The organism is Caproiciproducens galactitolivorans (genome assembly GCF_029266045.1).
GTDB lineage: Bacteria > Bacillota > Clostridia > Oscillospirales > Acutalibacteraceae > Caproiciproducens > Caproiciproducens galactitolivorans.
Genome location: NZ_JAJUFJ010000011.1, coordinates 57,118 through 100,927 on the forward strand (window position 1 = coordinate 57,118; position 43,810 = coordinate 100,927).

Consider the following 43,810-nt stretch of genomic DNA (forward strand, 5'->3'; position numbering starts at 1 on the left):
ACATAGCGGAACGGCTGGAATACCTGCGTTCGCTGGAAAAGCGGAGGGAGGAAGTAACCGGGCTGATTACCGCCGCCGACTGCATGACGGACGAAATCGCCGCCGCCCTTGCCGCCGCGGAAACGCTTTCGGAAATTGACGATATTTACCGCCCGTTCCGCCCGAAGCGGAAAACCCGCGCGTCCGTTGCGAAGGCGAAGGGGCTGGAACCCCTTGCAGACGCGATTTTCGAGCAGAAACCGGATTCGCCCTACCCGATCGATCTGGCGGAAGGCTATGTGAACGCCGAGCTTGGCGTAGAAACCCCGGAGGACGCGCTTGCGGGCGCGCTCGATATTATTGCGGAGCGCATTTCCGACGACGCGGGCGTGCGCAAGCGCCTGCGCGTGGTCGCCATGGCGCAGGGGGATGTGGTTTCCAAGGCCGCGAACCCGGACGAGGATTCTGTTTACGCCCAGTACTATGATTTCCGCGAGCCATGCAGAAAAATTGCCGGCCACCGCGTGCTTGCCATTGACCGCGGCGAGCGCGAGGGCTTTTTGAAAGTGACGATCGATCTGGACCGCACGCGCGGGCTTCATATTGTGGAATCCACCTTCGTAAAAGAAAACAGCCCCTGCTCCGAAGCCGTCGAGCAGGCGGGGGAAGACGCTTACGACCGGCTGATTTTCCCGTCCATCGAGCGGGAAATCCGCAATTCGCTGACCGAAGCTGCGGACGAAGCGGCAATCAAAGTTTTCTCCGTAAACCTGCGCCAGCTTTTAATGCAGCCGCCGGTGAAGAACCGCGTCGTGATGGGGCTTGATCCTGGCTACCGGACGGGTTGCAAGGTGGCGGTGGTTGACCCGACGGGCCGGGTGCTGGATACGGGCGTGATTTATCCGACCCATTCCGAGAAAAAAGTGCAGGAAGCAAAGCAGATCATCTCCGATATGATTAAAAAGCATAAGGTGGAGGTGATCGCCATCGGCAACGGAACGGCTTCCCGGGAAACCGAACTGTTTACCGCCGACCTGATAAAGGAACTGCATGGCGGCGTTGCCTACATGGTCGTCAGCGAAGCGGGCGCCTCCGTTTACTCCGCGAGCAAGCTTGCGGCGCAGGAGTTCCCGGAATACGACGTCACCCTGCGCAGCGCGGTTTCGATTGCGCGCCGTTTGCAGGATCCGCTTGCCGAGCTGGTAAAAATCGACCCGAAGGCGATCGGCGTGGGGCAGTACCAGCATGATATGCCGAAGAAACAGCTTGACGAGGCGCTTGGCGGCGTGGTCGAGGATTGCGTAAACACGGTGGGCGTGGATTTAAATACCGCTTCGCCGTCCCTTCTGGAAAAAGTGGCGGGCATTTCCGCTGCGGTGTCGAAAAATATTGTCGCCTACCGCGAGGAAAACGGCGCCTTCCATTCGCGCGGGGAACTGAAGAAAGTGCCGAAGCTGGGACCCAAGACCTTCGAGCAGTGCGCGGGTTTCTTGCGCGTAAGCGAAAGCGAGAATATACTGGATAATACCGCAGTCCATCCGGAATCGTACGACGCGGCGAAAGCCTTGCTTTCCCTTTGCGACTACGATATGGACAGCGTGAAAAAGAATCGTATTGGCGAGCTGAAAGAGCGCGTGATGAAAATTGGGGAGGAAACCGCCGCCCAGAAGCTGGGCATTGGTCTGCCGACGCTCCGGGATATTGTAACGGAGCTTCTGCGCCCCGGCCGCGACCCGCGCGACGAGCTGCCCGCCCCGATCCTCCGCACCGACGTGCTGAGCATGGAGGATTTGAAGCCCGGCATGGAATTGAACGGGACGGTGCGCAACGTTATCGATTTCGGCGCGTTTGTCGATATCGGAGTGCATCAGGACGGCCTTGTGCATATCTCGCAGATCTGCGACAAATTCATTAAGCATCCGGGTGAGGTGCTGAAGGTCGGCGATGTGGTTAAGGTGCGCGTGCTTTCCGTTGACATGGCGAAAAAGCGCATTGCCCTTACGATGAAATAGGATGTGCAAAAAGATTAAGTCGCTTTTTTATATTTGCTCCGAAGCGGAGCACTAAATCAAGGAAGAAAGAAATAAAAGAGGGAAACAATCATGAAGCTTGGTATCGTAGGCTTGCCGAACGTAGGCAAGAGTACCCTTTTCAACGCAATTACCAACGCGGGCGCGCAGTCTGCAAACTATCCGTTCTGTACCATTGAGCCGAACGTGGGCGTGGTGGCGGTTCCGGACAAACGGCTGGACAAGCTTGCGGAGATGTACAACCCGGAAAAATATACGCCCGCAACGATTGAATTTATGGACATTGCCGGCCTGGTGCGCGGCGCAAGCAAGGGCGAGGGGCTGGGTAATAAGTTCCTTGCGAATATCCGCGAGTCCGACGCGATCGTCCACGTTGTTCGCTGCTTTGACAACGACGATATTATCCATGTGGAGGGTAGCGTCGACCCGAAGCGCGACATTGAAACAATTAATCTGGAACTGATCCTGTCCGACTTGGAGGTGCTGGACCGCCGCATCGAGAAAACGCAGAAAATGATGAAGGCGGACAAGAAGTACCAGGCTGAATATGATTTCTTCCTCCGCGTAAAAGAGGCGCTGAACGCCGGGAAATCCGCGCGCAGCGTGGAATGTACCGAAGAGGAGGCAGAGCTTCTCGGCTCCGTTTCCCTTTTGACCAACAAGCCTGTGATTTACGCCGCCAATGTGAGTGAGGACGACTTCAAGGGCGGCATTGAAAAGAATCCGTATTTTAAAACCGTAAAGGAAATTGCCGACAGCGAGCACGCCGGCGTTCTGCCGATCTGCGCGCAGATTGAGGCGGAGATCAGCAGCATGGACAAGGACGAGAAGGAGCTGTTCCTTGCGGACATGGGGCTAAAAGAGTCTGGGCTGGACCGCCTGATCAAGGCCTGTTATGATTTGCTTGGCCTGATTTCGTACCTGACCGCCGGTCCGCAGGAGGTTCGCGCGTGGACGATCAAAAAGGGCACGAAAGCGCCGCAGGCCGCCGGGAAAATCCATACGGATTTCGAGCGCGGCTTCATCCGGGCAGAAGTGGTTTCCTTCAACGACCTGATGGCCTGCGGAAGCATTACCGCTGCCAAGGAAAAAGGTTTGGTTCGCAGCGAAGGCAAGGAATACGTTATGAAGGACGGGGACGTTGTCCTGTTCCGGTTTAACGTATAATTTGTAGCGGACGTAAAGCTTGAGGATGTGGGGCTCCTCAACCTCCAAAAATTTTATACGGGGGAAGTTTTTTATAAATTTGTAAAATCTTACAATTGTTAGATTGAAACACAGGAAAATTTATGTATAATATCTTTAGGGATACACAGGCTAAATAATAAAAAGACTGAAGGAGGAAAATGAGATGGAGTTAAAAGGCAGCAAAACAGAAGCGAATCTGATGGCCGCGTTCGCAGGTGAATCACAGGCGAGAAACAAGTACACCTTCTACGCTTCCAAGGCAAAAAAAGAAGGCTACGAGCAAATTGCGGCGATTTTTGAAGAAACCGCCAACAACGAGAAGGAACATGCAAAGCTGTGGTTCAAATTACTGCAGGGCGGGGAAATCGGCCCTACGCTGAAGAACCTTGAGGATGGCGCTGCGGGCGAAAATTACGAGTGGACATCCATGTACAAGGAATTCGCCGATGTAGCCGAGGAGGAAGGCTTTACGGAAATCGCGAAGACCATGCGACTGATCGCGGAAGTGGAAAAGTCCCACGAAGAACGTTACCGCAAGCTGATCCAGAATATGAAGGACGACATCGTATTCAAGGCGGGCGAGGAAACCATTTGGGTTTGCCGCAACTGCGGTTACATCCATGTGGGCAAAAACGCTCCGGAGAAGTGCCCTGCCTGCAAGCATCCGCAGTCTTATTTTGAGCGCAAGGCGACAAACTATTAATTTTTTGAAGTCTTGCATAAAAAAGGCCTTCCCGGACGCTTCGGGAGGGCCTTTGCTATCGAAAAATTATTCTGCCTGTGCCAGTTCAAGCACTTTTTTTGCCAGTTTCTCGTCAACGACCAAGGTGTTGATATAGCCGCCGCGCACAGCCGCCAGCACAGCTTCCGCTTTAAACTCCGCCGCGCTGATACCGATCGACCAGTGCGCCGCACGCATTGCTTCGAGCGGTGCGCTGATCGCAAACCTGCCGTTTAAGGGGATTTCGTTTCCGTACCGGTCAATCGGATGGGCAAGAAGCTGCCCGACCGCCCCTTTTTCGATCAGCTCCAGCCGGTCCCGTTCGGTAAGGTAGCCGGCTTTGCGCAAGGTGGAGTTGGAATCGAGCGATCCGATTCCGGTCAGGATAATATCGGTGTGCATCGCCTTTTTCAGCGTGGCGCTGATTTGCGGCTCCGCCACAAGGTAGGAATAGACCACTTCGCTTTCCACGTAAATCGGGGCATAAATATTGGAATAAGTTCCGCCTAGCTTTTTCGATATGCGAAGAGCCAGCTCCAAACCGTCCAGCTTGGGGTTGCCGGTGGCAAGGCAGCCCACCATCTGCACGACGTTTACATTGTAATAGTCCTTCGTTTCAATCAGATCGCAGAGGATTTTCAAGGCGGAACCCCATGTGATTCCAACGGTTGTGTTGTTTTCCATAATGGTGCTGAAAAGCTGGTTTGCCGCTTCGCAGCAGCGGCTCAATCCCCTTTCGTAATCGTAATTGCCGCTTACCACAACCGCTTCACGCAAGCCGAGGTTTACGCGAAGGCTGTGGGAAAGGGCGGCGTTCTTGCGAATGGGGCTATGTACAATCACTTCTACCACGCCGCTTTCCTTGGCTTCATCCAGAAGGCGGGAAACGGTGGGGCGCGAGGTGCCTAAAATATCAGCAATGGCGCTTTGGTTCAAGTCCTGCTCATAGTACAGTTCTGAAACCCGGACCAATAAATCCATTTTTTTGTCCATTTCAATTTTTTGCTCCTTTTCGACGCGATTTTGTGGAATTTTATGTAAGAATTATAACACAAAGATGGAAATTTCGGAACAAGAAATTGAAAAAAGTCCTTTTTGTTCGGGGATGGAAGCGGAACGGAAATCCGCGGGAACTTCCCAGTTTCGCAGACGGAAACAAGTGGAGGGGCCCTATTTTCAATAAAGTCTGGAGGTAGTTTTAATGAACGCGATTTTAGAGAGAAGAAGTATCCGGAAGTATACGGGCGAAAAAGTTAGCGACGCGTTGGTCGAAGACCTTCTGCGGGCGGCGATGGCCGCTCCCTCTGGCGGGAATGAACAGCCGTGGGAGTTTATTGTTGTGCGGGATAAAGGGATACGGGAGAAAATCACCGAGATTCATCCTTATTCTCAAATGCTTCCCGGCGCGGATTTGGCGATCATCGTTTGCGGGGATGTTTCCAGGGAAAAATATAAGGGCCTTTGGGTGCAGGACTGCGCCGCGGCAACGGAAAACATCCTGATTACCGCACAGGAAAAGGGCCTTGGGGCGGTATGGCTCGGCGTTTACCCGGAAAAAGACCGGATGGACGGTCTTGAAAAGCTGCTGGGTTTGCCCAACGGTGTTTATCCGTTTTCCATTGTGTCTGTCGGTTACCCAGCCGAGCACAAGGAACTGGCGGACCGCTTCGATAAAGCGAGAATCCACTACAACAAATGGTAATAAAAAACACAAATATACCAGTTGTTGAATTGTAGTTGGTTTAAAAGCGCGCAAGCGTTGGAACGGCTTGCGTGCTTTTTTTATACACTTTCGCGGTGGACAATCATCAAACTCCACAAAAAATCATTCTAGAATTTGTCAATCTACGACTTGTAATATAACGTTATAGTATGATATAGTATGTTACAGTAACAATGATGAAAGAGCGGTGGATTTTATGCAAGCTGAAAGAGAAGAGTTCCTTGTATTGCTGTCGAAGAATATTTTTACAGCAGCCGAGGGAAAGCCGTTGGATGGATTCCTTGTGGTCAAGGGAAACCGCATTTGTGCAGTCGGTCCCCGCAGTAAAGCGGAAAGCTGGGTCAAACAAGCCAAGCGTGTGATCGACGTTGGCAAGCGGGTGGTCACTCCGGGCTTTGTGGACAACCATACCTTTTTTTCGGGTTATGTCCTGCGCAGCATAGGAGTCGATTTTACCGGAATCCGCTCCGATGTGGAAGGAATCGCCGCGATTAAGGAATATCGGAAAACCCGCCCGGCTGACAAACCGGTTTTCGGGCATTGCTGGGAAGCAGAGGGCTTCCAGTACAGCGGGGAGGATCTGCTCAGTAAGGAATTCCCGGATCTTCCGGTTGTGATCTTTACGTTTGACCGCGACACCTGCTGGATGAATCAGGCGGCGCGCGACAAATACGGCTTTACGCCGGAAGAATGCTACGCCGAAAAGCTCTACCGCATGATGCCCGAATATTTAACCGAGGAGGGCATCGAGCAGAAGTATCTGGACTACATCCAAATGCTGAACGAACGCGGCGTTACTACCATCAAGGAAATGAGCTTCGACACGTACTACGGCTTTACCGATGTGATGGAACGGCTGGAAAAGGATGACCGCCTGAATATGCGCGTCGCCTTTATGTCGCAGCCGGTCGGCGAAGGCATCAACATTGCCTACGGCGAAGCGATGCGTGAAAAATTCAAGGGGGATTTTGTCCGCTTTGAAGGGTTTAACCGCATGACCGACCGCGGGATCGCCCGCTTTTTGGGCGAGCTGATTGAGCCGTACGCCTCCAAGCCGGACACAACCTGCCTTGTGCCGGTGGAATGGGAACTGATTGAGAAGGAAACGCTGGAAGCGGACCGGCACGGTTTCCGTTTCTCCCTGCACTGCCAGGGCGACGGGGCTGTGCGGCATACGGTCGATCTGTATGAGAAATGCGAAAAGGTAAACGGCAGGCTCAAAAACCGTCACGCCATTACCGACCTGGAATACACCCATCCCGCCGATTTGGAGCGCATGGGCAGGCTGGGCGTGATTGCGGAGGTTTACCCGCAGATTCAGTCGCTGGATAAGAAGCAGGATATTATGGATATGATTGAGACCCAGCTTGGCGGGGACCGCGGCAAAAACTACTGGAACCGCCGCAAAATGTGGGACAGCGGCGTATGCGTAACCTGCGGCACAGACCTGCCGCTGCTGATTCCCGATATTCCGGAATCCATTTACTGCGCGGTCGGCGGGTACTTCAAGGATGGCGAAAGCTTCAACCGCCAGAATATGCTCACCGTTACCGAGCTTCTTACGGCGTGGACAAGGAACGGGCAGTACAATTGCTACAATGAGGACCGGCTCGGCACGCTGGAAGCCGGGAAGCTGGCGGATATTGCCGTTCTGGACGCGGATGTTTTCCACACCCCTGTTGAAAAGTTACGAGATGTGAAGGTTTGCCTTACGATTTCGGACGGACGCATTGTACACAATACATTAAGGTAAGGGGGATTTGTCGTGGCTCATTTAAGGCGGGAACAGGTAGCGGGCAAGAATACCCATTATGTCTATTATTCGCTGGACTATTTCCTCGACGCGCAGCAGCGGGCGGGCTTTAAAACCATTGAACTGCTGGGCGCCGCGCCGCATTTTTTAATTGACTACACCGGGTTTCAGGACACCGCCGAGGTACGTGAAAAATTGGAGAGCCGCGGCATGAAAATCGGCATTTTTACCCCGGAATGCGCGGCGTACCATTATCTTTTGTGCTCGCCTGACCCGGACTTCCACAAAAGGAGCATGCAGTACTTTCAGCAGGGCATAAAGGCCGCAGGGATGCTCGGGGCGAAAATTATGCTTATGAACTGCATTGGCGGCACCTGGGACGAAGCCCCCGGCGCCACCTACGAGCGCGCGGTGAAAAGCATGAAGGAGCTTGGCCCGGTGGCTGCAGAAAACAATGTGACAATTGCGGTAGAAACGGTTTGCCCGGAGGAATCGAAAATCATTACAACGCTTCCGGAACTGGAGCGGCTTTATAAAGATGTGGGCCACCCCAATGTAAAAATTGCGCTGGATACGGTTGCCATGGGGGTTGCGGGGGAAACGCCCCGCCAGTGGTTTGAAACCTTCGGCAAAGAGATCGTGCACTGCCATTTTGTTGACGGGAGGCCGTACGGTCACCTTGTCTGGGGCGACGGTCTTTACCCGATGGATCGCTACATTCAGGTGCTGAACGATTTTGGCTATGAGGGGTACCTCGGGCAGGAAATAACCGACGGGCAGTATTTTGCGGATCCTGCGTCGGCAGATTTGCGGAATTTCAAGGCTTTTGAACCGTATTTTATCGATTGAAAAGGGGGAGGACCGGTTTGGCAACGATTCGGCGTGAACAGGTAGCAGGTATGAATATCCACTATATTCATTATTCTTTGGATTATTTTCTTGATGCGCAGCAGCGCGCCGGCTTCAAAACCATTGAGCTTTGGTGCGCCGCGCCGCATTTCTGGCTGGATCATATGACGTACTCCGACACAAAAGCGGTCGGCAGAAAGATAAAAGATCGCGGTCTGAGCGTACAGGTGCTCACCCCGGAAAACTGTACCTATCCCTATCAGTTTGCCGCCAAGGAGCCTGCCCACAGGGAGCGCAGCTTTGGCTATTTTGCAAACGGAATCCGCGCGGCCGCGGAATTGGGGTGCCGGTTTATGGAGGTAAACTCCGGTTGGGGCTATTGGAACGAGGAAAAGGAAGAGGCGTGGAAGCGCTCGCGGGAAATGCTGTGCCGCCTGGCGGACGTCGCCGGCCGGGAGGGTGTTACGCTGGTCATGGAATCCCTTCGCCCCGAGGAATCCCAGCTTGTAATTAATTTGGAAAGCGCGAAGCGGATGTTCGACGAGGTAAACCACCCGAACTTTAAAGTGATGGTGGATACCTGCGCCATGGGGGTTGCGGGCGAAACGTTGGAGGACTGGTTTCAGGTGTTTGGGGACAACATTCAGCATATGCATTTTGTCGACGGCGAGCCGTACGGACACCTTGTCTGGGGCGACGGGAAGCACCACCTCGGCAAGTTTATCCAGACCCTGAACGATTACCATTATGAGTGCTATCTTGGGCAGGAAATTACGGACAGCCGTTATTTTGCGGACCCCGCCGCGCATGATCTGCGCAATATGCACAACTTTGAAAGATACATGGATTGATTCGAATTCTATATTAATACTATTGGAGGAAATGAAATGAACGCAAAAAATGTTATTGCAGATGTGTTAAAGGAGAAAGGCCGGATTAAGCAGGTGTACTGGGTAGCCTGCGGCGGCTCCTTAATCGATTTGTATCCGGCGCATTTTATGTTGAACGCGGAGTCCGAAACCGTGGAGTCCGGCTGGTACACCAGCAAGGAGTTCCTGGTTCTCCCCCCGAAAAAGCTCAGCAAAGACAGCCTTGTTGTCGCCTGCTCGCATTCGGGCAATACGAAGGAAACCGTGGAGGCCGCTGTTCTGGCAAAAGAGCGCGGCGCGGCGGTGATCACCCTGACCGATAAGGCCGGTTCCGCCTGCGACAAGCCCGATTTTATTTCCTGGGTGTATCCGTGGGGCGAAGGCGTTTCCGTAAGCGAAACCCCCGGCTGTATTTCACTTGCATTGGCAAGCGAGCTGCTTGCCGCGCAGGAGGGCTTCGCAAAGAACGATAAGGTAGGGGACGCGATTTCGAAGATGGACGAAATCATCAAGGGCGCTGTCGCCAAGGTGAACAGCGGAATGACGCAGGAATTTGCGGAAAAATACGGCGAGGAGCCTTTCTTCTATATCCTGGGCAGCGGTGCCGCTTTTTCACAGACCTATGGCTTTTCCATCTGCTCCCTTATGGAAATGCAGTGGAAGAACTGTGCGTACCTGCACTCCGGGGAATACTTCCATGGCCCGTTTGAGTGTACAGAAAACGGCGTGTTCTATTTCCTGCAAAAGTCAGCCGGAAAATGCCGCGTAATGGACCAGCGCGCCGAGGACTTCCTGAAAACCCATACGGACAAGCTGATGGTTCTGGATGCGCTGGAACTAGGTATGGACAAAATCAACCCGGAGGTGGTAGATTACTTCAACCCGATTCTGTTCTACGCGATGAACTGCGAATTCCGCGAGGCTTTGGCGAAGAAACACAACCATCCGGTGGACACCCGCCGCTACATGGGGATTGTGGCTTACTGATTTTAAAGAATCTGCCCGGGATTTGCCGCGCGAAATCCACAGGGCATTCCATAAACTATTACGCGCGGAGAAAAGGTGGTAAAAATGGCGGAATATAATGTTAAGGTTCTTGGCTTCGGCGACAATGTCGTCGATAAATATGAGCATATCAAAACGATGTACCCCGGCGGAAACGCCGTAAACTTTGCGGTTTACGCAAAAATGTTCGGCGCCCGGCGCAGCGCGTATATGGGCTATTTCGGCGACGACAAGGAAGCGGAGCATGTGATCGAATCCCTTCGGCAGGAGGGAATCGAAACGGTGAAATGCAAACAGCTTGTCGGTGAAAACGGCTGTGCCCGCGTTACCGTTATCAACAATGACCGCGTGTTCTTAGGTTCCAACGAGGGCGGTATCCGTGGAGAAACGCTGTATGTGCTCGACCGCTTCGACCTGGAATACATCCGGGGGTTCGACTTGGTGCACAGCGGAAATTACTGCTTCACCGAGCGTCAGCTCCATAAAATTAAAGAGGCGGGGGTTCCGCTCTCCTTCGATTTTTCGGATGACTCTACGCCGGAATACTATGCGCAGGTTGCCCCGTTGGTGGATTATGCGTTCATGTCCTGCAGCGAAATGTCTGAGGAAGCCATTCAGGAGCATTTGAAAAAGGTGACCGGCTACGGCGTGAAAATCGCGGTTGCCAGCCGCGGCTCCGAAGGCTGTATTGCATACGACGGAAGCCGCTTCTATGTGCAGCGTGCCCTTCCCGTAGAGAAAATGGTTGACACAATGGGCGCGGGCGACAGCCTGCTCACCTCCTTCCTTGTCAGCTATATGGAAAAGGTGAAAGAGGGAAAAGCAGGCCAAGATGCGATCGCGGAGTGCCTTGAAAAAGCCGCCGGATTTGCTTCCAAGGTTTGCGGCATGGCCGGAGCATGGGGCCATGGGAAAAAATACGAATAAACCGGCAAGAAAGACGAAATTGGCTTGCCAGTTTTAAGGAAGATGCAGAGAAGGCCGGCATCCTGTCCAAAAGGATGCCGGCCTTTGTGCGGGCAAAAAATTCTGACGGTGTGCCTTGCGGGTTCGAAAAGAGCCCGGCAGGGGAATAAATTTTACAAAGAGTATAGAAGCTGTCGCACTTTGCAAATAGCAAAATAGAAAGCTCACAAAAGGATCCCCCGGCACAAGTTGCCGGGGGACTTTTGCGAATGGAGGAAATCTTCCGTGTTTTCTGTTTTATACCTTGTGGGGCGTGTTAAATCTATACTCGGAAAGAGTCTGGACGCGCTTTCCGTCCGCCTGGAATTTTTCCAGCATTTTTTGTTTCAGCAGAGCGCTTGCCGTTTCTTCGCGGTCTTCGCCCCAGTCGAGGATGCGGGGGATTTCTTTCTTACTAAAAAAACGCTGCATGAATTTGCGCGCCAGAACCAGCAGAATCCGAACGAGGGCTGTGGCCGCAACCACGAAGGAAAGGATTCCCCAGATGTTGGAAAATCCATTTTGGGCTACCTTAAACCAGAGCAGCTCCAAAAAAAGATACAGGCCCAGCCCGGAAAAATCACCGCTCAGTTTTTTATTGACACAGCCCGCACAAACATAATCGCTGTAAAGGCAGTCGTCGAATACCAAGCGTCCGGTGTCCGGCTGTTCGGCGCAGGGGGTTCCCACATGGATTTTTCCTTTGTTTTCGGTTTCTTTTCCGCAAATTACGCAATATCCCATTTTTATACCTCATCGTTCTTTTTCGGTGGAAGTTCCTCAATGAAACGGAGATGTACAAGCGCATGGTAAACGCCTTCCTCCCGGATGGTTCCGGTCACCATGGCGGCAATATCCGCAAGCGCCCGCGGGGCGTTTCCCATGGCGACGGCGATTCCTACGTTTTGGAACATGGCGCAGTCGTTCAGGCTGTCCCCGAAGGCGACCGCGTTCTTGGGCTGCGCGTGGTAATGCTCGAGAACCCGCGCAATGGCGGAGCCCTTGTCGCGCCCCTTGCGGACGCATTCGCAGAAAGTTCCGTTTTCATTGGGATAAAGGTCGTAATACCGTTCCAGAAAGCCTTTTATGGGGTCCAACTCTGCGGCGCTTGCCACATGCAGGGTGAATTTTTCAATATCCTGCGTGGTTTCCAGTTGCTCCATACGGCAGATGGCTGGCAAGGGGTTTTCCCAGCACAGCGGAACCCCGCCTTTTACAATATACATCTGATCCGTACCTTCCAAAACGCCGGAGATGTTGTGCGAAAGCATTCTGGATACCGTTTCCCGAAGCAGAATAGGGGGAATGGAGTGTTGGAACAGGGTTTTCTCTTTCAGGGTAATATTGGCGCCGGCGCCGGAAATAATCCCGTGAAAACCGATCGATGTAATCGCGGGATACACGTCGCACAGGGTGCGCCCGGTGCAGACAAAGATGCGGTGCCCCTGAAGGCGAAGCTGCCGCAGGGCATATTTGGTCATGATCGAGGGGGCGCGGTCGTTTTCCGCGATAGTGCCGTCAATATCAAAGAAGAAATATTTTTTCGGAATCGGTATCACTTCCTTTATCTTTATAAGGAATGCATCAGCTCTTTCGTTGAAATATACAGAGCATCAAAAATTTTGCGGTGCTTTTGGTAAACCGCATGGTTTTCCATGTTCGGGTGGATTTCCATAGCAGGCTTGACCACAGCTTCAAGCTCGCCCCAGCTTTGGTAGGCACCTACAGCGAGGGCCGCCATAATGGCGTCGCCGTATGAAGCGCCGAAGGTGATGCTGGATGTGCAGACCGTTCTGCCGAGGATGTCCGCCACGATTTGCAGCCAGACCGGATTTTTGGTTCCGCCGCCGACCGCCATGATCTTTTTGACGGGTAGGTTGTTTTCCTCTAAAATATCAAAATGCTGAGCGATGGAGTAGCCGATGCCTTCCAGCGCGGATTTGTACAGGTGCGACCGGGTGTGACCCAGGTTAAGCCCGAAGAACATCCCCTTTGCGAACGGGTCGTTCAGGGGCGTCCGTTCCCCCGCAAAATAGGGGAGGGTGATCAGCCCGTCGCTGCCCGCGGGTATTTTCTCAATATCTTTTGCCATTGCGGCGAATGCGTTCTCGCCGCCTGCCGCCTGCGCCGCAGCCAGGTCGGAATACAGGTTGTCGCGGAACCATTTCGTCAGGGTGCCCGCAGTATTGGTTCCGGCGCAGACGCTGTACGTGCCCGGGATGATAAAGGTGCCCGGCCAGACCCGGTTGTCCTGGATCAGCTTATCCGCAAGATAAACAAAATAGCAGGAGGAACCGAGCTGAACCATAATATCCCCCGGCTGGAACACCCCGGTGCTAATCGCCTCCGCGCCGGAGTCCCCGGTGCCGACCAGCACGCTGGTGCCTTCCTGCAGGCCGGTTTCGGCCGCCGCCTGCGCGGTGATGCCGCCGGCAATCTCGGTTGCCGTCATAACTTCCGCCAGCTGGGATGGCTTGCAGAACATGCCGCACATCGCTTCGTTTACTGTATCGTTTTTCAGGTCGTAAAGCGGGGCGAAGTCCTCCGCAAGATATTTGTCGATGCAGTACCGCCCAGTCAGCTTTGCCGTGATATAGGACGAGGCGGTCAGGAATTTATACGTTTTCGCGTAAACATGGGGAAGATTATTTTTAATCCACAGGATTTTCGGGGAAATATCGGAGGAGCATATCGGGTGGCCGAAAACAGTTTCCGCGTTCTCCCCATAGTACTCGTTCAGGTAATCGATTTCCTTGTGGCTTCTGGAATCGATGCCGTACAAAATCGCTTTGCACAAAGGCTTGCAGTTTTCGTCCACGGGTAGGCAGTCGCACCCTAGCGCGCTGATCCCAAGGCAGGCGATTTTGGAGGGCGAAATCCCCGATTCCTCCAGAAGTGCGCGGCTTACGCTGCAAACATCGCCCCACCAGACCTTTTCCGCGTCGTGTTCAAAATAGTTTGGCTGAGGGTTTTCAATATCGTGTGTTTTCGACTGGTATGCAACCACTTTGCAGTTCTCGTCAATCAGCACGCCCTTTGTCTCGTTGGTGCCCACGTCAATTCCCATGAAAAATTGAGAGCTCATTTTCATCCTCTTTTCTATTCTAAGCCGTTCCGGAACGCACGTACTTTTTCCATGAATTCAGAAACGCGGTTTACGTCAATTTTTCCATCAAATTTCCCGTTTTCCTTGAATGTCGTGCCGACATAGGAGCCGTCCGCAATACGCAGCACGGATTCTACGTTGGAAAGATTGCACCCCGTTCCGCAGAATACCGGAGTTTCGCCCGCGGCGGCCTTTATCTCTGCAAGCAAAGACGTTTCGGGACCGCTTCCTGCCATTCCGCCCGCAACCACAAGGCAGTCCGGCGCGCAGTTGAAGATCATGGTTTTTGTAATGCTGGCAAGATCCCTGTCGTTTAAATAGACTTCGCCCTCTCCGTTAATAAAATACGTCAGGCGCAGTTTGTCCAGCCGGAGCGCGCTTTTCAGCCGTATCGTTTCGCCGATGTCGCGGTCAATCACGCCAAGGTCGCCCACCCAACCGCCGGTGAACATACAGCGAGTAAACTGGGCGTCCGTTGCGGCGCAAAGCTCGATGGTTGCATCGGGGTCGTAAATCGCTTCCGCGCCGTAGGGGATCCGGAAATCGTCCGAAAGCGCGCCAATCACCCTCCCCATTGCCGCCAGCGTGACGGCGGAAACCTTTTTCTGGTACGGCAAGCTGAATTCATTGGTGATAAGAACGCCGTCCACGCCGCCGTCCTGCAGGGCCTTTAAATCCGACCGGGCCTGTTGGATAACCTTATCCATTGAGCTGTTGTTTATGTAGAACGAAGGATCACCGGGAAGTGCCCTTAAATGCAGCAGCCCGATAATCGGCTTTTCTGTATGGAATAGATCCTTTATCCAGGACATTTTTGTACCTCCAAGTTATCAAACGGTATGACGTAATAATACGACATATTCAATGCCAAGAAAATTGCTCATCCTGCGGAAAGCAAAACGAGCATACGAACGACAATTATACCTACTATTCTACGATTACAATCATACTATAACATATGCTAATGGGGAATACAATTATAAATTTTGTACAATTTATCAGTTTGATTTAATCTATTGTAACGAAATTTAGACTTTCTATCCACTTTTTCAGGGGATAATTTTCTTAATGAATTAAAAATCTATTGTAAAGAAACGAAATATGTAATATAATAAATATAAGTTGAATTAGAACGTTATTTTATTGAAAAAGGTTTGAAAGGACAAATTCTATGGGTCTTTCTTTAAATATGGAGTCACAAACTCCCCTGTATCAGCAGCTAATGGAGGAAATAAAGCGAAAAATTGACATCGGCGAATTCCGCTACGGCGATAAGATTCCCAGCGAGCCGGAGTTTATGAATATGTATTCCATCAGCCGGATTACCGTGCGCAAGGCGGTGGAGGAGCTTGTTACGGAAGGCTACCTTGTGAAAAAGCAGGGGAAGGGTACTTTTGTAAACAAGCCAAAGCTCAAGCGTAAAATCGAAAATGTTTTGAGCTTTAAAAACGCCTGCATTGCCTGTGGCATGAAACCTTCCCACACCCTGGTGGACCGGAAGATCATTAACCCCGGTGTGGATGAAAAGAATTTTTTAAACCATGGAAGCAACGATAAAATTATATTTACGCAGAGGGTGCTGTCGGCGGACGGCGACCCCATTATGCTCGAAAACAATTATTTCCCCATTAAGGGCTTTGAATTTTTACTGGAAGAAAAGCTCGACAGCTCTTTGTATACGCTTTTGAACAGCAAGGGGATTTATCCCGCGGGTTCGGAAACCTGTACGCTGGAGCTGGTGCGCGCGACCGCTTATACAGCTAAGCTGCTCCATGTTTCGCTTGGCGAGCCACTTTTTTACATGATTGCCAACATTACGGATAGCAATAACCGCCCGGTGCATATTGGAAGGCAGTATATTGTCGGTAGCCGGTATATATTCAATCTTCCTTGATCTATACAAATACATACGATGGCAGCATCCCTTGCAGCATCTCTTCAAGGGATGCTGCTTTTTTCTTATAAATAAAAACGCCCGGCTGCGGACTCAAAAAGGCGTATTGAAAGGAAAAATCAAAAAATTCCTCAGGTTATTCTTGTGCGGAAACACAACTGAAAAATATGACGAAAAAATGAACAAATTTTTTAAGGAATCCACAAATCTGTTAAATACTATTGACAATGGGTGTGAAAATTGCTAATCTCTATATGACGATGTATTACGACATATGACATGCTAATACGATTACAGCAAGCCTTTGTAAGCACAGCGGAATGATATTAAGGAGGAGAACTATGTCTACTGGAACTTCAGCTTTATTAAAAAAGAAAAAATTCACGCTGCCCCACGTTTACACAATTGCCTTTCTGCTTATTGTTTTTGTTGCCATCCTCACCTGGTTCGTACCCAGCGGCGAATTTGACCGAAAGGAAATTGAAACGGCGGCAGGAACCCGGTCGGTAGCCATCGCCGGAACATACCACCTCGTTCCAAAGGTGGACGAGGACGGAACCGACCATCGTCAAGACATTGCGGACATTCTTCAGGCGCCGACCAAAGGAATTCAAGCGGCTTCCGATGTTGTGGCGTTTGTCCTTCTGATTGGCGGCACATTCCAGATCATCAACACGACGGGCGCAATTAACGCCGGCATGAAACGCGTTGTAAAAAAGCTGCGCGGCAAAGCATCTTTGATTATTCCGATTTCCATGATTCTTTTCGGGCTTGGCGGTACGTCGTTTGGCATGTCCGAGGAAGCGCTTCCGTTCTACGCGATCTTTATGCCGATCATCATGGGGATGGGGTACGACTCCATGACGGCGTTCATGATCGTTTTCCTGGGGCCGCAATTAGGATACTGCGCCTCCACTACGAACCCCTTCAACGTATTGATTGCGCAGGGAATCGCGGGCATCTCCGGAAATCCGCAGTTGGGCTTCCGCTTTATCCAGTGGATTATTTTCATGGCGATGGGTATTGTTTTCGTCATGATGTATGCAAAGAAAGTAAAAAACAATCCGGAAAGCTCCATTACCTACCATGACGATATCGCGAAGCGCGAAGAATTCCTTGTGAACGCTCAGGAAGAGGACAGCGAATTCACGCTAAGGCAAAAGCTCGTCCTCCTTGCCTTCACCCTTGGCATGGGGCTCATCATTTTCGGCCTAGTCAAGTTCGGGTGGTATATGGATGAAATCTCCATGGTCTTCCTTGGAATAGGGCTGGCTTCCGGTATTCTCGGCGGGTTGAAGGAAAAAGAAATTGCGGAACAGTTTGTAATTGGCTTGAAAGATTTTGCATATGCCGCCGTTATTATTGGCGTTGCCCGTGGAATCCTTTCCGTTGCGGAAAACGGCCTGATTATCGACACAATCCTGAATGCTCTGGCCACTTCCCTGCAGGGTGTTCCGACCGTCATCTTCACAACAATGATGTATTTCGCACAGAGCCTGATCGCCCTGTTAATCCCCTCTTCTTCCGGACAGGCTGCCCTTACCATTCCGGTTATGGCGCCGCTTACCAGACTGATGGGCGTTAACCCGGAAGCCTCTGTAACCTGCCTCCAGTATGCAAACCAGTGCATCAATACCATCAGTCCCACCGCCGGTATGACGGTTGCAGGGCTTGCGGTTTGCAAAATTTCTTTCCAACAGTGGTGGAAAACCTGCTGGAAGCTGTTCATTGTCATGACGGTTCTTGGTATTGCCTTTACCGCGATTTCCGGTATGCTTCCTGCTTAATCCAATCCCATTGGCACTGGGGATATCCGGTATTGTACTGAACAGAAAACAACATTCCCCGATTTCGATACAGGTTTTGCCGGCGCCATAAACATGGCGCCGGTCGCGTTTTTCACCCAATAACAGGAATTATTTGATAAAAGATAGGAGTTTATTATGAAATTCAAAAAAAGAATTGCGGCGACGCTTGTGAGTGTGCTTCTGACGGCGGGGCTGATAACCACGGCCGGCTGCACGAAGTCCGAAACAGCGGCGCCGGCCTCAAACGCAACAAAAAAAGTACTGCGGGTTGGCATGGAATGTAACTACGCCCCCTACAACTGGACGCAGGCGGACAACTCTAACGGTGCGGTCCCCATTGCCAACAGCGGCGGCGAATACACCAACGGGTACGACGTGATGATGGCGAAGAAAATCGCCGACGCAATCGGCTATGAACTGCAGATTGTGAAAACAGAGTGGGACGGCCTTGCGCCGGGCGTGGTTTCCGGCAAGCTGGACGCGGTTATCGCCGGCATGAGCATTACCGAAGAGCGCAAGAAAACCGTTGATTTCACCGACCCGTACTATAAGGCAACCATCTACGCGCTGGTCCGCTCCGACAGCAAATATGTTTCCGCAAAAAGCGTGGCGGATTTAAAGGGAGCTTCCTGTACCTCCCAGCAGAATACCGTCTGGTACGATATGCTAAGGCAGATTCCGGACGCGAAGATTCAGCCGGCCATGAAAAATGTTCCTTCGCTAATCGTCGCCCTCTCTTCCGGTAAAACCGATGTTTTTGTAACGGACAAGCCGACCGCAATGGGTGCCGTGTATGCCAACAAAAAGCTGGTGATGCTCGACTTTTCGGGCGAAAACGGCTTTCAGGCTTCCGATGAGGATGTGAACCTCGGCATTGCGGTGTCCAAGTCGAACCCCGAACTGAAGGCCGCCATCAACAAGGCCCTTTCCGCCATCAGCGAGACGGACCGCGACAAAATCATGCAGGATGCGATTGCCAAACAGCCTTTGGCGCAATAACGCGAAAATACAGGAAGTGAGTTGTCAGTTATGAATCTCCCCGGCGACGCCGATTTTTTCGGCTGGGTTCTCTATATTGCAAAACATTACGGCGTAATTTTCCTAAACGGCGCGGGCGTAACGTTCCTGCTGGCGCTGGTCGGCACGCTGATTGGCTGCGTCATCGGCCTTCTGGTCGGCGTGTTGCGCACGCTCCCCGTCCGCAGGGACGCAAACACGTTTGTAAAAACCCTGCACAGGCTGCTCCAGTTCATTTTGGCCGCCTACATCGAAGTTTTCCGCGGCACCCCGATGATTGTGCAGGCAATGGTGCTGTACTACGGTTCCATGCAGGTGTTTAAAGTAGATATGACGCCCCTCTTCGCGGGCTTCTTCGTTGTTTCCATCAATACCGGCGCGTATATGGCGGAAACCGTCCGAGGTGGGATTGGCTCGATCGATATCGGCCAGACGGAAGGTGCTATGGCTATCGGGATGTCTCACTGGCAGACGATGCTGTACGTCATCTTGCCGCAGACCCTGCGCAACATCCTCCCACAGATTGGAAACAACCTCATCATCAATATCAAGGATACATCCGTTCTTAATGTCATTTCCGTAACGGAGCTGTACTTTTCCGGGAACTCCGCGGCCGGCGCCTTTATGCGCTACTTTGAAGTGTTCTTCATCATTTGTGTGATCTACTTTATCATGACCTTTACATGCTCGCGCCTGCTTCTCTGGATCGAGCATAAAATTGATGGTTCCAGCTATTACTCGCTCGTAAAGAGCGACATGATGGCCGACCCTTCGGGTCATAATCCTGTCCAAATGGGAGGAGGGAAAACATGGACGAACTGAAATCCCCCATTCTGCAGGTTCGGCATCTGAGCAAGAGATTCGGGGACAATGTGGTGCTTCGGGACATCAACTTTGAAACCCGGCACGGCAATGTAATCTGTATTATCGGTGCTTCCGGCTCGGGAAAATCCACGCTGCTGCGCTGCATTAATATGCTGGAAACCCCAACCTCCGGCCAGATTTTGTTCCACGGGCAGGATATTACCGGGAAGGGGATAAACATCAACGCCTACCGCGCCAAGGTGGGCATGGTGTTCCAGTCCTTTAACCTGTTCAACAATATGACCGTTCTGGGAAACTGCATGGCGGGCGTTACGAAGGTTCTGAAAAAGGATAAGAAAACGGCGGAGGAAACCGCGATGGAATACCTTTCCAAGGTTGGCATGGCGGAATATATCAACGCAAAGCCGCATCAGCTTTCCGGTGGGCAGAAGCAGCGGGTGGCGATCGCCCGCGCGCTGGCGATGGAACCCGAGATGCTTCTGTTCGACGAACCGACCAGCGCGCTGGATCCGCAGATGGTGGGCGAGGTGCTGGAGGTTATGCGCAGCTTGGCGAAGGAGGGCATGACCATGGTGATCGTTACCCATGAGATGGCCTTTGCGCGTGACGTTTCGTCCCGGGTGGTCTTTATGAAAGACGGCGTTGTCGCCGAGGAAGGCGAACCGGCAGAACTTTTCGAAAACCCAAAGCAGGAAGCCACCAAGGACTTTTTGGCGAGATTCCGGAATAAGTAATGTAAAGGATCTATTAAAATAAAAAACGGAGTTTCTGTTCGAAACAGAGCTCCGTCTTTTTCCTTTGTGCGGCTGTTAATAAGCCAAGCCGCCGTTATTCCCTTTTAACAATCGTGGCGCAGCCCATGCCGCCGACACAAAGGGCGGCAAGCCCCTTTTTCGCACCGCGCTTTTCCATGGTATGCAGCAGGGTGACCAGGATGCGGCAGCCGGAAGCGCCCACCGGGTGGCCAAGGGCAATTGCGCTGCCATTCACGTTGATTTTGTTTGTGTCCAGGCCCAGTTCCTTTATCACAGCAAAGCTCTGGGCGGCGAAGGCTTCGTTGGTTTTGAACAGGTTGAAGTCCTCCGGCTTCATGCCGGTTTCCCCAGCACTTTTTTCACGGCCGCCACGGGGACGATTTCCATGATGGACGGCTTAACGCCGCCAAGCGCGCCCACTACCCAAGGCCGCCATGGACTCAACGCCAAGCTTCTTTGCTTTTCAGAAAAAAGTGCTGTTCCAAAGAACAGCGCTTTTTCTTAATTTATTCGGTTTGGAATTTACACAATTCGAGCGGGTTTGCGCCGCTTTGCGTGTTGTTATTTCAGTACCGAAACCTGATAGCCCACAGAATATTCTTTCCCGGCTGGGAGTACAATCCGGTAGGGCTTATCCTCAAAATTGCCGCTTTCATCTGTAAGCGCCGGAAGCCCGTTCCACGGCTCAAGGCAGACGAACGGCGCCTGCTTTTTTGGCGGCGTCCACAGCACTAGGACTTGGAAACCGTTAAAGTCAAGCTCAACGCCGGTCCCGTCGCTTTTCTTTACAAGTCGGACCTTGCGACTCTTGAGATCCTTTGCAATGAGCGCGTCAACGTCAAAATCGCTGTAGAGAAGGGGGAAGGTGTACGATTCAATGCGCTTGCTGAATTTATAATCCTCGCTGAACAGGCTGTTTTCGTCCGTATAATAAAGGTCGGTATTCTCCGCTTTCTCAAATTTCAGCTCGTAGTCCTCGATCGAGCCGTCCACGCAAAAGCCGGGGTGCCCGCCGATGCAGAACTGCATATCGCCGTTTCCTGTGTTTTTTACCGTATAAGTGGTCTTGTAGCCGGCTTCGGAAATTTCATGCGCGATGGTAAGCGCGAAGTCATACGGGTACTGCGCCCTTGTTACCTCGTTGGAAACCAGTGTGAAAACGGCCCTTGTGTCGGTGCACTCGGTCAGTTCAAACTGACTTTTGCGCGCAAATCCATGCTTTGCTGTTGCGGAGCAGACGGTTGAACCGAACTTCACTTTGTTGTCTTTCAGCGCGCTGACGAATGGAAAAAGAATGGGAGCGTGTCCGGTCCAATACTTTGGGTCGCCCGTCCAGACGTATTCCCTCCCGTTGTTTTTGTACGAGATTAATTCGCCTCCAAGCGTGTCAACGATTCCTTGCGCACATCCAAGTTGTAATGTTTTTTGCATTTTGAACGTTCCTCCGTTTTTATGATTTCAGATGGTAACAGTTACCTTTTCTATTATAGCGGGCGGTGGAAATGAAAATTGTTCGAAATTAACATTAAAAATATTTCTTTCTAAATAGAAAGTATCGCGTTCTTTTGTAGAAGCCCCAAAACCGCAAACGGAATTTCCCACTTCATCCTTTTTCGGGAATTGGCTCCGGCTGTTTTCAAGTAAATTTCATTTTCTAATGCACGCTTGCTGTTTTCGTGGTAAAATATATCCATATGCAAGTTTTGAAAATGCAGGTTATGCAATATCGATAATTTTTTCGGTCACATAGAAGCCGGACTAAGGTGTGTGGGTTTCGTGACTGGAATAAAATAAATGGAGGTAAGGCATATGTTTGAAAAAATGATCGAACTGCTGAAATCGAAACAGAGGAGCTTGGTTTTTACGGAAGGAACGGACGCGCGTATCCTCGAAGCGGCTCATCGTCTGCATAAGGAAAAAATCCTTCAGCCCATCCTTTTGGGCAACCCGGACGAAGTGCGGGCCGCAGGGGAAAAATGCGGTTTCCCTGTCGATGACGGAATCGAGATTATTGATCCGCTGAATTACAGCGATATGGAAGCAATGGTTTCGATGATGGCAGAGCTGAGAAAAGGGAAGGACGATGAAGCAGCCTGCCGTGCGGCGCTTCGGAAATCCAACTATTTCGGAACCATGCTTGTAAAAATGGGAAAAGCGGACGCGCTTTTGGGCGGGGCAACCTATTCCACCGCCGACACGGTCCGTCCGGCGCTCCAGATTATCAAGACCAAGCCCGGCAATAAGATCGTATCCAGCTGCTTTATTCTTCACCGCAGGAAAGATGATGCCGAGGAGCTTTACGCCATGGCGGACTGCGCCATCAATTTGGACCCGAACGAAGACCAGCTTGCCGAAATCGCGGTGGAAACGGCCAAAACGGCGAGAGTTTTCTCCATTGATCCCCGCGTCGCGCTGCTTTCTTACAGCACGCTTGGTTCCGGCAAGGGCGAATCCGTAGAAAAGATGCGCCGGGCGATGGACAAGCTCAAGGCGCTGAATCCGGACTTCCCGGTTGACGGCGAGCTTCAGTTTGACGCCGCTTTCTCCCCGGAGGTAGCGAAAACAAAGGCTTCCGGTTCTTTGGTTGCGGGCAAGGCGAACACGTTCATCTTCCCGAATATTGACGCCGGAAACATTGGCTATAAAATTGCCCAGCGCCTCGGCGGGTTTGAGGCTTATGGCCCGATTCTCCAAGGCCTGAACGCGCCGATCAACGACCTTTCAAGAGGCTGCAACGCGGATGAAGTTTACAAAATGTCGATCATCACAGCGGCGCTGATCTAAAATAATAAAGGAGAAAGAAAGAACCGCGCCTGCCGTTCGAAACGGCAGGCGCGGTTCTTTCTTTTGGGAAATATCTTATCTATCGGAGAACTCGCGTCTAGCTTTGTATCAGCTCGAAGCCCATCCCGTCCGTAATATAGTCAAGGTACGGCAGGGACGCTTCGTCGATCTGCCCGACAATGTTGACTTTCGGCTCAGGCTCCAAGTCCCTCCGAGCAATTTCCAGCTCGCCGGAATAGCGCAGATAGCCTTCGTTGCTAACGGAAATACTTCCCCGGATTCGGGGCTTTACAGCCTGCGCGGGGAACAATCTGCCTTGTGAAGCATAGGCTCTGGATTCTTGGGAGCGGATTACGTATTCGCTGGAATCCGGGCGGTCATGGTGGATTCGATTCGTAATGAAACGGTACGCAGGGTCAATATCGGCTTTCAGGCTGACATAGCCCTGTGACAATTTCCCGACGTTTTCCCACGCTTTGTCGCTGATGTCAATGTCTCCGACCATGCAGATATCCGTGTGGCAATCCTTTATCAGTTGAAGCATGCTGAGCAATACGTCGGCGCGGCGGTGTGCTTCCACGGTGGGAAGCCCCATCTTGAGCGGCCCGCGCAGTTCCTTATCCCCGGCAACAAAGGCCATGGTGGTCATTCCAAGCTGGCGGAGGTTATCGTTGATGCTTCGCGTTTTCGCAATGGATAGTCCCGTCAGCGGTTTCGGGTAAAAATTATGGCACGCGCTGAACCGGGTGAAGTCCGCATTCCGCTTCTGCAGTTCACGGATATCCTTCTCAAGGAGGGTGCTTGCGTTGAATACAATCTGAAAGCTTTTCGACAGGTCAATGATCTGCTCATACGTAAAGCCGTAGTCCACGCGCAAATGGGAAATCGAAGTCTGCTTCAACTCCTCAAAGCGCCGGTAGCCCAGTTTTTGCAATGTCCTCGGGCCAATATCCACAATCAGGGAAATGGAACAGCGCTTGCACAAATCCAGCAGCCTTTTTACCTCTTCCGCGTAATTTTCAACGCTTTCTTCGGGAATGTGCAGCGAAGTGAAGGCATAGCTCAGATTTGCCCGCTTTGCTTTTTCGATGATCTCTTTATTCTTTTCATAGCCTGTTCCAAGATAAAGGGAAATTCCAAATTGATTCATCCGTTTTTCTCCTGTTATTTTTCGTTCTCGCCGTAGACCTCGTTAATTCTGTTTTCATCCACACCGAAGAAATAGGTAAGAAGGAAGCCACCGGCGTAGGCTGCGACCATCGAAATGGCGTAAAACAGCTGCTGCCCCGGAACCACAATCAAAAGGCCGAACAGTCCGGACACACCCTGTGAAATGGTGCCGATGTGGAACAGCGAAGTGAGGATTCCGCCCAGACCGGCCCCAAGGCAGGCGGTGACAAACGGTTTGCCGAGCGGCAGGGTAACCGCATACATCATCGGCTCGCCAATGCCGAGGATACCAACCGGCAACGAATCCCTTGTCAGCCTCTTCAGCTTCTTGTTTTTGGTTTTCAAAAACAGGGCAAAGCCCGCGCCAACCTGGCCGCCTCCCGCCATCATCAGGATGGGAAGAAGGTAGTTTACGCCCTGGGTTGGTCCATCGGGGTTGTTGAGCATGACGTGAATCGGGGTTAACGCCTGATGCAGGCCGACCGCCACGAGCGGCAGGAAGCCTGCGGAAAGGATATAGCCGCCCACAACGCCTAAGGAAGTATAGAAGAAGTTCAACAGCCAGTAGATTCCGCTGGTAAAGAGCGCGCCGAGCGGCTGAAGCACAATCAGCGCAATCAGGCTGCCGAAGATAACCGTAAGCAGAGGGGTGAAGAACGTATCGAGGATGTTGGGCATCCATTTGCGGATCCATCTTTCCAGATAGGCAAAGAAAATTCCGGCAAACAGCGCGGCCAGCAAGCCGCCCGCGCCCGGGTTGAATACTTTTCCCGTTAACGGAAGAAGAACGTCCGCATCGTGAAACTTCGTCAGCAGGGGCATGGATGTGTTGGCAATGGACATTGCGCCTGCAAGAGCGCCTAAAACCGGCGAACCTTTGAATTCCTTGGCAGCGTTCATTCCTACCAGAAGGGGCAGGTAGAGGAACAGCGCCCAGCCCATGGTGCGGATACATTCATACCACCACAGGCCGCTCAGCGCGCCGCCGGAGGAAACATTGATGACATTGCATATGCCGTTGATTAGGCCCGCCGCAATAATGCCGGGCAGAAGGGGGATGAATATGTTTGCAATCCGCTTAAGGAACTGCTGAACGGGTCCGTTATGTTTTTCTTTATTGATCGCCTTGTTTTGCTGCGCAAGGTTTTGCGCGCTTTCTTCGGCCTCTTCGGAGCCAAGGGCAAGGCCGGTAAGCTGGGAAAACGCCGCGCCTACCTTGTTTACGGTTCCCGGCCCGAACACGATTTGAATTGTGTCTGATTCAACCACGCCCAGAACGCCGTCAATCTTTTTTATGGCCGAAATATCCACTTTGGCTGGGTCGATAATTCCCACGCGAAGCCGCGTCATGCAGGTGGCGTTGGCGCGGACATTTGCCTTCCCTCCAATGGCCGACAGGACATCTTGTGCTGTCTTTCGATAATCCATAGTACACATACCTCTCTTTCATAAAATCAGGGCGCCGCAAAAGAACCGTTTCCTGCTTCTTCCCGCAAGGGGAGAATCCAGGTTTTCTTCTCCAATATGCCCTTCCGTTGCTTCGACTACATTTATTATACATTTTCGAATTTATAAGTCAATAATATTTTTAAATAATGTATATATTTAATGAAATTTTATTTTACATTTTATTTAGAATCCAAATGGATTTTTTTGATTTAGAAATAATTTTATTCTTTGTTGCCTATTTAATTTCATGTTTATTAAAATTTTATGGATATTTTGTAATAAGCAACATTCGTAGAATATAGTGAATATATAAAATATAAGAAATTATATTTACTATTTTTTCAACTATCGTTGAATTTATATTTTAATATTGCTATAATAAAAACGGCCTTTTCATTGAATGATTTTAATACTGTCAAAAAGGAATAAGGGGAAATGTGGAATGTCACTGAATTTAAATGAATTGGATACGGAAAGCGTGAATCCGAAAAGCAAAAATATCGATACGATGGATACGATGGGTATTCTGAATATCATTAACGAGGAAGATAAAACCGTAGCGTACGCCGTGGAAAAAACGTTACCGGATATCGCTTTGCTGATTGACGCCGTTTACCCCCGCATGCTTAAGGGCGGGCGGGTGATCTATATCGGGGCCGGTACCTCCGGCCGGCTTGGCGTGCTGGACGCCAGCGAATGCCCGCCAACTTACGGCGTGGACGCTTCCCTAATACAGGGCATGATTGCGGGCGGCTTTGGCGCGCTGCTGAAAGCAAAGGAGGGCGCGGAGGACGACCCTGCCTTAGCCCGGCTTGACCTTGAGAAAATTTTGCTCACAGCGGATGATACGGTAATCGGCCTTGCCGCGAGCGGGCGCACCCCCTATGTCATAGGCGGACTGGATTATGCGAATGAAGTCGGCGCTTACACCGGCGCGATCAGCTGTGTGAACCATGCGGAAATCTCCAGGCACGCAAAGGCAAAAATTGAAGCGGTCGTCGGGCCGGAGGTCATCACCGGTTCTACCCGGATGAAAGCGGGGACGGCGCAAAAGATGATTTTAAATATGATTTCCACTTCCCTTATGATCAAGTACGGGAAAGTGTACGGAAATTTAATGGTGGACGTGCAGCCCACCAATGAAAAGCTTGTGGAGCGCGCGAAGCGCATCATCGCATCCAGCAGCGGATGCAGCTACGAAGATGCCGCAGGCTTTCTGGAGAAAAGCGGCTCCAATGTAAAAATTGCAATTTGTATGGCGCTAACTGGCCTTTCCCGCGAAAATTGTGATATAATTTTAAAAAGAAACCAGAACAATATTTCCAGAGCGATCCGCTCGCTGAAAGAGAGCTCCTCTGAAACCGTTCAAGCAAATGCAAAGTAGCGGAAAGGATTTTGCGCCATGAGCTGTGTTTACAAGATTCGTGAAGGAATGGCAAGCTATACCGATACGGAAAAAAAGCTTGCGGATTACATCTTGCAGCATGCAAGCCAGGTCACCTTAAATTCGGCACAGATACTGGGGGAGAAGGTCGGCGTTTCGGCTGCTGCGGTGATCCGTTTTGCCCATAAGCTCGGCTACAGCGGGTTTACGGCGATGAAGGTTGACCTTGCGCGGGATACTACGGATGACATCATGAATTTTGACGACATGATCAATGAGCACGATACGATGGCGATGGTGGTGAAAAAAGCGGAAAACTTGAATACAATGCTGCAGAATCAGGCTTATCGGCTTTTGAATATTGAGAGTCTGGAAAGGGCGGTCAACGTTTTATTGAACAGCCGGACAATCTATCTGTTCGGCGTCAGCGGCTCCGGGAATGTCTGTACGGACTTTATGGAAAAGTTGAGCAGAATCAACCGCCATGTTGTTTACCATAAGGATTTTCACGACCAGTTTGCGTCCGCAGCCCATATGACGCCCCAGGACGCCGCCCTTGCGGTAAGCTACAGCGGGAAAACGCACGAAGTAAATACAGCGATGCAGTTTGCAAAGGAATCCGGCGCGGCTACAATCGCGATTACACAATTCAAAAAGACCCCGCTGACTAAGCTGGCGGACGTCTTGCTGTATATTCCAACAACGGAGCGGGAATTGCGCCTTGGGGCGATTGCCTCCAGGAACGCTTCGCTGATTGTGACGGATCTTCTCTATCTCGGCATTGCGAAAAATGATATTGAGAAAACAAAGGAATCTTTGGTAAAAACAAAAGAGGTTGTAAAACGTTTGAAATAAAGAAATGCGCCACCGCGGATAGGCCTGCGGCGGCGCATTTTTCTGTCGCCATTGCTTCACTATGCGAAGGAATGGCGATTTGTACGGAATAAAATCCACCAGCTCTGCTGGTGGGTAAAAATCTTTAGCTATGGACAAAAATAAAACTCCCCGATATATTAAAGTTCAGGTCTGTCAACCTAACAAAAATATCGAGGAGGTCTTCAAGATGAAAGCGAGCAAAAATACATTTTTTGTATATCAGAGGATAAAAGGGAGCCAAACACTTACAAAGCTTCCGTAAAATTAAAATATTGTCTAACTTTTGGGGGCATTTTATTTACAGCCGAAAGTATAATCTATTGTCCAAAGCATTAAGGCCTAAGCAATGCTACTTAGTATGACTGCCGTTGAATTCACAATGTTAGGCAAACACAGTTCCATTGCATGGCTCAATCCGGCCTGAAGCGACAACTCAAACGGTTCAATCCCTATGATTAAAATAGTGAAAGCCCCTGTTGTCTTCAACAATGGAATGAGATGCTGATTATGCATGGATAGACCATTTTGTAAGCATGCCGAACATTCTTTCAGGTTAAATAGATGAATACTTCCCGGTTTGTATCCGGCGTATAAAGCGTCTACGATGACAATGCTCGACGCATGAATTTTTGATAAGCAATAATAAATATCGGACTCGGCAATTATGAATTCAAGGTGATCATCTTTATTCCGTTCCATTAGCCTTCGCACCACTTCGCATCCGACACCGTCGTCACAGTAAAGGCTGTTTCCTATTCCGACAACTGAAACATTATTCATGAAACCACCTGATAGACTTTTGTTTCATTACCCGGACATAAAACATGGGTTGCGCAGGAAACGCATGGGTCGAAGGAACGCAAAATACGCCCTATTTCGACCGGATTATAGGTATCGTGGATTGGAGTACCGATTAGAGATAATTCGGACGGTCCTTGTGTTTGCCCGTCACGCGTGGAAAAGTTCCAAACAGACGGCGTAATAATCTGATAAAAAGCAATTTTTCCTTCGTTTATTTTCATCCAATGGCCAAGAGCACCCCGAGTGGTATCGATCAGCCCCATTCCCTTCGCCCGCAGTGGCAGTTCATAACGGTTTTGCGTCTCTACGCCAGGTACAACCTGATCCAGTAAAACTGTCAGGATTTCTATGATTTTATGCGTTTCATAGACACGCGCAACAATCCTGTCCATAGCGGAAACATGATTTTCGTAACACCCGCATAAAATCTGACGCGCAAGTGGCCCTACTTCAAAAGGTTTTCCAAGGTATCGCGGCGCCTTGATCCAGGAATACGCTTTTTGTTTCTGCATATCCGGTTCCGAGACTGTTTCAAAAGGTTCATAACTGTCTTTTCCCGAATACCATGCGTAGTCGATGGATTCGGTTATGTTGCGTGCGTCAAACGGCTGTTTTACCCCATCCGTCATGATGCAAGGTTGAAGATAGAGCGTTCCAAGTGAATCATAACCTTGAAAGCAACCATAGCTTAGAAGATTCCCACATCCTCCGCCTAAATGGAAATAGTCCTGATAAGCGTTTGCGATTACCCCCATATCACTGACCATTTTGTTGTCAACAAAATCACGGATCACAGACAGCAGAGATTTCATATGGATTACGTCGTCCGTAGTCGGTCTGACGGTAACCCCGCCAATAAAAATGCCATGGTTATGAGGAGCTTTTCCACCAAGTACGGCCAGCATTTCATGGGTCTGCATACCGACTTTTAATGAGTCAAAATAGTGGTTTGAGATTGCTTCCGTCTGCTCCGGCGATAGACGGAAGTCATTGCCGACAGTATCAAATAGTGGAAATTTTTCCGGAAGCCGGACATAATCTGGAACAGTATATTGATAAAAATGCCGGATATGGTTCTGCAGAAATTCACAACCGTGGACAATATCCCGCAGGATCTTCCCCTGTTCGGAAGGGATAATACTAAGTGCATCTTCCAGAGCGAGAGAAGATGCCATGGAATGAGCTGCGGAACAGATTCCGCAAATGCGCTGAGTAAAATATACGGAGTCAAACGGGCTGCGGTTTAGAAGAATCTTCTCAAACCCACGAAATAGGAACCCACTATTCCGCGCATCCTCGATAACGCCGTTATTAATGGTCGCTTCTATCTGCAAAAATCCACTAATTCGCGTAAGGGGGTTAATTAAAATATGTTCCATATGTTTCCTCATTTTGTTGTGTCATAAGAAATGAATGGTTCCATTTTATCGGGAAATCCAAACTGTGCACAGCCAATACACGGTGTGCTGGCTCCAACAGGCCAATTCGTACGCCCGTTCCATTTACGGACCGGGCAGTCGATTCGGGTAACAGGCCCCCGGCAGCCCAGTTTGAACATACATCCTCCATCGCCGAGTTTCTGTGCAAAAACGCCGCGGTCAAACAGAGAACGGCGCTCGCAGCGGTCGTGAATGGTATGTGCGTAAAACATGACCGGCCGGTTCATTCGATCAAGTTCCGGTTCTCCATACAGCAGCAAATATGCAAGGGTTCCCACAAACCAGTCAGGGTGGCAGGGACATCCGGGCAGTTGAATCACTTTTCGCGTAAGTACGTCTTGTATTCCAACGCAATGCGCCGGGTTTGGAAAAGCTGAAGATATTCCCCCATGGGATGCACAGGCTCCCACCGCAATGACCGACTTAGCCCGCTCTCCAAGCATTTTCAAAGCAGCAAGGGCTGTCAGCGGCTTTCCATCCATTTGGCCGATAATATTATAATAACCATCATTTGCGGTCGCGACAGCACCCTCTACTGCCAGAATATATGGCGTCGCCACAACGCTTTTCAGTTTCTGCATGGCAGCGTTTCCCTCAGCGGCCATCAGGCTGTTGTTGTAGATAAAACGAATCATGTGGGTGATTAGGAAGGTAAAATTCGGCTGACTGCCATCCAGCAGGGAAATAATATTGCCAGAGCATCCGGTAAGTTCCAGCCAGACAAGATTGATATCCGGTTTACATGATACGGAAAACCGGTCCCGCACTTCCCTCATCAAACACTCTGTTAAATTTTCATAACCATTCATTCCACCATCGTCCCCACAATAGGCAAATTTTGTAAGATTGGATGTCCAGCATGGCATGACGCAAATTGTGTGGATAGATCATTCCCTGCTGTAAGGCCAAAATGGGTTGCAGCTCCCCATGCAGCATTGTTCGTCACGTCATAGACAGTACCGTTCACAGCGACATAGGCAGGCATGCCGTTTTTTCCGTTATACCTTGAGAGTTCTTCCTTAGTAAAAATTCTGTTGTTCTGAAAAGGCAGCGTCCTGACGGCATTGCTTTGCATTTTCAGCTCTGCACCCAAGTTGTTAATCAAATAGAGATCATAAATCTTACATCTTATATGGTCCAAAATATTGCTTTTGGTTATTTCGTCTGCCGTAACCTGCAAGAGGTTTACACTTGTACTGAAATCTTGGATTATTTTATTCATTTCATCACGGCGGTTCATTGCGATTCTCCTTTAAGGTTTATTCGGATTTGCTTTATTATATTCCACCGTAATTTCCTCTGTGTTTTCCCAGAGCTCTGAACTTTATGGATATCCAGTCAAATAATTTCGGCTGGCAGTTCTAGATAAAACTGCCAGCCGGAAAATCTTCACTATTTTTAAGAGTTTTAGTCAGTTTCTGTATTTTAATGAAATCGTCTGGAACCTCATTTTAACGGCTTATCTTACCTTTTGCAGTATCTTAACGATATCCTCAGTATTAAGAACCTTACCGTAAGAAACAATCTTTCCATCTATCACAAGGGCAGGCGTTGACATGACGCCATAGGCTGCGATTTGTGAGAAATCGGTCACATGGTCAATCGTCGTATCCATGCCGAGTTGTTCCAGCGCTGCTTTAGCAGCGGCTTCAAGCTGATTGCATTTTGCGCAGCCGCTTCCAAGCACTTTTACACTTGCGCCTTCGACTTTAGCGCTCTCAGCCTTGGCCATGCTTTTCGCATCGCAGTTTCCTCCGCAGCAGGAAGTCGTTTCTTTCTTTTTCTTTCCGAATAGTGACATATTCATTACGCTCCTTTATCAGTTGTTGTTATTGGTTAGCAGCAATTGCTCCCGCAGGAGTATGCTGATTTACTGGCTTTCCCCTCATAAAAAGTTTTCAGATTGTCCGGCAGTTTATAGTCGCCGCAGTAACAATCACTTGTTGTTCCGAATATGGTTTTCAGAATTGCCTCGGCAAGCATCTCATTGGGAGGCACTTCATAACTTTCCCCATTGTATTCAAATACCCGACAGTCAACATCAGCTCCGTTGATTTCGCTGCAGCATCCGCAACGGTTCTCTTTTACGAACCCGCAAATATCCTGACCGTTTACACGGATCGTCGGAGAGGAAAGAAATCTAAACCTCTCGGCGATCTTGTTATACTCGATATCAAAACCGGCAAGCTGCAGCGCGGGGTAAGCGTCGCCATTACTTCATCAAGCACAGTATCCGTTCCGATGCAGCGGTTACAGGTCTGCAAAATCAAGATCTTGTAACGCAGGTGCCGCACTCCGCGCATATCAGATAGTCAATAATAGGATACCATGTCTTTGCCATAACACTTTTCTCCTATATGATAAATCCTTGAATCGCGTTGAAAAAATAGCCTACAAGGATAATGCCTATGGTACAGATGCCGATGAACAGTGCCAGCAGCTTCGGTTTGACCGCCTTGCGGAGCATGATCATGGACGGAAGGGACAGCGTTGTGACAGCCATCATAAATGAAAGGATAGTACCAAGCTGTGCCCCCTTATATAATAGTGCCTCAGCAATCGGAATAGTACCGAAGATATCGGCATACATCGGGACCCCGATTAGGGTTGCCAGAACGACGCCAAAGGGATTTTTGCTTCCCAGCACGAGCGATACCCATTCTGCCGGAATCCAGTTGTGAATGACCGCGCCGATGCCTACACCGACCAGAATATAGGGAAACACCTTTTTGAAGGTGGAGAGCATTTGCTCTTTTGCATAAATCAGTCGGTCTTTTTTTGTCAGGTCTGGCGATTCGATGTCCACACTACCCGCTGACAGGATAAAGCTCTCAACATACCGCTCCATATGCAGTTTTTCAATAATCGTGCCTCCGACGACTGCGACGATCAGCCCAACAATAACATAAATAATTGCTACTCTTGCACCGAAAATGCTCATCAACAGAAGCAACGATCCGAGATCCACCATTGGGGAAGAAATCAGGAACGAAAACGTCACACCAACAGGAAGCCCTGCGGATGTAAACCCAATGAATAGTGGTATAGAGGAACAGGAACAGAACGGCGTCACCGTGCCAAGGAGCGCCGAAATGCAGTTTGCCCAGACACCGTGGAAACGACCGAGAATCCGTTTGCTGCGCTCCGGTGGGAAGTAACTTTGGATATAACTGATGAGAAAAATCAGCGAACACAGAAGTATCGTGATCTTAATCACATCGTATAAGAAAAACTCAATGCTTCCACCCAACCGCGCCGATGTATCAAGTCCAATAGCGGTCAGGCCACTTCGGATTAGGCCATCCAGCCATTTCATAGCAAGGATCTGGTATTGGAAAAAGTCCCAAATTAATTTTAGTATCTGCATGAGAGATAAACCTCACTTTCAATAACATCAAAAAAATTTGATGTATTCTGTTCTTAAAAAAGCCATCGTCAGGATGGCTTTTTAGATTTGCAACAAATTTTTTCTTCTGTAACCGCGTTGGGCGTTGTCAGTTTTTTTAATAGATTACCGGTATAGGCGCTTCCCTTTTCACTAATTTTGTAATGCGTCCATTTGCCTTCCTGCCGACTCTCCACAATACCCGATTCAACCAGAATCTTCATGTGATAGGAAAGCCCCGATTGCCCCAAGTCCAACTGTTCCGACAAAACGCAGGCGCATTTTTCCCCGTCGCGCAGAAGTTCAAGTATCCTAAGGCGTTTTTCGTCGCAAAATGCCTTGAACACTTTTGCCTGTTCTTCATATACGGTTGACAAGCTATCACCTCATATCAAAATTATTTGATATGTTATTAATATATACGTCAAATCAAGTTTTGTCAATATGAAATCAGGAAGTATTGACTGGAAATAATAACCCAATAGTAAGATTAAATCAGAGACTCCCTTAATAAACTCTCGTTTTCTTCAAATATCTTCGTTTTTTAGAGCATTTGATTTTATTGGGCTACTATTTTTCCAAACCAGCAGGCGAATAAAGCGAAAAAAAGGTTTAATCCTGCATTCATTCCACCCATCAGGTATTCGCCGTCGGAAAAGAATGAGACGGTTTCATAGCTGAAAGTGGAGAAAGTGGTAAGGCCGCCCATAATCCCTGTAGTTAAAAATATTCTGGCATTTGCAGAAATAGGCCAGATACTGGTGCTTGCTTCCATGATGAAGCCCATGGTGAAGCCGCCAAGGACATTTACAATAAGAGTTCCTATGGGAAAATCGCCAAAATATTTTGCTGTAGCGGTCGAAATGATGCAGCGGAGCGCGGTGCCAAGGAAGCCTCCCAAGCCAACTATTAAGATTCTACTGAGTTTCATAAGAAATATACCACCCTCAAGGCAAAAATATAAGCTTCTACCTTTTCTCAAAGTAGAAGCCGTTAGCATTGACTGCATTATGGTGAGCTTCATCACCAAATCGCTATATTATTATTATACAACTTTCATTGCTTTATAAATTTAATAAAAGATACGAAAACGAACCAAAAGGTAGAAAATTATTAATTTTTCGGTTTGATTTTGTGCATTTATTACAATTTGAGCAAAAGATCATCCACGCTTATTCGGGATTTTCACCATTTTTTGGATGCCCAGTATAACTACCGGAAGGATTACTGTTAAATGACAAATTGAAATATAAGGATTGTATTACTGATCAACACTAGATAAAATTGACAAACAATGAATTGCTATTTTTAATATTGAAGATTGCTTTCCCAAGTGCTATACTATGCAAGGGATGAAGCTCCCCTTTGGAAATGTCCAAATTGTTGCTGAGAACAGCTGATGGCTTCTACTAAATTGGTGAAGTCATCAGCTTTTTTACGCATGCATTTCCAAAGGGGAATTTTTTAGTTTGATAGCGGGTGGGTAAAATGGAAGATTTTATTAGACCGTTCAAGGAAAGCGACTGGAATAAAGTCCAAAAAATATATCATCAGGGAATTGATACGAATTTAGCGACATTTCAAACAATGTGTCCAACTTATGAAATATGGAACAAAACATATCTACAGAAATGCCGTTACATATATGAGCAAAACGGGAGAATTCTCGGTTGGATTGCGTTGTCGCCTGTTTCAAATGAAACTGCATATTCTGGTGTAGCTGAAGTTAGTGTCTACGTGGAAAACAAGTCAAAGCATCAAGGAATTGGAACATTGCTATTAGATAAAGTCATAAAAGAATCAGAAAAAGAAGGATTTTGGACGTTACAAGCGACAATAATGCATAATAATTATTCTTGCATTTTGTTGTTTCAAAAGTGTGGATTTCGGGAAGTCGGTTTTCGTAATAAAATAGCTCGTGATCGGTTTGGAACTTGGAGAAAGACAGTACTTATGGAAAAAAGAAGCAAATCAGATATGTTAAGCAACTGTTGCGATTCGAAACCAGTCTAACTACGTTTTCTCTGTTCACGTTTAAGATTATTTATAAAAGCAAGGAATACAGCAATAGAGAGTACTTCTATTATAACGGCATACAGAATTACATAAAGAACTGACCGCTCATATATAAAACCCATGGCTGAATTTCCAATTAACATTGCCATTCCATATATTGTGTTAAAATAACCAAAGGCTTTTCCTCTATCGGCAACAGGGGTAATATCAGATATTGCTGCTTTCATAACAGTTTCATGAATGCTCATTACACATCCCCACAATAAAATGCTGATGACAGCAAAAGCAGTTGAAGTAGAGAAGCCTAAAACTGATACAGCAATACTTAAAAGCGAAATAGATACGAGAACTTTTATTCCCATACGATCATAAAGCTTTCCGATAAAAACAGCAAGCAATCCATCAATTGCCATAGCAACTGCATATAATGTTGGAATTGCCGCTTGGTTTAATATTCTTTGAAATAAAAAGTGATAGGAAAGTATAGGAAAGCCGGCAAAGCCAAGAACACTAAAAAAAATGAACAGAGAATATAACCAATAATCAGCCGATACCTTCCTTTTTGAAGCTTGCGGTTTTTGATTTGCTGCCCCTCCGGACACGGTGATTGTTTCAAATTGCGACGGATTCGGATACTTATGCTTTGTATATAATACGACGGCAATCGTTAAAATTGCAGGAGCCCACATAATTTGAACCCCCTGCTTATACCCGCCAAAAGATGAAAGACATACCGTAAAAATAAGAGGCCCAATAATTGCGCCGATCTGGTCAAGAGCCTCACTAATACCAAAACCAAATCCAGATCCTATATGCTTTGTTGCATGTGAAATCATAGTATCTTTGCCGGGGCTGCGTACCGCTTTGCCAATTCGTTCAAGAATAATAAATAGTGCTGCAATTTCCCAATGCTCAGCCAAAGCCAGTAATGGAACTGAAATAAGCATAGCATAGCCTATAGTCGTCACAATCCAGCTATTACCGGTTTTATCAATAAAATATCCCGAAACAGCCCGGATTGCATATCCCAGGAATTCTCCAAAACCCGTTATAAGTCCAACTGCCACGGCATTGGCACCCAATACACCTAAATAGCTGCCATAGATACTACGCGCTCCTTCATAAGTAATATCCCCCAAGGCGCTGATTAATCCAAATAATAGAATAAATTCAAGTGCGAGATTTTTCTTTTTAGTTGTTTTATCCATATATTATTGTCTCCCAAATGCTGTTTCTTTTTTGCGCAGCAATTTCTTAGCATTGCCTAATCGGCAGCACATCTTTCTAATTTTGAAAAGCTTAAAAGAATTAAAGATATTATTGCACAAGCAGCTCCGAAATAAAAAGTTGCTGCCGGTGCAACTTTGTCCCATAGGAATCCGGCAATTAAATTTGCAGGTAAGGACATTAGTCCGAGAGAAGCATTAAAAAATCCGTATGCTGTGCCACGCTGATTATCAGGCACAATATGTGCAACTAACGCTTTTGCTATACCCTCTGTCGTCGCATAATAGAACCCGTAAAAGATATAAATGATCCAGATTTGCCATGCTTGATTTGCAAGAGCAAACCCGACATAGGCGATTGCGTAAATCAGCCACCCGGCTTGCATGACTTTAACCCGCCCGATTTTATCGGACAACGCACCTGCCGGTGTGGATAGGAGCGCATAGAATAGGTTAAACAGTGCATATACAACAGGAATTGCGATGACGCTGACACCTACATTTTGAGCACGTAAAATTAAATAGGAATCACTTGAATTTCCTAAAGTGAATATTAGCATTATAATCAGAAAATATAGGAATTTGCCTTTTAAGAGTGTCCAATTAAACTTACTCCCTTGGGGTGAATCCGGTTGAGACTTTTCTCTCACGAAAAAAACAATCAGCAAAAGGGTAATGGCTGAAATCAATCCGCCAATATAGAAAATAATTCTGTATCGCATAATATTTTTCGCAAGAAGCCATAAGAGACCGGCGGTAGCAAGTGGGCCAACAACAGAGCCAAATGTATCAAGTGTGCGCTGATAGCCAAAGGAAAATCCCATTTCCCCTTCTTTTGCGGATTGAGCAACAAGCGCGTCTCTTGGCGCATCCTTTATGCCCTTTCCTATACCGTCGGCAAAGCGGAGAACAAAAGCCTGCCATGCTGTAGAAGCAAAGCCGAACAAAAATCGACTGACTGCAGATAATAAATATCCAATAAATACGATTGCTTTACGCTTTTTTAGTTTATCCGACAAAAATCCAGACAAAATTTTGAAGATGCTTACGATTGTTGTAAGGCTACCTTCTACTAACCCTATCATCTCCTTGCTCATGCCAAGGACTGAGGAATAGAATACAGGCAGGATGGGCTGTATCATATCTTGCCCGAATCCTCCGAAGAAAGCTACCCATCCGAGAGTACGAACATTGTTTCTGTTTCGCTTCATGATGATACACTCCTTTTTTCTCCAACAAAAAAACTTCTATTATTTATAATAATAGAAGTCATTAACCCCAGAAATGGGGTATAAGGCGAACTTCATCGCCGTTATTCTAATTGCTTTAAGTTTAGTCATAAGACTGTGTTTTGTCAACTATAATTCAATGCTGCAAATACAATTGATAAAAGTTAGTATAATTCTTGCAGATGCTGATGCAAAGTGCTATACTACCCTTAAAGGGATGAAGCTCCCCTTCGGAATATCCGAATTGCTGATTACAGCTGATGGCTTCTACAAGATTGTAGAGGTTGTCAGCCTTTTTCATCGTCTAAGGGGGGGACTTATCAGATGGGAGGCACTGTCATGAGAAATATCCTTATCCCGATTGACGGAACGGAACGCAGCATGAAAGCGGTTGACTTGGTAAAGTCACTATACATGCCAAAAGACGTGAATATTGTACTGCTCATGGTTCGGGAAGATATTGCGTCAATGTTTTCTGCGAAAGAATTTGATAAGATAAAAAAGGAAATGAAATCGACTTTGGATGCTGTTTCCGATCAAATGCCGGGTTTTCAGGTGAAAAAAGAAGTAGTGATTGGCCGCGCCGGGGAAGGGATTTTGGATTGTGCAAACCAAAATAACATAGATATCATTGTAATGACAAAATCCACCAAAGACGGTTGGTCTCAAATGATTGGATCTGTAGCGTCTTATGTGGTAAAATACGCTAGTTGCATCGTCATGATTGTACCGGAAAACGGTTCCTATGAACGATTGAACCGTAAATTAGTAAGATGCAAGCATATGGATGATATTGTCACCTTGGCAGGGCAAGCCAGTCTGAAAACGAGCACTTGTTATCTGCCGGTTCAAGCGGGAATATGCAGTTATTTTATTACGGTCTTAGAGGGGAAAATGAGGCTGAATCATCTAGCTTTTAACCCGGATGGAAATATGTGGAACCTTCCGCCTCAGAACAAACAGCCGGATCATTACGATTTAAAGAAAGGGGAAGAAAAAGAGATTCAGGTTGAAATACTGGTTTGTTACGACCATCTGGATCAAATAAAAGTAGTAAACCCAAGCATGACGGAACCACTAAAATTCCATTATATTGCCCGCTTTGAGAACACGGAAAACTAAATAAAAGGGAATGAAGTTCTCCCTTGGCAACAAGCCGAAACGAATGGCTGATGACTTCTACAACAAATTGCGGTAGATGGCATCAGCTGTTTTTTACGGTGCTTACCGCTCAAGAGGGAATTTTTATGACCGATGAACCAACTGAGAAATATTCGGGGCCTGTTCCATTAATTGATGGATTTACGACAATTTATAAGCAAAGCATTGAGGAATTGGATAAGTCAGGGTAATTCAATTTATGAAATGGTGTTATATGAAAGTTGATAATGATATGATGCGGCGCATCCCACTTTATTTTAAGTATTTGCAAAATATCCCCCAAAATATACAAGCCTTGAAGCTAAACGCTATCGCAAAGGATCTTTCTATCCCTTCAAAAACTGTCAAGGGAGATATACAGATTCTGTTAGGTATAGAACGTTTCAGAGAAATTAATCGGGAAGAACTTTTTCAAGCGGTTTATCAGCATATGCTCTGCAAATCAGCAAGTGCGGTGGTATTGGTCGGTGTTGGAAAAATCGGGAAAGCACTTTTGGGTTATGCTGGGTTTTCCGTCTACGGTCTCGACATTCTCGCCGGTTTTGATATTAACGAACAATTGATTCGAAAAGGCGTATCGGGAAAGCCGGTTTATCCTGTTAATGAGTTGGAAGCAATATGCCATCGGTTGAATGCGAAGATTGCCATTATTGCGACACCAGGTATCAGCGCGCAAACGACCTGTGATGCACTAGTCAGAGCAGGTATCGTTGCTATATGGAACTTTTCTTCCGTCCAGCTCAAAGCTCCGAGCCATATGATGATATTCAACGAACGCATGACGGACACGCTTAGATCACTTGCTGCATATGCAAATACAATAACCCAATGTGACATGTCAACAGACGCACAAATTGGAAAGGATTGATGCTTTACGTTCTTCAGCATTTTATTCCCAAATGATGATAAGATTCCTCATCAGGAAGCGGAATCAGAACCGGGCTATTTCAAAGACCTAAATTTGGATCAAATAATCCACCCAATTTTAACCGGCTACAAAACATACCAGCTGGATCGCTGGTTTTTGACACCCCTCGCTAATGCGGATATTATCCAATATCGGCAGGATGTTATGCGTGACCTTGAAAATGATGGGCTACGGGAGCTCATTTCCACTTTTTCTAAAACCATTTTTGAGCTCAATGCCTTTCAAGATCAATTGAGGAAAATTCTGGTTTCCAATGACGCTTATCAAAACAACTATTTGGCCAGAGGACGAATGTTGGATTTTGCAAGTCGATATTGTTCCGTCATCATTGAGGCAGTAAATGGTCTAAATAAAAAGACGATACTTTCGAAAGGCTTACAGAGATTTGTGGACTATCTGCATAACTATCAAGAAAGCGAGAAGTTCCTTACCTTGAAAACAAGCGTGGATGATCTGAAAAAGGAACTTTCCACGGTGCACTATTGTATGTTGATAAAAAACGGCGCCATACGAGTCCGAAAATACGAGAATCAGCCAGACATCAGCGTTGACGTCCGCGAATTATTTGCCCGTTTTCAGCAGGGAAATGTGCAAGAGTACCGCCACAAGCTGACGGAAGAACCTCGGGCAGAGCATGTGGAAGCTGCTGTTCTCAAACTGGTCGCAACCTGCTACCCAAATGTTTTTTCTGATCTGAACGATTTCTGTATGCGGAACTTGGAATTCATTGATCCGGTTATCGCGCAGTTTTCACGTGAAGTTCACTTCTATCTTTCATGGCTGGGATTTATAGCACCTCTCAAAGAAAGGGGGCTGCCTTTCTGCTATCCCAGGCTTACGTCCGGTGCTGACAGGCTCTACGACCTAAACTTCTTCGATCTTGCACTGGCAAAGTCGCTTGGCTCTGAAAACAAGCCGGTTACAAACGATTTTACGCTGGAGCCTCCGGAACGGATTTTAGTCGTCACAGGGCCAAATCAGGGAGGAAAAACTACCTATGCGCGCGCATTTGGGCAAATCCATTATCTTGCAAGTCTCGGCTTGTGCGTTCCGGGAAAAGAGGCATCGCTTTTATTATTTGACCAGATTTACACTCATTTCGAACGCGAAGAAGATTTATCATCACTCAACGGAAAACTACAGGATGATTTGGAACGACTGTATGACATTCTAAGCCATGCCACTTCGAAAAGCCTTATTGTCATCAACGAAATATTTTCTTCAACCACCCTATCGGACGCTATTTTGCTGGGCAACCATATGATGGATGCCATTGTGAAAATCGGCTGTCCGGCTATTTGTGTAACATTTATTGATGAACTTGCCACTTACGGAAAAGAAACAGTCAGTATGATGAGTACGGTAGATGAAAACGATCCTACAATAAGGACCTTTCAAATTGTACGTAAGCCTCCTGACGGACTGGCTTATGCACTTCACATCGCCTCGAAATACCATCTTACTTATGCTCAGCTCAGCGCACGGCTAAAGCAAAAAATGTGAATAGTACCAAGTACGGAAGGAATAGGTAAAAATGGAAGTCAGATTATTAGCTGATGATTTTGATTTTAATATGCAGGAAAAACCCTCTTGTGATTGGAAAACATTGTCTGATGATCTCGAATTAAAACGGATTATATCCGCAATGGGCAACGGGGACGACTTGGTTGAGAATGTATGCGATCAAGTCCTGTCTCATTCTTTGAAAAACATAGAGCAAATTCGTTACCGACAGGATATTCTCAAAGACTGTATTAGTAATTCAGATACCATAAGGAAATTATATAAAATTACTTGTGAAACAAAGGAACAGAAGAGCAGATTATGGTCGTGGTTATCGCCTAATCAGTCTTTGTCAATCAATTATTCAAGCTCCATTACCCTTCTAAAGCTTTATTCCGAAGCATTGTTGAACATCCGTAATGCAGCAGTACGTAATTCGCAGAATTTTCATGCAAAAGGTTGGAAACGATTCATTCAGATGTTGCAAGATGAACTGAGTGATGACTATTTTACACAGGTTAGAGCGTTGCTGAATGAACTAAAAGATGAAGATAACAAAGGAATATTGATTAGTGCTAATCTTGGTAACTATTGTCAAGGTGTGAATTATGTTTTAAGGCGCAAAGAAGGAAAGCATTTTTGGTGGCATTGGAGTTTCTCTCCTGAATTTAACCTAGCGCCAAGGGATGATGCCGGTGCTTCTGATTTTGGAAAAAGACGTGATCGGGCAATTAACGAAAGTACCAATGTTCTTTCACAATCAGCGGAACACATTGGAAACTTTTTTCTGACCCTTCAACAGGAGCTTGCCTTTTATATAGGCTGCTTGAATTTGCACGACAAAATGAAGGAATTAAAGATGCCTCTATGTATTCCTGAATTACTTTCTCTCCGATCTGAAAATAGAAAATTTGATAATTTATACGACATTAGCCTTGCTTTGACCAAAAATACATCGGTTATCGGTAATCGGGTTTGTGCAGAAAATAAGCGCCTTACTATCATTACGGGCGCAAATCAAGGGGGAAAGTCGACATTTCTCCGAAGTATTGGCCAGGCTCAGTTGATGATGCAATGTGGGATGTTTGTCGGAGCTGAATCCTTTCAGGCTCCAATAAGGAATAAAATTTTTACCCATTTCAAAAAAGAAGAGGATAGTTCTATGAAAAGCGGAAAGCTTGATGAAGAACTGTCTCGTATGAATCAAATTTCCGATCAACTCAGTCCCTATTCTTTTGTGCTCTTTAATGAATCTTTTGCGGCTACAAACGAACGGGAAGGTTCTGAAATCTGCCGACAGATTACAAAGGCGCTGATTGATAATAAAATTGAAGTATTTTCTGTTACACACCTTTATACTTACGCAATCAGCTTTCTTCAGGATGGACGTCAGGATGTTCTGTATTTAACAGCACAAAGGTCAGAAGATGGAACGCGGACGTTTCAGATCGCTCCCGGGCAGCCAGTTCAAACTGCTTATGGCGAAGATCTGTATCGCAAAATATTTCTTCAAAAAAACTGGGTTTTGCCCAAAACACAAGGAACAGAGTAGTATCCACTTTATATCGTTCCTTATCAAATAAAAGAATGCAGGTTTGGAGAAGCTATTTTCACACCCTGAATCAACTGCGTCATAGTCCTCCAGACTTTGCTGGTCTGGAGGATTTTTTACTATGCGGTTTAAATTCAATTAAAGTACCGGGGAATCGGAGTGTAGAAATGCACTTCAATTCCCCGGATTTTCTTTTTCCGGATTTAAAGATATGCCTTGTATAAGGCAAAAAAAATACGTACTTTAATAAGCTTTCAAAAAACTGCAATTTTTTGAAGAAGTTAAAGGAACCGACTACCTGCTAGAGTCTGTTAACACTATTGCATTAAAGTATAAAATATAGTATAATAATTATATGGAAATAACAAAAGAACAATTTGATCGAATTGCCTCATATCTTCCGCGGCAACGTGGAAATGTGAGTATGAGCAATCTTCAAT

At 47.9% G+C, this 43,810-nt stretch carries 42 protein-coding genes and 5 riboswitches (1 of these 47 cut by a window edge); of the genes, 22 read left to right on the plus strand and 20 right to left on the minus strand.

What is annotated here, in order from left to right; translation table 11 throughout:
* The 3 genes from P9B68_RS08925 to rbr form a co-directional block, all read left to right on the plus strand.
* Positions 1-1,991: the 3' portion of a Tex family protein gene (locus P9B68_RS08925; RefSeq protein ID WP_277668878.1), read on the plus strand. It extends 154 nt beyond the left edge of the window; 1,991 of the gene's 2,145 nt are visible here — the last part of the coding sequence; the start codon falls outside the window, past its left edge; the stop codon is at positions 1,989-1,991.
* Positions 1,992-2,081: 90 nt separating this feature from the next.
* Positions 2,082-3,176 carry a redox-regulated ATPase YchF gene (ychF, locus tag P9B68_RS08930; RefSeq protein WP_135658916.1) on the plus strand — a complete coding sequence of 365 codons (1,095 nt, stop codon included), beginning with the start codon at positions 2,082-2,084 and terminating at the stop codon, positions 3,174-3,176.
* A 184-nt stretch (positions 3,177-3,360) separates the two neighbouring features.
* Positions 3,361-3,900: a rubrerythrin gene (gene rbr / locus P9B68_RS08935; RefSeq protein WP_277668879.1), complete on the plus strand. Its 540-nt coding sequence runs from the start codon at positions 3,361-3,363 to the stop codon at positions 3,898-3,900.
* A 66-nt stretch (positions 3,901-3,966) separates the two neighbouring features.
* Here rbr and P9B68_RS08940 read toward each other — a convergent pair whose 3' ends face one another.
* Positions 3,967-4,911, minus strand: a complete 945-nt coding sequence (locus tag P9B68_RS08940) for a sugar-binding transcriptional regulator (RefSeq protein ID WP_135658922.1) — start codon at positions 4,909-4,911, stop codon at positions 3,967-3,969.
* A gap of 208 nt (positions 4,912-5,119) precedes the next feature.
* Here P9B68_RS08940 and P9B68_RS08945 point away from each other — a divergent pair, with 208 nt between their 5' ends.
* The 6 genes from P9B68_RS08945 (at position 5,120) to P9B68_RS08970 (ending at position 11,044) form a co-directional block, all read left to right on the plus strand.
* Positions 5,120-5,620 carry a nitroreductase family protein gene (locus P9B68_RS08945; protein ID WP_277668880.1) on the plus strand — a complete coding sequence of 167 codons (501 nt, stop codon included), beginning with the start codon at positions 5,120-5,122 and terminating at the stop codon, positions 5,618-5,620.
* 217 nt (positions 5,621-5,837) lie between these two features.
* On the plus strand, positions 5,838-7,394 hold the full coding sequence (locus tag P9B68_RS08950) for an amidohydrolase (RefSeq protein ID WP_135658929.1): 1,557 nt from the start codon (positions 5,838-5,840) through the stop codon (positions 7,392-7,394).
* Between the two features lie 12 nt (positions 7,395-7,406).
* The gene (locus tag P9B68_RS08955) at positions 7,407-8,243 is read left to right on the plus strand and encodes a sugar phosphate isomerase/epimerase family protein (protein WP_277668881.1); all 837 of its coding nucleotides are present in this window, start codon (positions 7,407-7,409) and stop codon (positions 8,241-8,243) included.
* A gap of 17 nt (positions 8,244-8,260) precedes the next feature.
* Entirely contained in the window at positions 8,261-9,094 is an 834-nt protein-coding gene (locus tag P9B68_RS08960) for a sugar phosphate isomerase/epimerase family protein (protein ID WP_135658935.1), read from the plus strand.
* Between the two features lie 36 nt (positions 9,095-9,130).
* On the plus strand, positions 9,131-10,099 hold the full coding sequence (locus tag P9B68_RS08965; RefSeq protein ID WP_277668882.1) for an SIS domain-containing protein: 969 nt from the start codon (positions 9,131-9,133) through the stop codon (positions 10,097-10,099).
* A gap of 84 nt (positions 10,100-10,183) precedes the next feature.
* On the plus strand, positions 10,184-11,044 hold the full coding sequence (locus tag P9B68_RS08970) for a PfkB family carbohydrate kinase (RefSeq protein ID WP_277668883.1): 861 nt from the start codon (positions 10,184-10,186) through the stop codon (positions 11,042-11,044).
* A gap of 276 nt (positions 11,045-11,320) precedes the next feature.
* On the opposite strand, the gene P9B68_RS08975 is transcribed toward P9B68_RS08970, so the two are convergent.
* The 4 genes from P9B68_RS08975 to P9B68_RS08990 are packed head-to-tail and all read right to left on the minus strand — an operon-like array spanning position 11,321 to position 14,980.
* Positions 11,321-11,806, minus strand: coding sequence for a hypothetical protein (locus P9B68_RS08975; RefSeq protein ID WP_277668884.1), 486 nt, complete (start codon positions 11,804-11,806; stop codon positions 11,321-11,323).
* Positions 11,807-11,808: 2 nt separating this feature from the next.
* Positions 11,809-12,621: a Cof-type HAD-IIB family hydrolase gene (locus tag P9B68_RS08980; protein ID WP_277668885.1), complete on the minus strand. Its 813-nt coding sequence runs from the start codon at positions 12,619-12,621 to the stop codon at positions 11,809-11,811.
* 11 nt (positions 12,622-12,632) lie between these two features.
* Positions 12,633-14,147: an FGGY-family carbohydrate kinase gene (locus P9B68_RS08985; protein ID WP_135658949.1), complete on the minus strand. Its 1,515-nt coding sequence runs from the start codon at positions 14,145-14,147 to the stop codon at positions 12,633-12,635.
* 14 nt (positions 14,148-14,161) lie between these two features.
* Positions 14,162-14,980 (minus strand): BtpA/SgcQ family protein, encoded by an 819-nt coding sequence (locus P9B68_RS08990; protein WP_135658952.1) that lies wholly within the window; start codon positions 14,978-14,980, stop codon positions 14,162-14,164.
* A gap of 359 nt (positions 14,981-15,339) precedes the next feature.
* Between P9B68_RS08990 and P9B68_RS08995 the strand changes: the two genes are divergently transcribed.
* From P9B68_RS08995 to P9B68_RS09015, 5 genes are all read left to right on the plus strand, one after another.
* On the plus strand, positions 15,340-16,062 hold the full coding sequence (locus P9B68_RS08995) for a GntR family transcriptional regulator (RefSeq protein ID WP_243112958.1): 723 nt from the start codon (positions 15,340-15,342) through the stop codon (positions 16,060-16,062).
* Positions 16,063-16,403: 341 nt separating this feature from the next.
* Complete coding sequence (locus P9B68_RS09000; protein ID WP_135658954.1) at positions 16,404-17,849, plus strand: YfcC family protein; 1,446 nt, start codon at positions 16,404-16,406, stop codon at positions 17,847-17,849.
* A 156-nt stretch (positions 17,850-18,005) separates the two neighbouring features.
* Entirely contained in the window at positions 18,006-18,869 is an 864-nt protein-coding gene (locus P9B68_RS09005) for a transporter substrate-binding domain-containing protein (RefSeq protein ID WP_135658957.1), read from the plus strand.
* A gap of 30 nt (positions 18,870-18,899) precedes the next feature.
* Positions 18,900-19,709 (plus strand): amino acid ABC transporter permease, encoded by an 810-nt coding sequence (locus P9B68_RS09010; RefSeq protein WP_277668896.1) that lies wholly within the window; start codon positions 18,900-18,902, stop codon positions 19,707-19,709.
* On the plus strand, positions 19,697-20,446 hold the full coding sequence (locus tag P9B68_RS09015) for an amino acid ABC transporter ATP-binding protein (protein WP_135658960.1): 750 nt from the start codon (positions 19,697-19,699) through the stop codon (positions 20,444-20,446). The genes P9B68_RS09010 and P9B68_RS09015 overlap by 13 nt, the downstream gene beginning before the upstream one ends.
* Before the next feature lie 94 nt (positions 20,447-20,540).
* Here the strand turns inward: P9B68_RS09015 and P9B68_RS09020 are convergent, their stop codons facing one another.
* Positions 20,541-20,804: an acetyl-CoA C-acetyltransferase gene (locus P9B68_RS09020; RefSeq protein ID WP_407932280.1), complete on the minus strand. Its 264-nt coding sequence runs from the start codon at positions 20,802-20,804 to the stop codon at positions 20,541-20,543.
* A gap of 224 nt (positions 20,805-21,028) precedes the next feature.
* Positions 21,029-21,898, minus strand: coding sequence for an aldose 1-epimerase family protein (locus P9B68_RS09025; RefSeq protein WP_135658963.1), 870 nt, complete (start codon positions 21,896-21,898; stop codon positions 21,029-21,031).
* Between the two features lie 378 nt (positions 21,899-22,276).
* On the opposite strand from P9B68_RS09025, the gene pta reads away from it, so the two are divergent.
* Positions 22,277-23,251: a phosphate acetyltransferase gene (pta, locus tag P9B68_RS09030; RefSeq protein ID WP_135658965.1), complete on the plus strand. Its 975-nt coding sequence runs from the start codon at positions 22,277-22,279 to the stop codon at positions 23,249-23,251.
* A 97-nt stretch (positions 23,252-23,348) separates the two neighbouring features.
* Here pta and P9B68_RS09035 read toward each other — a convergent pair whose 3' ends face one another.
* Both P9B68_RS09035 and P9B68_RS09040 read right to left on the minus strand, forming a co-directional pair.
* Positions 23,349-24,401, minus strand: coding sequence for a MupG family TIM beta-alpha barrel fold protein (locus tag P9B68_RS09035; RefSeq protein ID WP_277668886.1), 1,053 nt, complete (start codon positions 24,399-24,401; stop codon positions 23,349-23,351).
* Positions 24,402-24,415: 14 nt separating this feature from the next.
* The gene (locus tag P9B68_RS09040; RefSeq protein WP_277668887.1) at positions 24,416-25,849 is read right to left on the minus strand and encodes a PTS transporter subunit EIIC; all 1,434 of its coding nucleotides are present in this window, start codon (positions 25,847-25,849) and stop codon (positions 24,416-24,418) included.
* Positions 25,850-26,312: 463 nt separating this feature from the next.
* On the opposite strand from P9B68_RS09040, the gene murQ reads away from it, so the two are divergent.
* On the plus strand, positions 26,313-27,254 hold the full coding sequence (gene murQ, locus P9B68_RS09045) for an N-acetylmuramic acid 6-phosphate etherase (protein ID WP_277668888.1): 942 nt from the start codon (positions 26,313-26,315) through the stop codon (positions 27,252-27,254).
* An 18-nt stretch (positions 27,255-27,272) separates the two neighbouring features.
* Entirely contained in the window at positions 27,273-28,109 is an 837-nt protein-coding gene (locus tag P9B68_RS09050; protein ID WP_135658974.1) for a MurR/RpiR family transcriptional regulator, read from the plus strand.
* A 360-nt stretch (positions 28,110-28,469) separates the two neighbouring features.
* On the opposite strand, the gene P9B68_RS09055 is transcribed toward P9B68_RS09050, so the two are convergent.
* The 9 genes from P9B68_RS09055 to crcB all read right to left on the minus strand — a co-directional run bounded on the left by P9B68_RS09055 (position 28,470) and on the right by crcB (position 34,686).
* Entirely contained in the window at positions 28,470-28,910 is a 441-nt protein-coding gene (locus tag P9B68_RS09055) for a hydrogenase maturation protease (protein ID WP_277668889.1), read from the minus strand.
* On the minus strand, positions 28,907-30,310 hold the full coding sequence (locus tag P9B68_RS09060) for a nickel-dependent hydrogenase large subunit (RefSeq protein ID WP_277668890.1): 1,404 nt from the start codon (positions 30,308-30,310) through the stop codon (positions 28,907-28,909). Before P9B68_RS09060 ends, P9B68_RS09055 begins: the two co-directional genes overlap by 4 nt.
* Before the next feature lie 8 nt (positions 30,311-30,318).
* Positions 30,319-31,179, minus strand: coding sequence for a hydrogenase small subunit (locus P9B68_RS09065; RefSeq protein ID WP_135658980.1), 861 nt, complete (start codon positions 31,177-31,179; stop codon positions 30,319-30,321).
* A complete protein-coding gene (locus tag P9B68_RS09070) occupies positions 31,176-31,610 on the minus strand; it encodes a cytochrome b5 domain-containing protein (protein ID WP_135658982.1) in 435 nt (144 codons plus the stop codon). Before P9B68_RS09070 ends, P9B68_RS09065 begins: the two co-directional genes overlap by 4 nt.
* A 219-nt stretch (positions 31,611-31,829) precedes the next feature.
* A complete protein-coding gene (locus P9B68_RS09075) occupies positions 31,830-32,171 on the minus strand; it encodes a thioredoxin family protein (RefSeq protein ID WP_135658985.1) in 342 nt (113 codons plus the stop codon).
* A gap of 35 nt (positions 32,172-32,206) precedes the next feature.
* Positions 32,207-32,563, minus strand: a complete 357-nt coding sequence (locus P9B68_RS09080; protein WP_330686115.1) for a DUF2703 domain-containing protein — start codon at positions 32,561-32,563, stop codon at positions 32,207-32,209.
* Between the two features lie 160 nt (positions 32,564-32,723).
* Positions 32,724-33,737 (minus strand): permease, encoded by a 1,014-nt coding sequence (locus tag P9B68_RS09085; protein ID WP_135658987.1) that lies wholly within the window; start codon positions 33,735-33,737, stop codon positions 32,724-32,726.
* 68 nt (positions 33,738-33,805) lie between these two features.
* Complete coding sequence (locus P9B68_RS09090) at positions 33,806-34,132, minus strand: ArsR/SmtB family transcription factor (protein ID WP_135658990.1); 327 nt, start codon at positions 34,130-34,132, stop codon at positions 33,806-33,808.
* A gap of 182 nt (positions 34,133-34,314) precedes the next feature.
* The gene (gene crcB / locus P9B68_RS09095) at positions 34,315-34,686 is read right to left on the minus strand and encodes a fluoride efflux transporter CrcB (RefSeq protein WP_135658993.1); all 372 of its coding nucleotides are present in this window, start codon (positions 34,684-34,686) and stop codon (positions 34,315-34,317) included.
* A 46-nt stretch (positions 34,687-34,732) separates the two neighbouring features.
* A riboswitch (Fluoride riboswitch) is annotated at positions 34,733-34,792 on the minus strand.
* A gap of 302 nt (positions 34,793-35,094) precedes the next feature.
* Positions 35,095-35,171: riboswitch (Fluoride riboswitch) on the plus strand.
* Between the two features lie 72 nt (positions 35,172-35,243).
* Between crcB and P9B68_RS09100 the strand changes: the two genes are divergently transcribed.
* Positions 35,244-35,768, plus strand: a complete 525-nt coding sequence (locus P9B68_RS09100) for a GNAT family N-acetyltransferase (protein ID WP_135658996.1) — start codon at positions 35,244-35,246, stop codon at positions 35,766-35,768.
* Here P9B68_RS09100 and P9B68_RS09105 read toward each other — a convergent pair.
* Both P9B68_RS09105 and P9B68_RS09110 read right to left on the minus strand, forming a co-directional pair.
* Positions 35,765-36,979, minus strand: a complete 1,215-nt coding sequence (locus P9B68_RS09105) for an MFS transporter (protein WP_277668891.1) — start codon at positions 36,977-36,979, stop codon at positions 35,765-35,767. The genes P9B68_RS09100 and P9B68_RS09105 overlap by 4 nt on opposite strands.
* A gap of 56 nt (positions 36,980-37,035) precedes the next feature.
* Positions 37,036-38,208, minus strand: a complete 1,173-nt coding sequence (locus P9B68_RS09110) for an MFS transporter (RefSeq protein ID WP_277668892.1) — start codon at positions 38,206-38,208, stop codon at positions 37,036-37,038.
* 45 nt (positions 38,209-38,253) lie between these two features.
* Positions 38,254-38,317: riboswitch (Fluoride riboswitch) on the minus strand.
* A gap of 113 nt (positions 38,318-38,430) precedes the next feature.
* A riboswitch (Fluoride riboswitch) is annotated at positions 38,431-38,503 on the plus strand.
* 62 nt (positions 38,504-38,565) lie between these two features.
* Between P9B68_RS09110 and P9B68_RS09115 the strand changes: the two genes are divergently transcribed.
* The 4 genes from P9B68_RS09115 (at position 38,566) to P9B68_RS09130 (ending at position 43,370) form a co-directional block, all read left to right on the plus strand.
* Positions 38,566-39,348, plus strand: coding sequence for a universal stress protein (locus P9B68_RS09115; RefSeq protein WP_167875173.1), 783 nt, complete (start codon positions 38,566-38,568; stop codon positions 39,346-39,348).
* A riboswitch (Fluoride riboswitch) is annotated at positions 39,346-39,415 on the plus strand. (Overlaps the previous gene by 3 nt.)
* 186 nt (positions 39,416-39,601) lie before the next feature.
* Positions 39,602-40,255: a redox-sensing transcriptional repressor Rex gene (locus P9B68_RS09120; RefSeq protein ID WP_277668893.1), complete on the plus strand. Its 654-nt coding sequence runs from the start codon at positions 39,602-39,604 to the stop codon at positions 40,253-40,255.
* Between the two features lie 93 nt (positions 40,256-40,348).
* The gene (locus P9B68_RS09125) at positions 40,349-41,818 is read left to right on the plus strand and encodes a MutS-related protein (protein ID WP_277668894.1); all 1,470 of its coding nucleotides are present in this window, start codon (positions 40,349-40,351) and stop codon (positions 41,816-41,818) included.
* 31 nt (positions 41,819-41,849) lie between these two features.
* Entirely contained in the window at positions 41,850-43,370 is a 1,521-nt protein-coding gene (locus P9B68_RS09130; protein WP_135659019.1) for a MutS-related protein, read from the plus strand.
* The last annotated feature ends 440 nt before the right edge of the window (positions 43,371-43,810 follow it).

Bases quoted from the DNA above. Each gene is read 5' to 3' on its own strand.
- P9B68_RS09050 (WP_135658974.1), top strand. From the start codon at position 27,273: ATGAGCTGTGTTTACAAGATTCGTGAAGGAATGGCAAGCTATACCGAT.
- P9B68_RS09105 (WP_277668891.1), bottom strand. From the start codon at position 36,979: ATGGATAAAACAACTAAAAAGAAAAATCTCGCACTTGAATTTATTCTA.
- P9B68_RS09035 (WP_277668886.1), bottom strand. From the start codon at position 24,401: ATGAATCAATTTGGAATTTCCCTTTATCTTGGAACAGGCTATGAAAAG.
- P9B68_RS09060 (WP_277668890.1), bottom strand. From the start codon at position 30,310: ATGGAACATATTTTAATTAACCCCCTTACGCGAATTAGTGGATTTTTG.
- P9B68_RS09130 (WP_135659019.1), top strand. From the start codon at position 41,850: ATGGAAGTCAGATTATTAGCTGATGATTTTGATTTTAATATGCAGGAA.
- P9B68_RS09100 (WP_135658996.1), top strand. From the start codon at position 35,244: ATGGAAGATTTTATTAGACCGTTCAAGGAAAGCGACTGGAATAAAGTC.
- P9B68_RS09110 (WP_277668892.1), bottom strand. From the start codon at position 38,208: ATGAAGCGAAACAGAAACAATGTTCGTACTCTCGGATGGGTAGCTTTC.
- P9B68_RS08950 (WP_135658929.1), top strand. From the start codon at position 5,838: ATGCAAGCTGAAAGAGAAGAGTTCCTTGTATTGCTGTCGAAGAATATT.
- P9B68_RS09040 (WP_277668887.1), bottom strand. From the start codon at position 25,849: ATGGATTATCGAAAGACAGCACAAGATGTCCTGTCGGCCATTGGAGGG.
- P9B68_RS08970 (WP_277668883.1), top strand. From the start codon at position 10,184: ATGGCGGAATATAATGTTAAGGTTCTTGGCTTCGGCGACAATGTCGTC.
- P9B68_RS08965 (WP_277668882.1), top strand. From the start codon at position 9,131: ATGAACGCAAAAAATGTTATTGCAGATGTGTTAAAGGAGAAAGGCCGG.
- crcB (WP_135658993.1), bottom strand. From the start codon at position 34,686: ATGAAACTCAGTAGAATCTTAATAGTTGGCTTGGGAGGCTTCCTTGGC.
- P9B68_RS09020 (WP_407932280.1), bottom strand. From the start codon at position 20,804: ATGAAGCCGGAGGACTTCAACCTGTTCAAAACCAACGAAGCCTTCGCC.
- P9B68_RS08995 (WP_243112958.1), top strand. From the start codon at position 15,340: ATGGGTCTTTCTTTAAATATGGAGTCACAAACTCCCCTGTATCAGCAG.
- pta (WP_135658965.1), top strand. From the start codon at position 22,277: ATGTTTGAAAAAATGATCGAACTGCTGAAATCGAAACAGAGGAGCTTG.
- ychF (WP_135658916.1), top strand. From the start codon at position 2,082: ATGAAGCTTGGTATCGTAGGCTTGCCGAACGTAGGCAAGAGTACCCTT.
- P9B68_RS09075 (WP_135658985.1), bottom strand. From the start codon at position 32,171: ATGTCACTATTCGGAAAGAAAAAGAAAGAAACGACTTCCTGCTGCGGA.
- P9B68_RS08945 (WP_277668880.1), top strand. From the start codon at position 5,120: ATGAACGCGATTTTAGAGAGAAGAAGTATCCGGAAGTATACGGGCGAA.
- P9B68_RS09115 (WP_167875173.1), top strand. From the start codon at position 38,566: ATGAGAAATATCCTTATCCCGATTGACGGAACGGAACGCAGCATGAAA.
- P9B68_RS09055 (WP_277668889.1), bottom strand. From the start codon at position 28,910: ATGAATAATGTTTCAGTTGTCGGAATAGGAAACAGCCTTTACTGTGAC.
- P9B68_RS09085 (WP_135658987.1), bottom strand. From the start codon at position 33,737: ATGCAGATACTAAAATTAATTTGGGACTTTTTCCAATACCAGATCCTT.
- rbr (WP_277668879.1), top strand. From the start codon at position 3,361: ATGGAGTTAAAAGGCAGCAAAACAGAAGCGAATCTGATGGCCGCGTTC.
- P9B68_RS09025 (WP_135658963.1), bottom strand. From the start codon at position 21,898: ATGCAAAAAACATTACAACTTGGATGTGCGCAAGGAATCGTTGACACG.
- P9B68_RS08975 (WP_277668884.1), bottom strand. From the start codon at position 11,806: ATGGGATATTGCGTAATTTGCGGAAAAGAAACCGAAAACAAAGGAAAA.
- P9B68_RS09065 (WP_135658980.1), bottom strand. From the start codon at position 31,179: ATGAATGGTTATGAAAATTTAACAGAGTGTTTGATGAGGGAAGTGCGG.
- P9B68_RS08990 (WP_135658952.1), bottom strand. From the start codon at position 14,980: ATGTCCTGGATAAAGGATCTATTCCATACAGAAAAGCCGATTATCGGG.
- P9B68_RS09010 (WP_277668896.1), top strand. From the start codon at position 18,900: ATGAATCTCCCCGGCGACGCCGATTTTTTCGGCTGGGTTCTCTATATT.
- P9B68_RS09120 (WP_277668893.1), top strand. From the start codon at position 39,602: ATGAAAGTTGATAATGATATGATGCGGCGCATCCCACTTTATTTTAAG.
- P9B68_RS09015 (WP_135658960.1), top strand. From the start codon at position 19,697: ATGGACGAACTGAAATCCCCCATTCTGCAGGTTCGGCATCTGAGCAAG.
- P9B68_RS08940 (WP_135658922.1), bottom strand. From the start codon at position 4,911: ATGGACAAAAAAATGGATTTATTGGTCCGGGTTTCAGAACTGTACTAT.
- P9B68_RS09005 (WP_135658957.1), top strand. From the start codon at position 18,006: ATGAAATTCAAAAAAAGAATTGCGGCGACGCTTGTGAGTGTGCTTCTG.
- P9B68_RS09000 (WP_135658954.1), top strand. From the start codon at position 16,404: ATGTCTACTGGAACTTCAGCTTTATTAAAAAAGAAAAAATTCACGCTG.
- murQ (WP_277668888.1), top strand. From the start codon at position 26,313: ATGTCACTGAATTTAAATGAATTGGATACGGAAAGCGTGAATCCGAAA.
- P9B68_RS08985 (WP_135658949.1), bottom strand. From the start codon at position 14,147: ATGAGCTCTCAATTTTTCATGGGAATTGACGTGGGCACCAACGAGACA.
- P9B68_RS09070 (WP_135658982.1), bottom strand. From the start codon at position 31,610: ATGAACCGCCGTGATGAAATGAATAAAATAATCCAAGATTTCAGTACA.